This is a genomic window from Bradyrhizobium sp. SZCCHNRI20481 (assembly GCF_032485055.1).
Taxonomy (GTDB): domain Bacteria; phylum Pseudomonadota; class Alphaproteobacteria; order Rhizobiales; family Xanthobacteraceae; genus Bradyrhizobium.
On sequence record NZ_JAUEUE010000001.1, the window covers coordinates 53,680 to 106,861 of the forward strand.

The following is a 53,182-nucleotide window of genomic DNA, read 5'->3' on the forward strand; positions in this document are numbered from 1 at the left end:
CAGACCCGGGACGTCACGGTCCGCGCCGGCAAGATCCTCGGCCTCAACGTCTATCCGCCGTTCTCCAAGCCGGTCGACCTCGCTTTGCTCCGCCAGACGCTGCGCCAGATCGCTGCCGACACCGACCGGCAGCGCCGCGTCAAAGCGAGCATTCGCTAGCCCGAACGCTCGCTCGTTTTCCCGCTTGATCCAGATCAAGGCGCCATACCTCTGCCGCTTGTTGGCTGCAGAGGGACGAGCGGAAACGAGATGCGATGACGGCAGCGAATTCAGCCAACGAAGCAGAAGCAGTTGTGATCGAAGCGACGCCCTATGAGCTCGTGGGCGGCGAGGCTGGCGTGCGCCGTCTGGCGGAGCGCTTTTACACCATCATGGACCAAGAGCCCGGCGCCAGCCGCATCCGGGCGATGCACGACGCCGATCTTGGTCCGATCAAGCAGTTGCTGTTCGAATTTCTCAGCGGATGGCTCGGCGGGCCGGCGCTCTATTTCGAGCGGGCCGAGCATCGCTGCATCATGTCGGCCCACCGTCCGTATCCGATCGGCGATGCAGAGCGCGACGAGTGGATGACATGCATGCGCCGCGCGATGTTCGATTGCGACATCACCGGCGACATGTATGCACTGCTTGATCAAGCATTCCTGCGGATGGCGAACGCATTCCGGAGCCGCCAGGCGAGCTGACTGGAACTCCCATCAGTCCGACTTGGCGGCGGCCTCCCGCGCCAGACGCTCGGCCCTGAGCCGCTCGCGGTTGGCGTAAAAGGCCCGCTGGGCCGCCTCGTGATCGCGCATGGCTTGCTCGGCATCAGCCCTGCGGGTGGCGTCACGCGCCCGACGCTCTTCCGGCGTGAGGACGCGAGGCTGTCTGTCTGTGCTATCGTAAGGCATGGGCAGATAACGCCCAAGCGGCCGGGATGTTCCCAGCATACGATGGTTCAGTCCGACTTTCGTGGAAACAGCTGGTCGCGGATGTAGCGCGACGTCGGCGTCAGGCTGAGTCCGTAGGGCTTCTGCCACACCGCGCGGTCGATCTCCTTCTTGTCTCCGATCTCCAGGCGCCCTTTGGCATGCTTGGCGATGAAGATGGCGTCGCTCATCTTGCGGCCCGACCGCTTATTCTTGGCGGTGACTTCCTTCCACAGCCGCAGGCGGCCGAGCTTGAGCTTCGGAAGCTCCTCCTTGATCTCGCGCTTCAGGCAATCCTTCGCCGTTTCCTGCGCGCGTTTGCGGCCGCCCGGAAACATCCAGCGTCCGTCGGCCCGGCGTCGGACCAGGAGAACCCTTCCGCCCTTGGCGGCAACCAGCTTGGACGCCTTGGTCATGGCCCCGAAGCTCTCACCTCTCGAACAATGAAGTGGAGTCTATCAAGATTCGCTCCCACTCCTGCTCCGGAGCTTTGCGGAGATTCGGCCAGGACCCGCGCGTCCGCCGAGCAGGCTCAACCGCAGCGCTCCGCCCCGTCAGCAGTGGCTCAGTAGCAGGAGCGCGGATCGACCGCGACATACTCTCCCGACGGATAGCGATAGTAGCAATTGCCCTGCGACAGATAATAGCCCGGTCGCGCCGCAGCCGTTGCGCCGGCGATAGCGCCGGTGGCACCACCGAGCACGGCGCCCGCCGCGGCACCGCCCGCCTTGCCGGTGAGGATGCCGCCGAGCACCCCGCCGATGATCGCGCCCCCGAGCGCGCTGGCGCCCGGATCGACTTCGGCCGGAGGCGGCGGCGCCGGTTCGTAGGCGACCGGCGGGGGCTCCTCGTAGGCCGCCGACGGTGCATAGACCACATCGTCAGCATAGTCCTCCGACACGTAGGTCGGCGGTCCTTCCATGGGCTCCGGATAATAGTACCAGACGCCACCGACGTCCCACCACCAGCCGGGACGGCCGTTGTGAACCTCGTGCCGCCATCGGCCACCCTCCCAGCCGACCCGGCCGCGATAAGACTGCCCACCATAGTCGCGCACGGCGACCCGGCCGTGCGCATAGCGCGCATCCGGTCCCCGCCCGATCGCCGCCGGACCCGGGCCTGCGGCGTAGCCATGGCTGGCTCCCGGCGGACGTCCCTGGGGGGCAACGGCAGCCCGCGGCGGTGCGGCCGGCTGTGCTCCCTGCGGCTGGCCGGCCATGGGGCCGGCTTGCCGCGGAATCGGGACATGGGGCTGGCCGCCCGGTTGCCCACCCTGGGCTGGCGCTTGGCGGATGACACCCGGCGAGCGGGCCTGGGGCGAATGCCCGGCGCCAGGACCAGCCTGGTCCTGGGTTTGCGCCCCGGCTTGGGCGGGGATCGCGACCGCGGTCAGGATTGCGATCGCGGGCAGCCACCGTGTGCTCTGGTTGGACAACGTCATTCTCCCCTACCCCTTTGATCGCCCGCCGTCTGCGTTGGTTGCCGCACAGGGCGGGGTGCGATGCGGACTGATGACTCCGGCTCGCCGGCTTCCGCGTGTACGGTCCGGACACACCATAATTTGCGCGACAAACGGGTAAAATCCCGACTATTTTGCGGCCAAGTCAACCTGCTGCCGTCAACCTGCTGCCCTCAGGTTAGCCGAGACGCAGCCTGATTCGCCGCTCCGATCGTGCAACCTCGCTTGCGCGGTCTTGCCGATCCGGTTCGAGCTGATCGGCGGTCACCGGTCGGGCACGATCACGTTGCAGTTGGTTCGTCCCGACATCAGACAATCCTGCATCCGGCTTGCGGAGGTCAGGCTGCGGGCCAACCACAAGCCGAAGGCCACCACGACCGCCGCGAACATGAGTCCCACCACGGCGCCGCGTCGCCCGTTATCCGGCCCCCGCGTACTCATCGGTGCCCTAGGCGGCCCGCAGGCCAGCGGCTTCACCGTGCGGTTGCTGCTGCTGCTGGCGCGATGCCGGCGAGATCGACTCGATCCGCGTGCAGCTCGTCACCCAGAACAGCTGCCCGCATTCCCATTCGGAACCCAGCACACCGGCCGAAACGGGCCTCGGGCGGGCGAGGACCGCGGTCATCACGCATGCGCTGACCACGAGAGCGACGAGCGCGAGGCCGAGCGCCATGCGCCCACGGCGAACAGAGGTCATGCCGGTCAACTCCGTTGGATGGCGCACCCGGGCGGTGCGCTGGTGCCGCGAGGCGTGAAGCGACTCACAGCCCGCCGACCTGCGTCAGCGACGGGGCTGCTTACATAGCCTCCGGCGAACGCCATGCAAGCGCCGGGCAGGTCGGATGTGGAGGAGCGGCGATAAAGCATTTGTCATCGACGCATGCGATCCTATACACACGGGCTCGCGTCGGCCTCCGCTCGTGTTCACGACATCGTGGAAGAATTGCCTGGCGGCGCGTGCAGCCCCTGACCGACCACACCCTGACCGAACACCCAACTAGCGAAGTGACGACGTCTCCATGAGAGGATTCAAGGAACCTGGATTTGCCGATCGGCAGAAGGCCGCACAGCAGGCCCGCCAGAGCATCGTGCAGAAGTTCAAATCGCAGCCGGGACCGGACGATCCCGAAGTCGTGAAGCGACGGCAGGAGCGCGAAGCCGCCGCCGCGCGCCGCGAGCAGCAGCGATTGGAGCGCGAGGCCGCCAAGGCCGAGCAGAAGCGTCTCGAGGAAGAGGCCAAGGCCGCCGAGAGTGCCCGGCTTGCGCGCGAGGCGGAAGAACAAGCCGCCCGCCTGGCCGAGATGGAAGCCGAGCAGAAGGCGAAGCGCGATGCGCGCTACGCCGCGCGCAAGGCCCGTGGAAAGAAGAAGTAAGCAGCGACGCTGCCACCACGAGACCTGCGTGTCGTCGCAGCCGGCATCGCTGCGATTCCTCATTCATCGGCGATGGGACTGATACGGTCGTCCCATCGCACGATGACGTGCGAAACGCGTCAGTTCTTCTTCATCATGCCGTCGTCCTTCTTCATCCCGTCCTTGGACGTGGCATCGTCCTTCTTCATGGCGTCCTTCGCCATCGAGTCCTTCTTCATGCCGTCGTGAGACATCGCGCCCTTTTTCATCCCATCGTCCTTGCTCATCTTGTCCTCCGCGAATGCCGCCGGCGCGACGGCCACGTTGAACGCGAGTGCGGCAGCGGAGATTCCGAGGATGAGGCGGCTACGATTGGTCATGATGATCGCTCCTTCGTATGACGGGTTCGACGGCGACGGACGCGCCGTTCTTGGACATCGACGTTCCGATGAAGGTGATTGTTACGAGCGCGGACGAGAATCATTGTTCGATCAAATTTGACTCGAATGCGCCCTCTTCTGGGATCAACGACACAATTTTGCCCGGCAAAGCCATGTTAGTACAACCCGCGCAAGGGATTCACAGGCCGGCACGTGCGCCGCAGCAATATGTCGCTTCCCATGCATTTGGCCTCGAACGAACTGTCTAGTTCGGCTAGAGGTAAGTCCGGCAAATTGGCTGGTATAAGTCACGCCAACGAACCGGGGTCGGGAACCCAACCAGAAGTTGTCCAGGGGAAATCTCATGCTATCACGCCGTCATGTCATCGCATCCGCGCTCGCTGCGCCGGCCATTCTGCGTTTTGGAACCGGTACGGCCCACGCGGCAACGACGCTGAAGATCTCCCACCAGTTTCCCGGCGGCACCATCGACAAGGGCGATTTCCGCGACCGGCTCTGCCGGGTGTTCTCGGAGGAGGTTGCGAAGCGCTCCGGCGGCGAGATCGCGACCGAGATCTATCCGAACTCCTCGCTCATCAAGACCGTCGCGCAGTTCTCCGCCATGCGGAAGGGCGCGCTCGACATCAGTCTCTATCCGATGCCCTATGCCGGCGGCGAAGTTCCCGAGACCAACATCGCGCTGATGCCCGGGCTCGTTACGACCTACGACCAGGGCATGCGCTGGAAGAACGAGCCGGTCGGCAAGACGCTGAGCGATTTCCTGGCCGACAAGGGCATCATCCTGCTGACCTGGGTCTGGCAGGCGGGCGGAGTCGCCAGCCGATCGCGGCCGCTGGTGACACCCGACGATGCCAAGGGCATGAAGGTGCGCGGCGGCTCGCGCGAGATGGACATGGTGCTGCAGACCGCCGGCGCCTCGGTGCTGTCGGTTCCATCGAACGAAATCTACACCGCGATGCAGACCGGTGCCTGCGATGCCGGCATCACCTCGTCGACCAGCCTGATCTCGTTCCGCCTGGAAGAGGTGTCGAAGGCCCTCACCTCCGGAGCCAAGGCGTCGTACTGGTTCATGCTCGAGCCGCTAATGATGTCCAAGGCCTCGTTCGACAAGCTGCCGAAGAACCAGCAGGACATCCTCCTCGCGGTTGGCGCGGAGATGGAGGCGTTCGGGCGCAAGGGCGCGCAGGACGACGACATCGAAGTTGCAAAAGTCTACGAAAAGGCGGGCGCCAAGGTTGTGGAACTCGATGTCGGGACCGTCAACAAATGGCGCGACATTGCCCGTGACACGGCCTGGAAGGACTATGGCGGCAAGTCTGCGAACTGCGCCAAGCTCCTCAAGCTCGCCTCCGACGTCGCGGCCTGATTGATGCACGCGCCCGTTATCGATACCGAGGCCACGACAGCCATCGGCGCCAGCGGACCGCTGGCGCCGCTCCAGCGTGTTGTCTCGCTGCTCAATCGCATCATCGTCGTTCTGGCCGCGTTCGCACTGGTCGCGGCCTGCGTCATCCTGAGCTACAGCGTGGCGGGCCGTGCACTGTTCAAGGCCGCCAACTACTGGCAGGACGAAGCCGCCGTGTTCTTGCTCGTCGGCGCCACCTTCATGACTGCGGCCTATGTGCAGGAGCATCGCGGCCACGTCAGCATCGAAGCCTTCGTTGGGCTGATGTCGCCGCTCGCCAACAAGATCAGGCTCTGGCTGGTCGACGTCGCGAGCTTCTTGTTTTGTGCCTTCTTCACCTGGAAATCCTGGACCCTGACACATGAGGCCTGGGTCGATGGCCAGGTCTCGAATTCGATGTGGTCGCCGCCGCTGGCGATTCCTTACGGCCTGATGGCCGCCGGGATGACCCTGCTGTGCCTGCAGATGCTGCTGCAGATCGTGGCCCCGCTGACCGGAGCGCGTCGATGAGCGTGTTCGGAATTGGGGTTGCCTACGGACTCTCGACCCTGTTTGCGATGTTCGCGGGCATGCCGATCGCGTTCGCGCTCGGCGCCGTCGCCGTCGTATTCATGGCCATCTACATGCCGGCCGCGTCGCTCGATACCGTCACGCAGAACGTCTACGAGGAGATGGCGTCGATCACGCTGCTGTCGATCCCGCTGTTCATCCTCAAGGGTGCCGCGATCGGCCGTTCCCGCGCCGGACAGGATCTCTATTCTGCGCTGCATGCCTGGCTGCATCGCGTGCCCGGCGGATTGGGCGTCGCCAACGTGTTCGCTTGCGCGCTGTTCGCGGCGATGGCCGGATCGTCGCCCGCGACCTGCTCGGCGATCGGCTCGGCCGGCATTCCCGAGATGCGCAAGCGCGGCTATTCCGGCGGCTTCGCAGCCGGCATCATCGCCGCCGGCGGCACGCTCGGCATCCTGCTGCCGCCGTCGATCACGATGATCCTGTTCGCGATCGCCGCGGAGAAATCGCTGGGACGGCTGTTCCTGGCCGGCATCGGCCCCGGATTGCTGCTGGTCACACTGTTCGGCGTCTATGCCGTCGTGCGCTTCCGCCAGGAATACGCGCGCGCAAAAACGGTCTATGAGAAGTCGGGCACCTGGTCGGACATCCTGATCAAGGACGAATACACGATGGCGCAGCGCTTCTCCGTGCTGCCCCGCGTGATCCCGTTCGTGCTGCTGCTGACCGGCGTCATGGTTGCGCTCTATGGCGGGCTGGCCACGCCGTCGGAGACGGCAGGTCTCGGCGGCATCCTGGCGCTGGTGCTGATTGCGATCATCTACCGAGTCTGGAGCCCGACCGACCTCGCGCCGATCATGAAGGCGACGCTGCGCGAGTCGACCATGCTGATGCTGATCATCGGCATGTCGCTCTTGTACTCCTACGTGATGAGCTACCTGCACATCTCGCAGTCGGTGGCGGAATACATCGTCGCGATGCATCTGCCGCGCTGGGAGCTGCTCGCCGCGATCCTGCTGATGGTGGTCGTGCTCGGCTTCTTCCTGCCGCCGGTGTCGATCATCCTGATGACGGCGCCGATCATCCTGCCGCCGCTGCGCGCGGCGAACTTCGACATCATCTGGTTCGGCGTGGTGATGACGATCGTCATGGAGATGGGCCTGATCCATCCACCGGTGGGTCTCAACATCTTCGTCATCAGAAACGTCGCGCCGGACATCCCGCTGCGGGAGGTGATCTGGGGCACGCTGCCGTTCGTGCTGCTGATGATGGCCGCCGTGCTGCTGCTCTGCTTCGTGCCGCAGATCTCGACGGCGCTGCCGGATCTCGTGATGGGGCCGGATCTGAGCCGCTGACGCGGCGGCGAATGGCGAATAGGGAGTGGCGAATAGGGAATACGGCGATTCTGCCTTTCCCCGATTCGCTATTCCCTACTCGCTGTTCGTCCCTTCAGCCATTCGCTGCTCGCCTGTTCTTCGCATTCAGTGCCGCTGCAACACGGCTGACCGGTGGCCGGCCGAGCAGCCGGCTGATTTCGTTGGTGGCGGCCAGCAGTTTCGTCATGTCGACGCCGGTGCGGATGCCCATGCCTTCGAGCATGTAGACGACGTCCTCGGTCGCGACGTTGCCGGTCGCGCCCGGCGCGAATGGGCAGCCGCCGAGGCCGCCGGCCGCGGCATCGATGACGCGGACGCCCTCCTCCATGCCCGCATAGAGATTGGCCAGCGCCTGGCCGTAGGTGTCGTGGAAATGCATCGCCAGATGCGTCACCGGCACGTCGTCGCAGACAGCGCGCAGCATCTGCCTGGCCTTGAGCGGCGTGCCGACGCCGATCGTATCGCCCAGCGATATCTCGTAGCAGCCGAGGTCCCACAGCGCCTTCGCGACATCGGCGACGGCCTGCGGCCTGATCTCGCCTTCATAGGGGCAACCCAGCGCGCAGGAGACGTAGCCGCGCACCCGGATGCCGTCGGCCTTGGCGTGGGCGATCACCGGCTTGAAGCGCTCCAGCGACTCTTCGATCGAGCAATTGATGTTGGCGCGGGAGAAGCTCTGGGAGGCCGCGGTGAAGACCGAGATCACCTTGGCGCCCGCGGCGCGCGCCGCCTCATAGCCCTTCACGTTCGGCACCAGCACGTGGAATTCGCCGGGCAACGCGGCGACGCTGCGCATCACCTCGTCCGATCCCACCATCTGCGGGATTGCCTTGGGCGAGACGAAGGCGCCGACCTCGACCGTGGTCAGCCCTGCGTCCACCAGCGCACGGACAAAGGCGATGCGATCGGCCACGCTGATCGGCATCTTCTCGTTCTGCAGGCCGTCCCGCGGGCCCATTTCGATGATGCGCACGCTTTCGCTCATACCGACCTCTTCGGGTTCGAGGATCAGGCGGACGGTTCGAGGTCCGCCAGTTCGACGCCTTCCTGCACGATGTCGCCGACCTTGCACTTGATCGCCTTGAGCCGGCCTGCGAACGGCGCCCGCAGGGTCTGCTCCATCTTCATGACTTCGAGCGTCAGGATCGCCGCGCCCTTCTCCAGGACCGCACCTTCCTGCGCGAGCAGCGCCACCACGGTCCCCGGCAACGGCGCCACGATCTTGTCCTCGCCGGCCTGCTCCTCGTCGTCACCGCCGAACGGATCGATCCAATGCAGATCGAAACGGCCGTTGCGGGTTCGCAGGTACAGTTCGTGGCCCTCGATGACGGCCACCACATGGGATTTGACGCCGTCGCGCACAAGGTCGAAGCCGCCGTCGTCGGTCGGAAGTGCCGAGAACGAGGTCTCACGGCCCTCGATCGACAGGCGCTGCACGCCCGGACCATAGGCCAGCGTCACCGTCCGCGACTCCGCTGCGGCACCCTGGCGGAACGAGAACATGCGCTGCCGCAGTCCCACCGGCATCCAACCGGATGCGCGCCACGGCGATCCCTGCTCCTTCACGGCCACGGTCTGCTCGTCGATGAGAATGGCCGCGACGGCGGCACAGAGCTCGACATCGCCGGCCACCGCCCCTGATTGGGTTAGATGCGTTAGATGGCGCTCGATGAAACCGGTGTCGATCGCGTTCGCCACGACGTCGGGATGCGTCAGCAGCGCCGACAGGAACGGGATGTTGCTGACGATGCCGCGGACGTCGGTGTCCTCCAGGCCGCGGTTGAGCCGCTCGATCGCGACCTCGCGGGTCGGCGCCCAGGCAATCATCTTGGCGAGCATCGCGTCGTAATAGGGCGAGACCGCATCGCCCTCGCGATAGCCGGCATCGATGCGCAGGCCGCCGGTTTCAGCAGGAAGCCGCCAGGTCTTGATCGTGCCGACTGAGGGCATGAAGTTCTTGGCGGGATTTTCCGCGTAGACGCGGGCCTCAATGGCATGACCATGCAACCGGATCTGGTCCTGCGTCAGCGGCAGCTCTTCGCCGAAGGCGACGCGCAACTGCCATTCGACGAGATCGACGCCGGTGATCAACTCGGTGACGGGATGCTCGACCTGCAGGCGTGTATTCATCTCGATGAAGAACACGTCGCGGCCGTCGGAGACGAACTCGATGGTGCCGGCGCCGACATAGTTCACCGCGCCCGCCGCGCGCCTCGCCGCCGCGCAAACCGTCTCCCGCTGCTCCGGCGTCAGCGTCGGCGACGGCGCCTCCTCGATCACCTTCTGATGCCGACGCTGCAGGGTGCATTCGCGCTCGAACAGCGACACCAGATTGCCGTGGCTGTCGCCGATGATCTGCACCTCGATGTGGCGCGGGTTCTGGACGAATTTCTCGATCAGCACACGGTCGTCGCCAAACGCCGCCTTGGCCTCGCGCTTGGCGCTGGTGACGGCATCAGCGAGATCGCCGGCTGCATTGACCACGCGCATGCCGCGGCCGCCGCCACCGGCGGAGGCCTTGATCAGAACGGGAAAGCCGATCCGCGCGGCTTCATTGGCGAGCGTCGCCTCGTCCTGCGCCTCGCCGTGATAGCCGGGCACCAGCGGCACGCCGGCCTGCTCCATCAGGAATTTGGAGCCGGACTTGGAGCCCATCGCGGTGATCATCGCGGCCGTCGGCCCGACGAACACCAGGCCCGCGTCGAGACAGGTCTGCGCGAATTCGGCGCTCTCGGACAGGAAGCCATAGCCGGGATGAACCGCCTCGGCGCCTGTCTGCCTTGCAGCCTCGATCAAGCGCTCGATGTTGAGATAGGAATCGCGGGCACGCGCGGGGCCGAGCAGCACGGCTTCGTCGGCGAGCGCGACATGCAGCGCGTTGCGGTCGGCCTCCGAATAGACGGCGACGGTCTTCAACCCCATCGCGCGCGCCGTGCGGATGACGCGCACGGCGATCTCGCCGCGGTTGGCGATCAGGAGCTTGCGGAAACGGCGATACAATCCGGGACGAACCATGATCACATCCTGAACAGGCCGAACCTGGTCGGCTCGACCGGGCCATTGGCGGCGGCAGACAATCCGAGCCCGAGCACGAGGCGGGTATCGGCGGGATCGATCACGCCGTCGTCCCACAGCCGCGCCGTCGCGTAGTAGGGATTGCCCTGGGCCTCGTATTGCGCACGGATGGGGCTACGGAATTTCTCTTCCTCCTCCGTGGGCCAGCTCTCGCCCTTGGCCTCGATGCCATCGCGGCGGACCTGGCTCAGCACCATCGCGGCCTGCTCGCCGCCCATCACCGAGATGCGCGCGTTCGGCCACATCCAGAGGAAACGCGGCGCATAGGCGCGGCCGCACATGCCGTAATTGCCGGCGCCGTAGGAGCCGCCGATCACCACGGTGAACTTGGGAACCGACGCGGTCGCGACCGCCGTGACCAGCTTGGCGCCGTCGCGTGCGATGCCCCCGGCCTCGTATTTCTTGCCGACCATGAAGCCGGTGATGTTCTGCAGGAACACCAGCGGGATGTTGCGCTGGCAGCACAGCTCGATGAAGTGCGCCCCCTTCAGCGAGCTCTCGCTGAACAGGATGCCGTTGTTGGCGATGATGCCGACCGGATGGCCCCAGATATGCGCGAAGCCGCACACCAGCGTCTGGCCGTAGAGCTTCTTGAACTCGTCGAACTCCGAGCCGTCGACCACCCGCGCGATGATGTCGCGCACGTCGAACGGCTTGCGGCCGTCGACCGGCACGACGCCGTAGATCTCTTCCGCCGCATAGCGCGGCTCGCGCACCTCGCGCATGTTCAGCGCGCTGCGTGCGCCCGGCGGCTTCAGCGTGCCGACGATGCGCCGTGCGATGCCGATCGCGTGCGCGTCGTTCTGCGCATAGTGGTCGGTGACGCCCGACTGCCGCGAATGCACGTCGGCGCCGCCCAGCTCCTCGGCGCTGACCACCTCGCCGGTTGCCGCCTTCACCAGCGGCGGGCCGCCCAGAAAAATTGTGCCCTGGTTGCGCACGATGATGCTCTCGTCCGACATCGCCGGCACATAGGCGCCGCCCGCCGTGCACGAGCCCATCACGATCGCGATCTGCGGAATGCCGGCCGCCGACATCTGCGCCTGGTTGTAGAAGATGCGGCCGAAATGCCGCTCGTCGGGGAAGATCTCATCCTGCAGCGGCAGGAACGCGCCACCCGAGTCGACCATGTAGACGCAGGGCAGATTGTTCTGCCGGGCGATGTCCTGGGCACGCAGATGCTTCTTCACCGTCATCGGGTAGTAGGTGCCGCCCTTGATGGTGGCGTCGTTGGCGACGACGACGCATTCGCGGCCGGCAATGCGGCCGATGCCGGTGACGATGCTGGCCGAGTGGACGTCGCCGCCATAGAGCCCATGTGCGGCCAATGGCGACAGTTCGAGGAACGCCGTTCCGGGGTCGAGCAGCAGGTCGACGCGCTGGCGCGCCAGCATCTTGCCGCGCGACAGGTGCCGGTTGCGTGAGGCTTCGCCGCCGCCCTCGGCGACCTGCGCCAGCTTCATCCTGAGGTCGGCGACCAGCGCGCGCATGGCGTCGGCATTACGGGCGAAATCGGAGGACGATGGATCGATCGTGGAATGAAGCGTCATGACCGGCGTCTTCGTTGCGAGGCTGGAGGGGGAAGCCGTGGGAGCACGCGTCAGAGCGGTCGCGGCCGTCCAGGCCGCTGCGAGCCCGGGTGTACCATCTTTGCCCGCATGCTGTCCTCCCTGCCCGCCGGCGGCCCGGTTTGCGGCCATCCGTCCCTCTCGAATTAAACGATCATACGTTTTTAAATTCTATTCTCAAGCGGATTGTTGTAGGGTCCGGGGCGAGCAGCATTTGCTTGAGACCACGGAATTTTCAGACTTCACTACGGGACCCCCTACCGTGGCGGATCCGCCGCGATCGGCACCGGGACGGTCCAGCGAGGACGAGATGGCGCGCACGATCGGGTCACATGGTCCGACGACGATGGAGGCGATCCGCAAGGCCGGCCTGCGGCTGATCTTCCAGCACGGCTATGAGGCCATGAGCCTGCGCCAGCTCGCCGCCGAGGTCGGCATCCAGCCAGGCTCGCTCTACAATCACATCAGCACCAAGCAGGAGCTGCTGGCGGAGCTGATCCAGGACCACATCAACAACCTCCTGCGCGAGCTCGACCAGGCGCTGCGCGGCACCCAGGGTCCGGTCGAACGTCTCAGGGCGTTCGTCGCCTTCCACGTCGGCTATCACATGACCCGAAAGCGCGAGGTCTTCATCGCCAACTCGGAGCTGCGCAGTCTCGATCCCCGCAACTATGAGGCGGTGGTAGCGCTGCGCGGCGCCTATGAGCGTCGGCTGGCCGACATCCTCAGCGACGGTGTGGCGCAAGGCGTGTTCGACGTCGACGACATCCAGGTCGCGACCTTTGCCATCATCGCGCTCTTGACCGGGCTGTGCAGCTGGTACCGTCCGGGCGGCCGGCTCAGCAAGGAGACGATCATCGCGGCCCATGAGAAGCTCGTCCTCTCCGGCGTCATGCCGCGCACCGCCGGGCCTGCGCAGGCCGGCGGCGGCCGGCCTGATCACCCGACCGGCTGAACGGGCCGCGCCGATGGCTGGCAGCCCGGAGCTCGACGCGATCGATCGCAGGATCCTGGCGGAGCTCCAGGCCGACGGCCGGATCCGCATCAATGAGCTCGCCGGCCGGGTGGGGATCTCGCATCCGAACTGCCTGCGCCGCGTGCGGACGCTGCGCAATAGCGGCGTGATCAAGTCCATCCGCGCCAGCATCGACGAGCGGTCGCTGGGCTATGAGGTGGTAGCGTTCGTGTCGATTCAGCTCGACAGCCAGCACCAGACGGCGCTGGAGGCGTTCGAGGCCGCGATCGTACCGTTGCCCTGGGTCCAGCAATGCTGGCGGCTGTCGGGAGATGCGGATTTTCTGCTGAAATGCGTGTCGACCGGGGTCGAAGGCATGAGCCGCCAGCTCCGCCAGTTCGCCGCCCTGCCCGGCGTCCGGTCCATCAGGAGCTTCCCGGTGCTCGGCCTGTCCAAGGACGCGCCGCTGCCCATCCCCGGCGGGCTGCTGAACGGATGATGGCCGTGTCGGCCCCTCAATGCGTCCAAGGCTCGCCGCGGCGGAACGAGAAATTGTCGGCATAGGCGATCTGCCGCTTCACCGGCTCCTTCGGCTCGATCACCTCATAGGGAATGCCCTTGCGTTCGCAATAGGCGATCGCCTCGTCCTTGGTGTCGAAGCGCAAGGTGACCTGCTGCTTCATGTCCGAAGAGGATGTCCAGCCCATCAGCGGCTCGACCGAACGCGGCTGCTCCGGCTCATAATCCAACTGCCAGTCCCGGGTCTTGGCCTTGCCCGATTGCATCGCGTTCTTGGCGGGCTTGAAAATGCGTGCGGTCATTGCTGGGAGAGCCCCTGGAAGCTGCGGTCGTCATGCGTTTGGCGGAAACGGCCGGGATGGGTTACAGGCAAGCTTCAGCACGGAACGGTGATTCCCATCCTGGACATGACCGTTTATCGTGCTCCGTATAGTCATTCTGCCGTCCCGTGACAATCTCGGTCGACTGCCACGGCGCCTCTGCCCCCCGACGTTTTCCATTCAAAACAGTGCGTTGAAGCGGCCATGAAAATCAATGCCACGCTGCCCGAGCGAGGGCGCGACCTTCGGCTCGACCTGTTTCGCGGAATCGCCAACTGGGCGATCTTTCTCGATCATATCCCGGACAATGTGGTGAACTGGATCACCACGCGGAATTACGGCTTCAGCGACGCCGCCGACCTGTTCGTGTTCATCTCCGGCTATACCGCCTCGTTCGTCTATGCGCGCATGATGATCGACCGCGGCTTCATCGTCGGCGCCACCCGGCTGTTCAAGCGGGTGTGGCAGCTCTACGTCGCCCACATCGTGCTGTTCGTGATTTATATTGTGGCCATCAGCTATCTGGCGACGCGCTTCGGCGTCTCCGAGATCATCGACGAGTTCAACGTCGCGGGCCTCGTCGACCACGCCAGCGATACGCTGGCCCAGGGGCTGATCCTGAAGTTCAAGCCGGTCAATCTCGACGTGCTGCCGCTCTACATCGTGCTGATGGGCTTCTTCCCGCCGGTGCTGTGGATGATGCTGCGCCAGCCCGACCTGACCATGATCGCCTCGATCGTGCTCTGGCTCCTGGCGCGGCAGATGGGCTGGAATTTTGCGGCCTACCCGGCCGGCACCTGGTACTTCAATCCGTATTGCTGGCAGGTGCTGTTCGTGTTCGGCTCATGGTGCGCGCTCGGCGGCGCCCGCCGCTCGATGGGCATCATCATGGCGCCGGCCACGCTCTATTTCTGCATCGCCTATATGGTGCTCGCACTGGTCATGACGATGGCCGGCCGCTTCCCTGAGCTCGGATCGATGTTTCCGAACTGGCTCTATTCGGCCTTCAATCCCAACGACAAGACCAATCTCGCGCCGTACCGCTTCCTGCATTTCGTGGTGATCGTCATTTTGGTCATCCGTTTCGTGCCGAAGGAATGGCCGGGCCTGGAGTGGAAGGCGCTCGATCCCCTCGTCGTCTGCGGCCAACAGTCGCTGGCGGTGTTCTGCGTCGGCGTGTTCCTGTCCTTCATCGGCCACTTCACCCTGATGCTGAGCTCAGGTTCGCTGCTGGCGCAGATTCTCGTCAGCGCGGCGGGCATCGCGATCATGACCACCGTGGCCTACTACATCTCCTGGTCGAAGCGGCAGGACAAGCCGCTGCCGAAGCCGCCTGCGCCGAAGTAACCCCCGCACATCAGGGGCGCGGGGGTGGTTCCCGCGTCCGTTGACCTGCATCAAGCCGGCCACGATCGGGCTCGCTAAGGTTTGCATCACAAAGGGTGCCGCCTTCCGCGGCGCGCGTTCCCTGGCGAACGCACAAGGCCGCCACGCGGCGATTTGCTGACAAGGACCAGAACATGCCGACTCATTTCCATGCCGTCGTGTGGCTCGATCACAGCGAGGCCAAGGTGTTCCATATCGGACTGACCGGTGCCGACGAGCTGACGCTGCATCCACACCTGCAGACCAAGCATCTGCACCACAAGGCCAACGAGATCGGCAGCGGCCACGCGGCGCCCGACAAGAATTTCCTCGAGGAGGTCGCGCACGCGCTCGATGACGCCGGCGAGGTCCTGATCATCGGTCCGGCCAGCGCCAAGACCGAGCTTGCCAAGTACCTGCACGAGAAGCATCCTGCGGTCGGAAAGCGCATCGTCGGCGTCGAGGTTGCCGATCACCCGACCGATCGCCAGATCGTCGCCTATGCCAAACAGCACTTCAAGATGGCTCCGCCCCGCGTGGCGACTGGCACTGCGGGCTAAGTATAGCCTTTCTCCCGTCGCAGGGTCCGTTCGATCATGGACATGCTGACGCCGGACCAATCCAATGCCATTGCTGCCACGCCGGCCATCGATCGCGGCCGGCGTCGTTTTCCGTGGCGCGGCCTGCTCTCGATCATCCTGCTGTTCGGCGCACTGGCTGGGTTTGCCGTATGGTGGATGCGTGGACCGCTCATCGCGACCGCCCGCATCACTCGCGGCACGGCGGCCGAGATCGTCTATGCAACCGGCGCGGTGGAGCCGGAGACGTGGTCGCGGAGCACGCCGCTGGTCCGCGGCCGCATCGTCGAGCGCTGCCGCTGCGAGGGCAAGCTGGTCAAGGCCGGCGACGTGCTGGCGCGGCTCGACGACAAGGAGGCGCTGGCCACCTTGAACGATCTGCGCGCACAGGAGGAATTCCAGCGCCTCGAATTCGAGCGGCAGACGCAGCTACTGGCGCGCGGCGCGGCCACCTCGCAAGCGTACCAGCGCTCCGAAAGCGATCTCGCCCGCATCCGCGCCCAGATCGCGGCCCAGACCCAGCGCCTCGACTACTTCAAGCTGGTGGCGCCGATGGACGGCGTCGTCCTCAAGGAGGACGGCGAGGTCGGCGACATGGTCGATCCCGGCACCATCCTCTACCGCGTCGGCCTGGAGAAGCCGCTCTGGGTCGTCGCCGACGTCAACGAAGAGGACATCCCCCGTGTCCAGGTCGGCCAGAAGGCGCTGCTGCGCGCCGATGCGTTCGGCAACCAGGCGCTGCCCGGGACGGTGAAGCAGATCACGCCGGCGGGCGATCCCGTGGCGAAGACGTTCCGCGTGCGGATCGGCTTGCCCGACAACACGCCGCTGCGCGTCGGCATGAGCGTCGAGGCCAACATCGTCAGCCGCGAGACGGCCGACACGCTGCTCGCGCCGGCCAATGCCGTCGTCAACAACAGCCTCATGGTGATCGAAGGCGGCCGTGTGCATCGGCGCGCGGTGCGGATCGGCATCCGCGGCTCCGCGGCGGTCGAGATCCTCGACGGCGCCCGCGAAGGCGAGCTGGTCGCGGCGCCCGCGACCGCCGACATCAAGGACGGCGAGCGGATCCGCGTGATCGAGCCCGAGACGTCCGCGCCATGAGCCTCGTCCTGACCATCGCCTGGACCCATGTGCGCCATCGCGCCCGCCAGACGCTGGTCGCAATCGCCGGCGTGATGACTGGCGTGGCGTTTTCGGTGATGATGGCGGCGATGATGGAGGGCTCCCAGGACGACTTCATCCGCACGCTGGTCGACGCGCTGCCGCACATTTCGATCACCGACGAGCTGCGCCAGCCGACCCGCCAGCCGGCCGACCTGGTCTATGCGGCGGCCGAATTCCACCGGTTGACCCCGAACGTCCGCCGCCCCGGCATCAAGAACCCGATGGCCACCATTGCCTCGCTGCAGGGCTGGGTGCCGGGCGCGCTGACGGCGTCGGTGCAGTCAAAGGCCGTGCTGCGCTTCGCCGGCCGCAACCTGACGGTCGCGATCATCGGCATCGATCCGCGCACGGAGGGCCAAGTCTCGACGCTGCCGAGCCACATGCGGCAGGGCAATCTCAATTCGCTGTACCGGTCCTCGCACGCGATCCTGCTCGGCGACCGGCTCGCGGCCAAGATCGGCGCGCGGGTGAACTCCAACATCACGCTCGCCTCGGCCCAGGGCATCAGCATGAACGCGACCGTCGTCGGCACCTTCCATTCCGGCTTCCGCGGCACCGACGAGACCACCGGCTACGTGCTGCTGCGCACCGCGCAGATCCTGGAGCGCCAGACCGGGATCATCAACGAGATCCGCGTCCGCACCAACGATCCGATGCAGGCGCGCCTCATCAGCGAGCGCATCGGCGAGCAGACCGGCTACAAGGCGGTCTCCTGGCAGGAGGCGCAGGAGGATCTGCTGGCGGCGATCACGCTGCGCAACGTGCTGATGTACACCATCGTCGGCGCCATCCTGCTGGTCGCGAGCTTCGGCACCTACAACATCATCTCGACCATCACCCACGAGAAGACCCGCGACATCGCCATCCTCAAGTCGCTCGGCTTCCGCGACCGCACGGTCCGCGCCATCTTCATCGTCGAGGCGCTGTTCATCGGCCTCACCGGTGCCGCCCTCGGCTGGGCGCTCGGCTACCTGCTTACCCGCGGGCTCGCCTCGCTCGAGTTCAAGACGCCGTTTTCCGACTACAATCATCTGCCCGTGCTGTATTCGCTGAAGCACTATCTGCTGGCGGGCGCGGTCGCGCTGGTCTCCAGCGCCGTCGCCGGCTACTTTCCGGCCCGGGCCGCGGCGCGGTTGCATCCGGTCGACATCATCCGGGGCGCGACGTGAGCCCGCCCCTGATCGAGGCGCGGCAAGTGACCAAGGTGCTGCCCGGCGAGGTGCCGGTGACGCTGGTCGCCGACATCGATCTCGTGATCCATCCGCGCGAGCTCATCGCCATCACCGGACCGTCGGGCTCGGGAAAATCCTCCCTGCTCTATCTGCTTGGCCTGCTCGACCTGCCGAGCCAGGGCGACGTGCTGATCGACGGCCGCTCGACGACGGGCATGAACGAGGATGAGCGCGCCGAGGTGCGGCTGTCGCGGCTCGGCTTCGTCTTCCAGTTTCATTTCCTGCTGCCGGAGTTCTCGATCACCGAGAACGTCGCGCTGCCGATGCGCGCGCTGGCCCGGCTGTCGCCACGCGCGGTCACCCAGCGCGCCGAGGAGCTGCTGGCGTCGCTCGGCCTCGCCGATCATCTGCGCAAGACGCCGGACAAATTGTCCGGCGGCCAGCGTCAGCGCGTGGCGGTGGCGCGCGCGCTCGCCAACGATCCGCCGGTGATCCTCGCCGATGAGCCGACCGGCAGCCTCGACACCGCCGCGACCGCGCAGGTGTTCGGCATCCTGCGCGATCTCGTCACGCTGCGCGGCAAGACCGTCGTCGCGGTCACGCACGATCTCAACCTCGCCGCTCAGATGCACCGGCGCGTGCACATCATCGACGGCCGGCTGGCGCAGGACGAGCTGGCGCGCTGATCCGCCCGCCGCGACCTCGGCACGGCCGACGCGCGAACCGCCTCCTGCGCCTGATTTGATTTAGCGCAAAGACGCGAGATTTCGATTCAGAGGATGCTGACGACCAGCGGATGTTCCTTCCCCGGATTCACCCGCACACTTCGGATGCTCCCGGGTTTTGCCGCTGCGGGAGCATCCGAATTTTTTTATCGGCCCAGCCGCGCTCGCGGTCGCTCGGCCGATTGAGCGCTGGCGGCCTGGCCGAAATCTTTCTCGCTATCGTGAGTATCGCGCCAGCTATCAGGCCCCGCCTGAGAAAGCCGCGCCGCTGCGGAGATGGTCGGGGCAGCTGGATTCGAACCAACGACCTGCAGTACCCAAAACTGCCGCGCTACCAGGCTGCGCTATACCCCGATGTTCTCAAGGACCATTGTCCTGGAGGACCCGTCACTACACGGTCGCGGCCTCCGCAGCAAGACCGCGGCCCGGTCCGTGAAGCGGAGCCGACATGAAAACGGCCCCAGGAAGCGCCGTTCCAGGGGGCCGTCAAATACCGTGGTCGCAGGAAGCATCCGCTCAGTGCGAGGACAATGCCGGCGAGCCCGTCTCGGGGTGGATCTCGGCCGCCATCATGCCCTTGGAGCCGGGCCCGTAGCGGACCAGCACCCATTGGCCGGGGCGCAACTCGGTCATGCCGTAGCGGCGCAGGGTCTCCATGTGGACGAAAATGTCCGGGCTGCCTTCCCCGCAGGTCACGAAGCCGAAGCCGCGCAGCCGGTTGAACCACTTGACCTGGGCTCGCTCCAGCCCGCTGGTCGGCGTCACCGTCACATGGGTGCGCGGCGGCAGCATCTGCGCCGGATGGATCGCCGTCGACTCGTCCATCGAGACGATGCGGAACGCCTGGTAGCCCTTGGAGCGCTGCACGCACTCCACCACCAGGCGAGCACCTTCATAGGCGGTCTGGTATCCGTCGCGCCTGAGCACCGTGACGTGCAGCAGCACGTCCGGCCAGCCATTGTCGGGAACGATGAAACCGTATCCCTTCGAGGCGTCGAACCATTTGATGACACCGCTGATTTCGACGAGGTTCTCGCCAAGACCGGTCATCGCATCGATTGCCGAGTCGCGCGCGACGCCGGTTTGATATTCCGCCCCGAGCCGGGTTGGTGTCGATACACCAACGACCGGCATCCCAAGCTTCTTGGACTCAAATCCGTCCGACCCCATAACCCCGGACCTCACATATGAATTGTGAGCCGCCACCCCTGCAACGGCGCCCTCATACACGTGCTCACCACCTATACCCACGATGAGTCACGCGAATCTCTCGAATCAAAGATAACATTCCCTCGTGCCGCGCATAGATAAAAATCGGTTTCAGTGAGGCATATGAACAGAGATGCCGACAAAAATGCATCAATTTCCGTTCAATTACGGACGAACGATCCGAGTACTTCGCCGATGTCGTGGTGGATAACAAGGTCTGCAACGTCGTCCTGATCGGTCGGTTCCCGGTTGATGATCACGAGTTGCGCGCCAGCCCGCTTTGCCATCAATGGAAAGCCCGCGGCCGGCCACACAACCAGCGATGAGCCGATCGCGACGAACAGATCGCAGTGCTGCGCGAGTTCGGTGGCACGCTGTATTTCATGCTCGGGCATCGACTGACCAAAGGATACCGTCGCCGTCTTCACCGGCTCCGCGCATTCGGGACAATCCGGCGCGGCACCGTCGGCCTCGAAGCGCTCGCGCACCCAGTTGAGCTCATAGCGCTGCCCGCATCCGATGCATCGCGCGTAGGTGGTGTTGCCGTGCAGTTCGATGACGTGATCCGGGGCGAAACCGGAGTCCTGGTGCAGGTTGTCGATGTTCTGAGTGATGACGGCCGGAATTTTCCCCGCACGGTAGAGCGACGAAAGCGCCAGATGGCCGCGGCCGGGCCGCGCCGCGGCAAACGTCTCCTGCATCGCGAAGCGCCGCCGCCAAGCCTCGTCCCGCGCCTCCTGGCTGGCGAGGAATTCGTCGAAATGGATCGGCCGGTTGCGCGTCCATAGACCGCCGGGAGAACGGAAATCCGGAATGCCCGTCTCGGTCGATAGTCCAGCGCCGGTGAAGGGCACGATCACACGCGCCGCAGCGATCATGTCTCCCAGGCGATTCACACCGTCGTGCAGATCGGATGCAATCATCAGCGGCTGCCCTGAACCATGAGACCTCGCATCATCATTGTCCTCCCTTCATAGCACGGCAAGCTGGCTCCCGCCTCCAAGCGTGTCCGGCCCGGCTGCGTCGTCGTGCCACTCCGTATCCACCGGAACCGGCCGTGAACGACGCGGCCACAAGCAAAACGAGTCGGATTGTTCCGTGTCTACCTGAAGACGTTGGCGCTGCTCGCCTCCCGCGGTCTGTCCCCGGCAAAACGCGCGGGCCGCCTGCAGCCGGGCCGTGCGTCCGCAATCACGCCTCAATCGGACATCCACATCGCGCCAGCGTTTCGCCAGGAAGTTTGTCACGCGTCTCACGGCGAGGCTCGCCGGATAGCAACCGGAGCAGAGAGGATCCGTGAGGCAGAACGAGACGCAGGACGACCGCCGCGCGAAGGAGCGCGCCGACATCACCGCAAGGATTGCACGGTTCAAGTCGACCCAGGAGAAGTTCGCGCGCGAACGCGAGGAATATGCCCGCTCGGCGTGGAAGAAGGCGCAGCGCGGCGAGGCCGCGGAATAGCAGGGATGAAACGAGAGCCCGGAGGCTTTCGCCATCCGGGCTCTCCTTCTCACGACTGACGTCTACCAGTGATGACGCCAGTGGTGGTAGCGATGATAGTACGGTCCGCCGTAATAGGCATACGGGCCGGGCGCGTAGACGTAACGCGGGCCGTAGTCATAGTAGTCGTAGCCCGGACCATAGTAATAGGGATGCGACGCCGCGATCGCGCCGGCGGTCAGCGCGCCCGCCGCGAGGCCGAATGCGAGACCCGGACCAAGACCGCGCGCCTGTGCCGGCGCGGGTGCCGCCAATGCGGTGACGGCGACGGCACCCGCGGTCGCCAGAACTGCCAATGCCTTTCTCATGATCGTTGTCCTCCAATTCCGATGCGTCCAAACAACGCAGATGCGGGGGAATTGGTTGCAGGCTGGTCGCCCCCGCGCGCGGCGGGAACGGTAACGCTAGTCATGCGTTCACCCCTCTAGGGGGAGTCCGCGATGGCATCCTGGCTGGAACTTCTATTCAACATCATCGGCTATGGCGGCTTCGTCGTGCTTGCGTTCCTTCATCCCGGGACCGAGGCGGCCGGTACGGACGACGGAGCGGATCTGGACCGCGACTGACGCCGAGCCGCGTGGCGATCACGCCGGAGGCTCATCCACAATCGATCCAACGCCTGTCCACAGCTCCCAGCCTGTGTCTTTTGGCTCCCGGATCAACGGCTTGCTGCGCAACATCCACCAGCTTGTCCCCAGCGCGCGCGACGACGCTGCCCGCTCGGGCGGAGGCCGCACGGGCCGGTCAAACTTCCCGGAAAAGCCCTTGAACCTTCCTGCGGCACGCCGAGACAGATCAGTACTGGGGATTTCAGGGCCCAGTGCTCGAGGGTGGCGCCACGCGACGAAGATATTCCGTCGCGCTGGCGCTGCTGTCGTTTTCCGCTCTCCCCGCGCGAGACTTCGCGATCCGCGAACGCGACACTCAGGCCCGCTGCAGCCTACACATTCCGCAACGAAAGAGGCCCCCTTCTCAGGGGGCCTCTGACGTGATCACGACCGTGACTGACGGTCAGATCAGGCAACCGCGTCCTTGGCGGCCTTGACCGGGCGCGCGCGCACGATCTTGCGGGCCGGCTTGGCCTTGAACATCATCTCTTCGCCGGTGAAGGGGTTGGTGCCCTTGCGCGCCTTCACGGCGGGTTTCTTGACGACGACGAACTTGGCGAAGCCCGGCACCAGGAACACGCCGTTCTTCTTCAGCTCCTTGTGGCCGACGTCGGTGAGCGTCTCCATGACGTTCTTGACGTCGCGCTTGGACAGCTCGGTCGAGGTCGCAATCTTCTCGATCAGCTGCGACTTGGAAAGTTGGGTAGCCATCGTATCTCCTTGTGATTGGTACCGGTGAATGACGTGACGACTGCGCGGCTATCAGCGCATTGCTGCGCAGACTGGTCGGGGCATTCTGGCTGCATTGCACAGCCGGGACTTCAGTCGTCTGGTGGCGTATCACCCCGCGATTTTTCGGGATTCTCCTGCATTTCAAGGGGCCCCGAAGCACCCACAGCGGCGCCAAAATTCCAACGGAGCGCGCAGAAGTCAAGCTGCGATGGCGATCGAACGGAGCATGCGATTCATTTTCCCCTATATTTCCAGGCATTTTCGATGGTCCTGCGTGATTTTGGCCTCACATTGCAGGCGAAACACGCTGAAATCCCTGCATGCGGTCGCATCGCGCCCGTTCATCCCTGCCGCGAATCACTGCCAAAACAGCGATTCGCTGGCATACGGAGAGGCTCTCGCAACACCGCGCGGCCCCGTCGAATGCGTCGCCGCGCGCACTGCACATCCGCGCGAGCCGGCATCGCCGCAGCATCAGGCTCGATACACGGGCGAACGAATTGCTGCTATGGATCGGCGTCCGCAGGCGGCCGTTGAGCATCCGCTTCGAGTTCAGGGAGAGAAGAAACGATGCGTTATCTCCACACCATGCTGCGCGTGCGCAATCTCGACGCCGCGCTCAAATTCTATTCCGATGCGCTCGGCCTCAAGGAGGTGCGCCGGATCGACAACGACAAGGGTCGCTTCACACTGGCGTTTCTCTGCGCACCCGAAGATGAACACCTGCTGAAGACCCTGCCGCCGACGCGCGGCGCCCCGCTGGTCGAGCTCACCTACAATTGGGACGAGGAGAGCTATGGCGAGGACCGCTTCTTCGGCCATCTCGCCTATGAGGTCGACGACATCTACGCCACCTGCGACCGGCTGATGAAGCTCGGCATTACCATCAACCGGCCGCCGCGCGACGGCAACATGGCCTTCATCCGCTCGCCCGATCTGCACTCGATCGAGCTGTTGCAGAAGGGCGAGCCGAAGGCGCCGGCCGAGCCCTGGCTGTCGATGCCGAACACCGGACATTGGTGAGCCGTTCGCACTCGTCCACCTGCCGGAACATCGAGGCCATCCTCGCGTTGTCGCTCCGATTGATGGAGAGGATTCGAGGAGGCCGAGATGGGTCGAGGAATTCTACTGTGGTTGTTGGGCGTGCCGATTCCGGTGATCATTCTGCTGTGGCTGTTCTTCGGCCACTGATCGCCGCGAACGACGCGTTCGACGGAAAAGCCCCGCTTCGAGCGGGGCTTTTTGCGTAACATGCGCTAGCAATGCCGCTCGCCCAGACAGGAGCCGGACGTGTCCGCCGACGACAGACTGACGATCTGGGGCCGCCCCAATTCGGTGAACGTGCAGAAGGTGCTGTGGTGTCTCGCCGAGCTCGATGTCGCTTATGACCGTATCGACGCGGGCATGCAGTTCGGCCGCAACAACGAAGCGGACTATCTCGCGATGAATCCGAACGGCCGCATCCCGACGCTGGTCGAGGGCGATTTCGTGCTGTGGGAGAGCAACGCGATCATGCGCTATCTCTGCCTCGCTTATGGCGATGGCACGCCGCTTTATCCAACGACGCCGCGGCACCGCGCCGCGGTGGAGCGCTGGCTGGACTGGACGCTGTCGACGGTGCAGCCGATCGAGCGTCCGCTGTTCTGGGGATTGGTGCGAACGCCGGCGGAGCAGCGCGACATGGCCGCCTTGCAGAAGGCGGCCGACGACGCCGCGGCGATGTGGCGCATCCTCGACACGCATCTGGCCACGCGCAGCCATGTCGAGGCCGAGCGCTTCACGCTCGCCGACATCGCGCTCGGCGCCTATGCGCGGCGCTGGTTCGGAGTTGAAGGTGTCGTCAAGCCGGAGCTGCCGAGTCTCGCGCGCTGGTACGGGCAGATCGCGCGGCGCCCGGCCTTCATCCGCCACATCGCGCCGCCGCTGTCGTGAGCACCTCAGCGACCGGCCGAGGTGCCCATCTCGACGCGCAAGGCCCCGCCGACTTTCACGCAGGTATCGGTTCCCTCGACGCGTACGAAGTTGGCACCGTAGGACGCGCAGGGATTGTTGGTGGCGGCGCCTGAACGGGGTGCAGCCTTGTTGGGTCCAGCCGCCTTCGGCGCGGGAAGCGGTGGCGCAAGAAGCGATGATCCCGGCGAGCCGGCGGCTGCCACGGTCACGGCGGCCAGCGCCGCGATGGCGCCCAGGATGAGAGATCGACACATGCCGCTTGTTAGCGCGTCTGCCGCAGGGAAGCGATAGCGACGCCTACTTGCCGATGAACTTGACGCCGACCGAGGCGCCGCGGCGCCACACCACCTGGCACTGGCGGCCCGTTCTTGCGTCGCGCGCGAAGGCGAGCCGGATGGTCGCCGGCAGCGCCGCCGCGTCCTGCAGGGTCAGCTTGGCGCCGGCGCTGGAAATGTCCTGAACCAGGCAATGGCGCACGGCGAACCCGCCATCCAGCGTGATCCACGCCGGCTGCTTCATCGATTTGCGGGCTTCCCGCTTCTTGGGCGCGGCCATCATCCTGCTCCTGCTTCGCCCGCTGCAGTACGGCAAGGACCCTAATGGACGGTTGACCGGACCACGTACTCGCCTGCGGTGCATGAGCGCAGACCTCACGCCGACCGCATCTCGACGCGGACCGTGGATTTCGAGATCGGGGGATGGGTAAGGAAAGCCGGCGCGGAGTGGCGCTCCCTAGCGGAATCGAACCGCTCTCTCCACCGTGAAAGGGTGGCGTCCTAACCGATAGACGAAGGGAGCAATACGCACGATGCCAGAGGGCACGAGGTCCCGGTGCCATCGCCGCTTGCACGTTTCGGTAAAACCTTCAGCAAATCAGCCGCTTGAGGCGATGATCTGCGAGGTCGGCTGAACCACCGACAGTGATTCCGTGCCGCGCGCCGAACGTATAGAGGCGTTTCGCCGCCCGGGCAAGCCACCCCTTGGCGGTCTTTCCGCGCCTCCTCCGGCCATGCTCAACGCGCCGCAAACAGCGGGGAGATGCCGTCCGTGTCGATGTAGACCACGCCCTCCTCGACCTTGACCGGATATTGCGCCAGCGCGCTCTCCGGCGGGTGGAGCGGCGTACCGGTGAAAGCATCCCACGTCCAATTGTGCACGGGGCAACTGAGGACGCGGCCGTCGAAGCCGGCCTCCTCCATCGGCGCCGCCGTGTGCGGGCAGACGCCCTGGAACGCCTTGAGCTCGCCATCGTCGGGCCAGGCAAGGATGATGAGCTGGGCGTCGGCGATGACGAGGCGCATGCCGCCTTCGTCGATGGTGTCGGCCTTGCAGACGCGGGTGAACATTCGCTGGCCTCATGCTCCATTGCGACCATCGCAATCGAAGGACCACGAGCAAAACTCGTTCCGCGGACCGCGCTGTACCCCGCGAGCCCGACAAGACCGTGGCACCCTTCTTGCTGCCTGCCCTGCAGATCTGGTCGAACGAGCCGACGTGTCGCAAAGGCGACAGACCGCTCGGCGGCGAGTTGCGGCGGAGTGCGACATGACCGACATGACCGAGCTGAGAACACGCAAGGAGCCGCTCAATCTCGCCATCGTGCATGTCGATCCCGACGCCTTCATCGCCAACCTCATGGGCTGGCTCGAGATCACCGCCTTCATCAAGGCGCAGCGCGCCGGCGAGGCCACGGTGCCTGCAGACGGCAAGACACCCGCATTATCGGCGGCGCAATTGCAGAACGGCGGCGTCCACGAGGTCGGCAACGACGCGCTGTTCGCCTTCGCGATGACGGCGTCGCTGAAGGGCGACAAGGCCGCGGTCGACAAGGTCGAGACCGCCTTGCTCGATGGCATGGGCAAGGATTTTCCCGGCTCGTTCGCGCTGTGGCACTTTCGCGCCACGATCGATGCACCGACCACGCTCGACGATTTCGTCGGCCAGGCCGGCAAGAAGATGCTGACGGGCGATCTGCCGCCGCCGCCACTGCGCGCCAAGGAATATTGGAGCGCCGGACTGCGCTTCTTCGAGAAGGCGCGCAAGTCGAACTTCGTCCACGAGATCATGTATCCGCTGGCGAAATGGACGCGGGCGCGCTGGACCGAGACGGCGGAGAAAGGCGTCGCCTTTCTGCATCACATCGAGGACAACGTCCCGGTGCTGCGCGAGGTGCTGGAGGAGCCGCGAAACGACCAGGCGTTCATCGCCAATGTCCTGCTGAGGCTCGCGCCCGCGGTCGATATGGAATTGAATGAGGAATATCAGGGGTTCCTGCGCTCGCTGGCGCGGCGCAACTGACGCAAGGGTGCGGTGTCAATTCCAGCTGACCCGCCCACGCAAAAAGGCCGGCGGGCGTTACGCCGCCGGCCTCTTGTCGCGACTGCCGGCTCCGGCCGTCCGGTTCCGTCGCATTCCTGGGGAATATGCGAACAGGGTCGCGCGATCTGGTTAATGACAGGTTAACGCACGTATACCGGAATAACCACGATCCTGAGCTCTACAACCATGATCCTGGGTTTGCGTTCCGGCCATGAAGCAGCGCGAGGACCATCGAGCGGCGAGATCGGACAAGACCGTCAGCTCAGTTGCAAGGTGCGCTTCGTCTCACGGCGCAGCGCCTGCTCCTGGCAGCCCGACAGCCGGACGAGCTCCTGGGGATACATGTCGTAGCCGTGGCTGCCAAAGGCACTCTGCTGCGCCATCGGGACCTGCGCAGGCGTCCGGGCCGCATTTGCCCCTCCCCCTGCATTCGACGAACCTCGGACCGGATCGAGCCCAGTGTTCAAAGCGGCCATAGCCAGCTCCGCGAAAGAGTGCCTGCCCCGACTGGAACTATAGTCCACCAGCCACGGGGCGCAATTGGGCAAAACGCCATCAGCCGGCGGTGGCGCGCGCCTGCTCCGCCTCCTGTTCCCAGCGCAGGATGGTCCGCTCGAGATTGTGGAACTTCTCGGCGACGTCGCCGTCGAACAGCGGGTCCTTGCGGTCGGACATGCGGGCATCGATGTCGGCCCAGTCCTCCGCGCTCAGGGTGCGCAGCGCCGCGGGGAACAGCAGGGTCTCCTCCTTGCGCAGATGCTCGCGCTGGCTGTCGATGAACTGATGCACGGCGGCATGAAAGCTTTCGCGCAGTATCTCCTGGTCCGACAGCACCGCGTTCACGGCTTCGGCAAAGCCGCGCAGCCGCTGCGCCTCGGTCTCGTGCTCGTCGTCGACGTCGCCATAGGCTGCGGCCGCGGCAGGGTCGCGCTCGCGCAGCTTGTCGAAGATCATCTCCTCCTTGGGATGATGACAGCGCTGCGGATAGTCCTCGAAATAGGCGATGATGCTTTGCAGGATGTCGTAGTCCGGCCGCCGATTGTGATCGAACAGCTCCAATTCGTGCTCGAGCACCGACAGAAGCTTCTCGAGATTCTCGTGCTCCTGCAGCAGCGCTTCGATGATCCTAGCCATGGCCGCCCTCGCCTGTGCGCCGGCCGGGCCCTGCCGAACCGGCATTTTCCCTGAACGCAAAAGACTACGCCCGCGCGAGCGCGGGCGGCATTGCGGCAGATCAAACTGACTGGCCGATGTGACAGGTCAGCGGGACGGGCTCACTCCGCGGCCAGCGCCTGCGGCGCCCGCGCAAGGCCGAGCCGGTCCCAGACGTCGACCAGCGCCTCGGCCAGGGCGTCGATCAGGCCGTCATCATGGTAGGGCGATGGCGTGATCCGCAGCCGCTCCAGGCCGCGCGGCACGGTCGGATAGTTGATCGGCTGGATGTAGATGCCGTGCTCGGACAAGAGCAGGTCGGACGCCGTCTTGCACTTCTCGGGATCGCCGACATGCACCGGCACGATGTGCGTGTCGGACGGCATGACCGGCAGCCCGGAGGCGTTCAGCACGGCCTTGAGTCGGGCCGCCCGATCCTGGTGCCGGTCACGCTCCCACTGCGAGGTCTTGAGGTGGCGGATCGCGGCGGTCGCGGCGGCGCAGACCGGCGGCGGCAAGGCGGTGGTGAAGATGAAGCCCGGCGCATAGGAGCGGACGGCGTCGATCAGATTGGCATTGGCGGCGATGTAGCCACCGAGGCAGCCATAGGCCTTGGCGAGCGTGCCTTCGAGGATGTCGATGCGGGCCATCGCGCCGTCGCGCTCGGCGATGCCGCCGCCGCGCGGGCCGTACATGCCGACCGCATGGACCTCGTCGACGTAAGTGAGCGCGCCATAACGCTCGGCGAGATCGCAGATCCGGTGCAGGGGCGCGACATCCCCATCCATCGAATACAGGCTCTCGCAGACGATCAGCTTGGGACGGTCGGGATCGGCCGCCCGCAGCAGCTCCTCGAGATGGGCGAGGTCGTTATGCCGCCAGACCTGCTTCTCGCTGCCGGCCTTGCGGACGCCCTCGATCATCGAATTGTGGTTGAGCGCGTCCGACAGCAGCAGGCAGTTCGGCAGCAGTTTTGCGATGGTCGAGATGCCGGTCTCGTTGGAGACGTAGCCCGAGGTGAACACCAGCGCCGCTTCCTTGCCGTGGAGATCGGCAAGCTCGCGCTCGAGCTCGATCAGCGGATGGTTGGTGCCGGCGATGTTGCGGGTGCCGCCGGCGCCGGTGCCCATGCGCGCGGCGACATCGACCATGGCGCCGATCACCTTCGGATGCTGGCCCATGCCGAGATAGTCATTGGAGCACCAGATCACGACGTCCTTCGGCCCCTCCGGCGAATGCCAGATTGCGCGGGGGAAACGGCCGGCGAGGCGCTCCAGATCGGCGAAGACGCGATAGCGCCGTTCCTGGTGCAACTGGTCGAGGGCACGCTCGAAATAGCTGTCGTAGTTCATCGCCTGATCCGTCCTTCCCCTGCCCGCGTCCCGAACCTGCGTTCCGGCGCGCCCTTGGAGGCCTGTTCGGGGTCGGACCAAAGCGCAATCCGGCGCGTCCTTCGTTGATCCAGATCAGGGATCGCGCACGATGCCGGGCCTCCGGATGCCGCGCGCCGCGGTCCGCGACGCCCCCCGGGAGGCGTTCAGGCGCGCAGCGGGTTCTCCGCATCGGCAACCTCGAGCCGCAGCGGCGCACCGGTGTCGAGGAAGGCAGACAGAGCTGCCTCGTACGGCGCGGGGTCGAGACCGCGCGCGGAGAGCCATTGCGGCTCGTAATAGGTTTGGCGATAGCGCTCCCCGGAATCGCAGATCAGCGTGACCAGTGAGCCGCTCTGTCCATCCTGCCGCATCTCGGCCGCCAGCCGGCACAGTGCCAGGAAATTGGTCCCGGTCGAGCCGCCGACCGGCCGGCGCAGCCGCCGCGTCAGCACGTTCATCGCCGCGACCGAGGCGGCATCCGGCACCTTCATCATGCGATCCACGACCCCCGGCACGAAGGATGGCTCGCAGCGCGGACGGCCGACGCCCTCGATCAGCGACGGCCGTTCGCACGTCCGGGCGCTGTCGCCGTTGCAGAAGGCGTCAAAGAACGCGGAATGCTCGACATCGGCGACGCACAGCCGCGTCGGGTGGCGGCGGTAGCGCAGATAGCGGCCGATCGTCGCCGACGTGCCGCCGGTGCCCGCGCCCATCACGATCCATTCCGGCAGCGGGCAGCGCTCGCCCTGCAGCTGGTTGAAGATCGACTCGGCGATGTTGTTGTTGCCGCGCCAATCGGTGGCACGTTCGGCGAACGTGAACTGGTCCATGTAATGGCCGCCGAGCCGGCTCGCGAGCGCAGCCGCCTCGGCATAGAGAAACCGGCCGTCATCGATGAGATGGCAGTTGCCGCCGTAATGCGTGATCGCGGCGATCTTCTCCGCCGAGGTCGTGCGCGGCATTACCGCGTAGAACGGCACGCCGATCATCTGCGCGAAATAGGCTTCCGATACCGCTGTCGACCCGGAGGAGGCCTCGACCACGGGCGTGCCTTCGCGGATGTGGCCGTTGCACAACGCATAGAGAAACAGCGATCGGGCCAGCCGATGCTTGAGGCTCCCGGTCGGATGGGTCGACTCGTCCTTCAGGTAGATGTCGATGCCCGCGAGCGCGGGCACGATCAGCCGGATCAAGTGCGTGTCGGCGGTCCGGCACTGGTCGGCCTCGATGGCCGCCACGGCGTCGTCGACCCAGCCACGGCGATAGCGTGGACCACGGGCTCTGTCGGAAGCTGACCAAGGCGGCGAATTCATCGCGGCAACCGACCATGATCCCTTCGCCACATCAAGCCCGCCCGGCCGCCCATGCCGAGCAAGCTGGGGGCAAATAGCGGTTCGGCGCCAGTCGCCGAGCCTTGGCGCCGCAACGGAGCGAACGGCTTCGCATTTGCATCAGCGGGAAACGCTCGCATCGCTTGCAACTCATGGAATGCACGCGTGAATTTCGGAAGAATCTTTTGAATGACGGCGGGAATGGTCAAATATTTGCACGCTTTTGCGACCAAGCTGGGCATCATTGAACGGCACGACCGAGTCGAGCCTGCATCACGGGCGAGCCACGCCTGCTCCGAGGGGCACCATGAGAGTTCTTTCGATTGTTCTGGTTGCGTGCGCGATCAGTCAGGCCGCTTTCGCTGAAGGTCTGGAATGCCGGCGTGTGGCCGACCCGACGCCACGCTTGAGCTGCGTGGAAACGCCGACGACCGCCCAGGCGCCAACCACCTCCCGCAGCGACGCCTGGACCCCGGTCGAGCCGCGCCAGGAGGCCCCGGTGCGCGGCGGCGATGCGACGGCGCCGAGAACCTCCCGGCCCCGTTGAGGCCAGCCGGGCGGCAGCCGACCGCGGCTGCACTCGGCCCTGCGGCGGTCTCTCCCCAATCGAGCGCCAGGGCGCGGTTCTTTCCCTTGAAGGGCGGCTCATTCTGCCGACATGTAGATCTTGCCGTGCGGCCACGGACCGATGTCAAATCCACCCCCGCGCGGGCGGTGGAGGGCCGGTTCGGCCCCGCCGCATTGGATGATCGGAGACCATGGCTTACTTGCCATCGCAAATGAACCTGCTCGAAGCCCTCGCGACCGTGATCGGCACCGCGGCGATCGCTCCCGCGCTGCTGATCCTCTGGCTGGTGGTCGCCGCCGGTGACAATTCAGGCCCCCCGCTCAAGATCTGGACCGCCTTCCTGCTCGGGGCAGCCAGCGTGCTGCTGCTCGGCATTGTCAGGATGCCGTTCCAGCATGTCGGGCTGACATTGGAGAATCCCTGGATCGCCCAGGCGGTCCGGGCCCTGTTCGGCGTCGCCTTGCCGGAAGAGCTCGCCAAGGTCGCGGTGATCGCCGCGCTATGGTCGCGGCGCCGGCAGGTCGGCAACGCCATGGACACGGTGTTCTATGGCGCGGCCGTAGGCCTCGGCTTTGCTGCCTATGAAAATCTCGCTTACCTCGTCCAGCATGCCGAGATGTGGCGCTCGCTCGCGGTGCTGCGCAGCGTGCTCACCGTGCCGTTTCACGGCGCGCTCGGCATCATTGCCGGTGCCTATCTCGCGATCGCCCGCACCAGTACGGCGCTCGGCGCCAACCGCCACAATCGCGAAGGGGCACGGCTGTCGAGCTGGGCGCTGGTGCTGGCCGCTCCCGTGATGCTGCATGCGGCCTTCGACTATCCATTGCTGTTGCTGCAGCGGGCGTCGACGCTCGACACCGCCGCGCGCCTCTGGCTCGGCGGCGTCAGCGTGCTGATCGGGTTCTCCTCGATCGGCCTCGCCGTACGGCTGGTGCGCCGGGTCGCCCATCACCACACGCCCCGCACCGAGGTGGCGCGGGCAAGACTGAGCCAGCTGCGCAGGATGTGGGCGCTGCTGCTGCTCGGCGGCGCCGCCGGCTTCGTCGGGCTTGGATTCGTGCTGACCTCGATTCGGCATTGGCTGCTCAACCCCGACCGCAACGTCGCCGGCGTTCTGGTTCCGCTGGGCCTCACCGCGATCATCGTCGGGATGGCCCTTCTGATTGTCACGACGACGATCTATGTTTTCGGCCGCAACCGGATGCGGACGACGGCATAATCCCGGCCCCGCCGCGCCATCAGAGCAACGAAACGCGCATCACGCGCTTGTCCCGGCCGTCGTTCCTCACCATCTGCGTGGGAAGGCGGACGCGGCATCCAGCCCGTGACCTTGCCCGGAGTGACGATCATGACCCTTCCGCAGGATACGATTCCGCCCGAGCTCGAGCGCATGAGGTCGCAAATGGGCGCAGCCGTGCGCACGCATTGGAAGGCCTTCCTGATCGAGGGCATCCTGCTCGCCGTGCTCGGCCTGCTTGCGATGATCCTCACGCCGCTGGCAAGCCTTGCGGTCACGATCTTCCTCGGCTGGATGTTCCTGATCTCGGGCATCGCGGGACTCGCGCTCACCTTCTGGGCCCGCGGCATGCCGGGCTTCTGGTGGTCGCTGTTGTCGGCGGTGCTCGCCATCATCGCCGGAATCATTCTGGTGGCGCAGCCGGTTCAAGGGACGGTAACGCTGACCATCGTGATCGGCGTCTATTTCCTCGCCGAGGGCGTCGCCACCATCATGTATGCGCTGGAGCACCGCCGCGAGCTGTCCGGGCGCTGGTCGTGGCTGGCAATCTCGGGCGTGGTCGACATCGCGATCGCCGGCATCATCATTTCGGGGCTACCGGGCACGGCGATGTGGGCGATCGGTCTGCTGGTCGGCATCAACCTGCTGTTCGGCGGGCTGTCGATGATCGGCATGGCGCTCGCCGCGCGCAACGGCTGACGCCGGGGGGCTCGATTTTCGGGATGACAAGCGGCCGCGCGGCCGCTATAGGATGGCCATGATCAACGCCGCCACCAGCTTCTATTGGTACTTTAGCTACGACAGCTCGCTGGCGGCGGGAGGATCGCGCTCAATCTGACACATTGCAGCAAGATATCCGAACGAGCCGCCAGAACCTGGCGGCTTTTTTGTTGCCGGCAGGTGCCCATCAAGACACCCAGGAGCCCGCCATGCTGAGCACCACAGACGATCTTCGTATCAAGGAAATCAAGGAATTGAGCCTGCCGGCGGAGGTGATGGGTGAAATCCCCCGCACCCTCACCGCGACCCGTGTGGTGATGGCGGCGCGCAACGCGATCCACGCCATCCTGACCGGCAACGACGACCGCCTGCTGGTCATCGTCGGCCCCTGCTCCATCCACGATCCCGACGCGGCGATCGACTACGCCGGCCGCCTCGCCACCTTGCGCGAGCGCCTCGCCGACCGCCTCGAAATCGTGATGCGGGTCTATTTCGAGAAGCCGCGCACCACCGTTGGCTGGAAAGGCCTGATCAACGATCCCGGCCTGGACAATTCCTTCGACATCAACAAGGGCCTGCGGCTCGCCCGCAGCGTGCTGTCCGCCGTCAACAATCTCGGCCTGCCGGCGGGATGCGAATTCCTCGACATGACGACGCCGCAATACATCGCGGACCTCGTGGCCTGGGCCGCGATCGGCGCGCGCACCACCGAGAGCCAGATCCACCGCGAGCTGGCCTCAGGCCTGTCGTGCCCGGTCGGCTTCAAGAACGGCACCGACGGCAACATCCGCATCGCCGCCGACGCGGTGAAATCGGCCGCTCATCCGCATCATTTCATGGCGGTGACCAAGGGCGGCCGCTCGGGCATCGCGGCGACCACCGGTAACGAGGACTGCCACATCATCCTGCGCGGCGGCAGCGGCCCCAATTACGACGCCGCCCATGTCGAGCAGGCCTCGGCCGAGCTGATCAAGTCCGGACTGCCGGCGCGGCTGATGATCGACACCAGCCACGCCAATTCGAGCAAGAAGCCGGAGAACCAGCCGCTGGTCGCCGCCGACGTCGGACGCCAGCTCGCCGCAGGCGAGCAGCGCATCATGGGCGTGATGATCGAGAGCCATCTCGTGGCGGGTCGGCAGGACGTGAAGCCGGGCGTGGCGCTGACCTACGGCCAGAGCATCACCGACGGCTGTATCGGCTGGGACACGACGGTGGAGGTGCTGGAGCAGCTCGCCGAAGCCGTCGCCGCCCGGCGTGCGGCGCATCGCAACTCCCCGCGTGAGCGCTCGGCGTAGCACTCACGACCGATGAGCGGCGCGCGTCGGGCGCGCCGCTGGTCGCGCTCAGCAGCCGCGGCAGATGCCCTTGATCTTGCGATCGAGCTCGCGGTCTTCCTTGGTCATGCCGCTGAATGAATTTTCTTCGGCCTGCTCGGCCTTGGGCAAATCGCTCGGGCGGACCTGGCGGTGACCGACCGGCGCCTGCGGCAGCGTGCCGCTCTTCGATCCGGTGCCGGCGGATGAGCCGCTGCCGCTCTGCGCCAGCGCGATGCCATCAGTCACGACCATCAGGAGCCCCATCGCGATCGCAAGTCTCTTCATGTTGCTCCTCCGTGTCAGCGGAATCGGCAGGACACTTCATCCCGCGGCGGGCGGATAGAGGTGCGCCTCGCCGCAATAGTCAATCACACGATAGCGCGTTTGCGCATCTGCCGCATGATCCTGCTCAACAGTTTCATCGGCAGTGAGGTATTGCGGCCCCACCGGCGCCTTGCCGTAGCCGCCGGGAATGTCGAGCACGTAGTCGGGCTGGCACAGGCCGGACACCCGGCCGCGCAGCGTTCGAATCAGGGCCTGACCTTGCGCCAGCGTGGTCCGCAGATGCGCCGTGCCCGGCGCGAGGTCGCCATGGTGCAGGTAATACGGCTTGATGCGAATCTCGACGAAGGCGCGCATCAGCGCCTCCAGGGTCGCCGCATCGTCATTGACGCCGCGCAGCAGCACCGACTGGCTGACCATGGGAATGCCGGCATCGATCAGCCGCGCGCAGGCTGCCTGAACCGCAGGGCTGAGCTCGCGCGGATGATTGGCGTGCAGCGCGACCCAGGTCGCGGCGCCCGGCACCTTCAGCGCCTCGACCAGCGCCGGCGTGATGCGCTGGGGATCGGCGACCGGCAAACGGGTGTGGATACGGATGATCCTGACGTGATCGATGCCGGCGAGATCGGCCATGATCTCCTTCAGCCGCCGCGGCGACAGCATCAGCGGATCGCCGCCGGTGAGGATCACCTCCCAGATCTCGTCATGTGCGCGGATGTAGTCCAGCGCCGCGCGATAGGCCTCCTCCGACAGCGCATTGTCCTTGCCGGGTCCGACCATCTCGCGGCGGAAACAGAAGCGGCAATACACTGCGCAGACATGCACCAGCTTGAGCAGCACGCGATCGGGATAGCGATGCACGATGCCGGGCACCGGCGCATGCGCATCGTCGCCGATCGGATCGCCGCGCTCGCCGGGCGCGGCCTTCAGCTCGTCCATGCTGGGCACGAACTGGCGCGCGATCGGATCATTCGGATCGTCAGCGTCGATCAGGTCGGCGAGATGCGTCGTCACCGCCACCGCATAGCGCTGCGCCACGCGCGCCAGCGCCGGCTGGTCCGCCGCGTCAGCCAATCCCTGCGCGACGAGATCCTCGGCGCTGCGCAATGTCGTCGGACGTTCGACCCTGTTCATCGCTCACCTGCCGGCGGCGTCCATACCACCTGGTCGATCCTCGTGGCGCCGGCCGCCAGCATCACCAGGCGGTCGAAGCCAAGCGCCACACCGCTCGCCTGCGGCATCGCGGCCACGGCGGCGAGGAAGTCCTCGTCGAGCGGATAGCGCTCGCCATAGCGCCGCTCCTTCTCGGCCATCTCCTGCTCGAAGCGGCGGCGCTGCTCGGCGGCGTCGGTGAGCTCGCCAAAGCCATTGGCGAGCTCGACGCCGCAGGCATAGACCTCGAACCGTTCGGCAACGCGCGGGTCCGCCGCCACCCGCGCCAGCGCGGCCTCCGGCGCCGGATATTCATATAGCACGGTGAGGCGTCCCTGCCCGAGATGCGGCTCGACATGCTCGACCAGCACCTTGCTGAACAGGTCCGACCAGGTGTCGTCGTCGCTGATTCGGATCTTGCCAGCGGCGGCCTGCGCCAGCGCCGCACGGTCGCCCGCGCCGTCGCGGATGGTCGCCAGCAGGTCGATGCCGGCATGGCGCTCGAACGCGCCGGCAACCGTCAGCATCTCGGGCTCGGCGAAGGGATCGGCGGTGCGGCCGCAGAAGGCGAACTGCCGGATTCCGGTCGCCTGGGCCGCGTGCGCGATCACCACGACCGTGTCGGCCATGATCGCATCGTAGGGTGCCTCCGCCCGATACCATTCCAGCATTGTGAATTCCGGCAGATGCAGGTCGCCGCGCTCGCGGTCGCGGAACACGCGGGCAAACTCGAAGATCCGCCGCTCGCCGGCCGCCAGCAGCTTCTTGCAGGCGAATTCCGGCGACGTTCGGAAATACCGCCGATGGCGGGTTCCGTCCGGCCTCGTCAGGTCGGTGCCCGGCGCGTGCAGATGGGTCTCGTTGCCCGGCGACACCTGCAGGATGCCGGTCTCGACCTCAATAAAGCCCTGCTCGTCGAACCAGGCCCGCAGCGCGCGGATGATGGCGGCCCGGGCGAGCAGGAACGGCCTGATGTCGGCGTGCCGCTGCGGCGACCACCAGGGCGAAGGCTCGGGCTCCCGGGACATCAGGGGATCGCCCGTTCGGGCCGCAAAAGACTGGCAACCCCGGACAAAATCAGTATGTTGCCGCCCGAAACCGCATTCCGCGTCGCGCGGCGCCCCGGCCCAGTCCGGCGCCCCTTTTTCAGTGTCAGGAAAACAGCTTTGAAAGTCATCGCCAGCTCTATTCGCAAGGGTAACGTCATTGAGCAAGATGGAAAGCTCTATGTCGTCGTCACCGCCGAGAACATCCATCCCGGCAAGGGCACTCCGGTCAGCCAGATCGAAATGCGCCGAATCAGCGACGGCGTGAAGATCTCCGAGCGCTTCAAGACCACCGACCAGGTCGAGAAGGCGACGATCGAGGAGCGCAACTTCACGTATCTCTACGAGGATGCCGACGGCTTCCACTTCATGAACCCGGAGACCTACGACCAGGTCCAGGTGCCGAAGGACGTGGTCGGCAACCAGGCCGCCTATCTCCAGGAGAACATGACGGTCAAGCTGTCGATGCACGACGTGGTCCCGGTGGCGATCACGCTGCCGCAGCGGGTCACGCTGGAGGTGGTCGAGACCGAGCCGGTCACCAAGGGCCAGACCGCGTCGTCGTCCTACAAGCCGGCGGTGCTCTCCAACGGCGTTCGTACCGGCGTGCCGGCGCACATCACGGTCGGCACCCGCATCGTGGTCATGACCGAGGACGGCTCCTACTGCGAGCGCGCCAAGGACTGAGGCATCTCGAGGATCTGACGCCGGGGGGCGCGGGGGGATTTGGGGGCACGGGTCATCACACTGATCGCCGCCCTGGCGGCGATCATCACGCTGGCCGCGCCGTCCACGACGCGCGCGGCCGATGACTTTGCTCCGCCCGCCCTCACCATCAACCGCGCCGACTGGCGCGCGGCGCTGGACCAGCTCCGCTCCGAACTCAACGCGGCGCCCGAGGTCGCCGCCGACTTCGCGCCAGCGCGCCGGAGCAGCGTTTCGGCCGGTGATGCGCGGCGCAGGCCCGCGCTGGTCCAGCTCAACGGCGTGACCTCGACCATCTTCACGGGGATCGGACGCAGTCCGGTCCCCGTTTTGCTGCCGTTCGACACCACCGCCTATCTCGCCGCGCGCCGCAGCGCCGCCATCGCGGCGCGCGGCCTGCCGCGCTATCAGGCCGACTTCCAGACCGACCTGTTCGATGCCGGCCCGTCCGGCTACGACGCGGTGTTCTCGCTGCCGCCGGAGGTGACCTCCGGCCTGCCGTCGCGCGTCTTCGCAAAACCGGTCGAGATCCAGATCACCGGATCACTCCTCACCTACGATGTCGCCGATCCCGCGGGCGGCAAGGGCGAAGCCGTCAAGGCGCTGTCAGCGCAATATCCCGATCTGCGCCGCTTCATTCGCGAGGGCTATGTCCGCTACGCCTTCACGCGCTTCGGCGTGCCCTATGTGGTCTCGATCCAGTGCCTCGACAGCGCGCCGCGACCGCGGCGGCTCGCCTGCCGCGAGGCCAATCCCATCGCCGAGCGCTTCCTCAAGGCACTGCGCATCGCCGGCGGGCAGCCGTCGCGCATCCCGCCGGAGATCGCGCCGCTCGCCGCCGAGCGCCCGGTCACGCTGGATGCCGATTTCACCTATCGGCCCGTTGGCGACATCGTCGCCAACAGCGGCGGACGCGGCCAGGGCGGGCGGGCCGACCGCACCGTCTATTCGCAGATCCGCTACCCCCTTGATGCGCCGGCCTATGTGCATTCGCAGTCGTTCGGCCGCCGGCGCGCGAGCGACAAATTCGACCAGCCGTGGAGCCAGTATCCCTGGCGCGACAATTTCTGCGAGGCGCGCAGCTTCAACGTCGGCCAATGCGCCAGCGGCTTCGGCCATCAGGGCCAGGATCTCAGGCCGGGCGCCTGCCCGGTGCGCCGCGACGGCGCCGACGGCTGCAACCCGTGGCGGCAGCGCGTGCTCGCCGTGCGCGACGGCGTCGTGATCCGCTCAACCCGGCAGCAGGCCGTGACGGTGCAGGTCAACAGCGGCACCGAGCACGTCCGCTTTCGCTACATGCACATGAATCCCGCGGCGATGGATGCCGACGGCCTGCTCAATGGCCGCAGCCTCCGCGAGGGCGAGCCGATCGGCGTGGTCTCGAACTATCTCGACCATCCCAACGGAACCACGCGCCATCTGCATTTCGACGTCCAGCTGTTCACGCGCGATGGCTGGATCTGGGTCAATCCCTACGTGACGCTGATTACAGCCTATGAGCGCCTGATCGGCGGCCGCGGCCGCGAGGTCGGGCTGGAGGAGATCGCCGCGTCGCCGCCGGCGACCACCGGGGCACTCGGATCGTCGCCGCTCGGACCTGCGGCCGACGCCGCCGCCGCCGCGCGCGACCGGAACTGATCGCCGGCGGACCCGGAACCGGGGCCCACCGCTCCGGGTTGTCTGGCCACGGAGGATCGCAGATGATGACAGCCAACCCGCATCGCAGAGCCGGACCGGCGCTCGTTTCAGCCGCGATTGCGCTGCTCTGCGTGGGCGCGCTGACAATGCTGGTGCGCGACCGCTGGCATCCGCCGGAGATCAAGTCCCCCGAGGCGGCACGGCATTCGACGACCGGCCAGGTTGCCCGCGCCGCCGGCGCGCGGGTGATGCCGACCGACCCCAGCCTCGCGGTCGAGCCGAAGCCGGAAGGCCCCAAGCCGGCGCAGCCGGCGAATCCGTTTTGAGCGTGGCACGCGTGCTTATTAGTTCGAGCTGATTGCAAGCGGCATCTGTCTCCCGCAACTCTCAGCGAGATACGAGACGGGGAGACAGTCAACAGTCACGCCGACCACTTGTCCTCTTCGCGACGATGCTCCTCGGCATTGAGGCGGTCCGCAATCTCTTGCGCCATCGCCTCGTTCTTGGTCGTGGCGATCGGCTTGCCGTCCTGGCGCTGCACGCGCTCCTTGTCGGCTTCCAGCGGAAAATCCTCCGGCTTGAGCGGTTCGTCCGTCCCGGTCATGCGCGCCTCCTCTACCTCCCGCGCATAACCCGCCGGGCCGTGCCGCGGTTCCAGGCAACTCAGGACGCCGCCCGCGCCGGCCGCTCCGCCGGCGTCCAGCGGAACGCGACGCCGTAGCGATTCCAGAGATTGATCACGCCGATCGCCGACGTCAGGAACACCAGCTCCGTTTCCGAGAATTCCGCCCGGGCCTGGGCATAGACCTCGTCGCTGACGCCGCCCTGCAGCGTGGTCAACGCCTCGGTGAAGGCCAGCGCCGCGCGCTCGCGTGCCGAGAATTGCGGCGCCTCGCGCCACACCACGACGAGATTGATCTTGTCGGCGGAGACGCCGAGCTTCTCGGCCAGCAGCACGTGATGCTGCACGCAGAACGCGCAACCGTTGATCTGCGACGCCCTGATCTTGACGAGCTCGAGCAGTTGCTTGTCGAGGCCGGCCTTGGCCGCCTGCTGACTCACCGCAAGGATGGCATCGTACAGCTCCGGCGCCTGGCTCCGGAACGTGGTGTACTCGCTGCGCGCATGTGACATGGTCTGTCTCTCGTGTTATCAGATATCTGATAACTTATCAGGGCTCTGATGATATGCGCAAGGCACCGGAATTGACGACCTCGCGAGCGTCGCGAAAGGCAGCCCCCGCAAAGGCCGGCCCCGCGCATCGGCCGAAGACAGCGGCCCGCCCGCCATCGCCCGGCGAGGGCAAGCGCGGCGAGGACGGCTACCTCGCCTATTTGCTGCGCCAGGCACAGGCCGCGGCGCGGCTGTCGCTCGACCGCGCGCTCATCGCGACCGGACTGACCCATCCGCAATTCGTGGTGCTGACGATGCTCAAGGCCTATCCCGGGCTGTCCGGCGCCGACCTCGCCCGCGTCGCGCTGCTGACGCCGCAGACCGTCAACGTCATCATCAGCAATCTCGAACGCGACGGCGCCATCCAGAGAGCACCGCATCCCGTGCACGGCCGGGCGCTGCAATGGACCCTGACCCGGCACGGCCTCGCTCTGCTCGCCAAGGCCCGGCGCCGCGCCAGCGCGCTGGAGCGGCGACTCGCCGGCGACCTGAGCAAGCGGGACCTCGCGACCATCCGCCGTTGGCTGGCCCGCATCGCCGCCGAGCTCCACCAAGCGTGAAAGTTCCGCCCGTTCCGGGCTTTGCCGCCGGCCCGCATCAGCGGGTAGACTGCCCTCCATGACTCAGTCCGATTCACAGCCCGATACGATGACCCGCCGCGCCCTGCTCCGCTCCGGCATCGGTGCCGCCGCGCTGCTCGGCCCCGCCCTGCCGGCAGCGGCTGCCCCGGCCGAGTTCGAGGCCTGGCGCGACGGCTTTCGCGCCCGCGCGCTCGCCAAGGGCATCTCGCCGGCCACCTGGACCCGGGTCATGGCGCGGCTCGAGCCCGACATGACCGTGTTCAAGGAGTTGCGCAACCAGCCGGAGTTCAAGGAGCAGCTCTGGCAGTACATCAACCGTCGCGTCTCCGACTGGCGCGTCATCAACGGCAAGATCGCGCTGCAGAAGAACGAGGCGCTGTTCGCCCGCATCGAGAAGGACTTTGGCGTCGAGCGCGGCACGCTGCTGGCGCTGTGGGGCGTCGAGTCCGCCTATGGCGATCCGCTGGTGCAGCAGAACCACATGCGCCCGGTGTTTCCGGCGCTCGCCGCGCTCGCCTGGAACGAGCCGCGCCGCAAGGCCTATTGGGAGACCGAGCTCACCAACGCGCTGAAAATCGTCGATCGCGGCTGGAGCACGCCGGAGGAGATGCGCGGCTCCTGGGCCGGCGCGATGGGCCACACGCAATGGATGCCCGAAGTCTGGCTCAACGTCGGCTTCGACTATGACGGCGACGGCAAGATCAACCCGTTCGGCCGCCCCGACGACGCGCTCGGCTCGACCGCGCGCTATCTCGTCAACCGCGGCAAATATCACCGCGGCGAGCACTGGGGCTACGAGGTGCGCGCGCCCGGCAACATGTCAGGAAGCCGCAGCTACGCGGCCTGGCAGGCAGCCGGCATCACCCGCGCCGACGGCCAGCCGTTCCCACAGCCCAATGCCACCGCGCAGCTCTGGATTCCGGTCGCGGGCGGCCCCGCCTTTCTGCTCGGCCCGAACTTCTACTCGGTGAAGTCCTACAATCCGGCGATGAGCTACGCGCTCGCGATCTGCCATCTCGGCGACCGCATCCTGGGAGCACCGCCGTTCCTGCAGCCCTTCCCCGGCTCCGAGCGCGCGCTGACGCTTGCCGAGGTGCAGGAGATGCAGAAGCGCCTGACGGCCGCCGGCTTCGACACCGGCGGCACCGACGGCCGCGTCGGCAACGACACCATGAAGGCGATCCGCGACTTCCAGGCCAAGGCCGGCATCACTCCCGCCGACGGCTATGGGGGCTTGAAGGTGCTGGCGAAGCTCAGGCAGGGCGGCTAGCCGCGAAGAAATGTAGGGTGGGCAAAAGGCGCGGCCGTGCTCTCGCCACCTGAGAGCTGGTAGTGGCGCCGTGCCCACCACCTCACGCTGAGCACGCCGCCCGACGATGGGCACGCTGCCGCCTTCGGCGGCTGCTTTGCCCATCCTACGTGTCCGTCATGTTGCGAGCAACGGCGACGCTCAGCTTGCGTCACGCCTTGGCCGCCGCCTCGCGGTGTCCCCTCGGCGCCTTCGCCTTGGGCTGCGACGCGCTCGACGCCCTGACGCGGATGCGCACCGAGCCGCCTTTCGGCTGCTCCTCGATCTCGAACGCGCCGGTCTTGCGGACGAGATCGCTCAGCTTGCGGCAGCCATAGGTGCGCGGATCGAAGTCGGAGACCAGGTTGGAGAGCTGCTTGCCGACCTCGCCGAGCGCGACCCAGCCGTCCTCGCTTTCCATCTGCGTGATGACGTTCTTGATCATCGGCGTCGCCGCGGTGATGGGCAAAAGAGACTTGGGTGCCGCAGCCGTATCGGCGTCCTTGCTGGTCGCGGCGTCGCTGCGCAAATTCTCCGTGTAGATGAACCGGCGGCAGGCCTGCCGAAAGCTCTCCGGCGTCTTCTGCTCGCCGAAGCCGAACACGTCGATGCCCTGCTCGCGGATGCGCGCCGCGAGCCGGGTGAAGTCGCTGTCCGAGGACACCAGGCAGAAGCCGTCGAACCGTCCGCTGTGCAGCAGGTCCATCGCGTCGATCACCAGCGTGATGTCGGAGGCGTTCTTTCCCGTGGTGTAGGCGAACTGCTGCTGTGGCACGATGGCGTGTCTGGCGAGCGTGTCGGCCCAGGGCCTGGAGCGCGGGCTGGAGAAGTCGCCATAGATCCGGCGCACGCTCGCCTCGCCGATCTTGGCGATCTCCTCGAACAGCCCGTCCACGATCTTGGCCGAGGCATTGTCGGCATCGATCAGAACGGCAAGACGCGGCGAGCGAGGTTCGGACGGCATCGGATAGTCCTCAAAGTTGGCCCAGTTCTCATTCCCTTATACGCGCCCTTATACGCGGGCCGACATCCAGCCGAATGATTTTCTTGAGACGAATGGCAAGACCACGGGATGCGCAACCAGGCACTCCGCGAGTCGCGGCACGGCTGGCAGGGTGCGCGAAGACCGGCCGCTGACGCTCCCTCCGTTCGTACACGAACAAATTTGGGTTCCAGGCCTGTTCTGACGGTTGTTTTCACCTTCTCTTAATTTGCCTCGCACAACGATGCGGACGACCCAACGATGGGATCTGCGGCAGATGATGAAGGAAGGCACCTATTCGGCCTGGTTCAGGACCCCCAAAGGCCAGGGAACCGGCATCGTCGAACTGGTGGGCGGCAAGGTCTGCGGCGGCGATACCGTGCTGAGCTATGCCGGCAGCTACGAGACGCATGGCGATCGGTTTACCGCCATCATCAAGACGAAGCGTCACGCGCCGGGACAGCCGTCGCTGTTCGGCCCCGACGAGCTGACGCTCAGCCTCGAAGGGTGCTGCAGAGGCACGCCCGTCACGTGCTCCGGCTATGCCGCGGAAGCTCCCGACGTGCCGTTCGAGGCGCTGCTGCTGTTCTCGGCGTCCGACGACGCCGCACCTCCGCAAACGCCCCGGCCGACGCCGAAATTCAGTCCCGATCATCTGCCGAAGCCGTCCTGGCGTTGAGCTGTCGCGGTTGTCGAGGAGCCCTGTGTCGCGCGCTGCGACCCGATCCCACGGACGCTCGATCTCACCTGCTGAGACGTGATCCGATCTCAGATCGAGCGCGATCGCCATCGCATGCTCCTCACGGCACCGACGCGCTGATCCTGCTCACGAGATCGAGGACGCGCTGGGTTCGGACGCCATGCGGGTTGACGGCGAGATCGACCAGCTCGACCAGCACCAGGCGCTTCGACGGAACGACGACGACCAATTGCCCACCATAGCCATTGGCCAAGAAGGCGCTGACGCCCGGACTGCCCTTCGTGTACGTCCACCAGAGGTAGCCATAGCCGCGTTCAGGCTGCTCGGTGTCCGACAGCCGCGTCGTCGATTCCGTCACCCAATGAGCCGGGATCAGCTGGGTCCCGTTCCAGCGTCCGCCGTTGAGATAAAGCACGCCGAACCGCGCGAGGTCGCGTGCGCTCATGTGAAACACGTAGGCGGGATGAGAGGACGAGTCCTCCTTCTGGTAGTGACCATCCTTCGTCGAAAAATCCTCCATGCCGAGCGGCCGCGCGATCCGCGTCTCGAAGCTTTTGAACACGTCGCCCAGGGATTGCCGATAGATCGTGCCGAGCGCATTGAAATCCCAATTGTTGTAGTACCAGAAGCTGCCAGGCGGATGGCTTCCGCGGGCAGGCCGGAGGTCCCTCATCCGCGGCGTCTCGTAGGCCGCGAGATGATAGACGCCGGAACGAGCCATCAACAATTGGCGAACCGTCGCGGTCTTCTCGGTCGGCGACAGGGCGTCGGGACGATCGTCGATCGCAAGTTCGGCAAGGGTGCTGTCGAGGTTGATCCGGCCCTCCTCGACCGCCAAGCCGTACAGGGCGCTGATGAGGCTTTTGCGCTCGGACCGGATATTGACCTTGGCGCCGATGTCACCCGACGACGCAATGATCTCGTCGTCTCTGACCACCATGATCGCCGTCGGCTTCTGCGCGTCGGCGAACTGCTGAACCTCCTGCGAAATCGCCGCGGTCCAAGGCTTTTCGCTGGGGTTTGCTGTCTGCCAGTGCAGGCCCGGTTCGGCATGCGCCCACGGCAAGCACAGCAACAGCACCACGAAGACACCAGACAGATATTGCATCGAACACCCACATTGTCGGACAGCCGCCCTCGTCGCGAAGATGACTCAGTGCGCCAAGATGGCAAATTGGCAAGAACGAGCGGCAGGTTGCAACACCGACGTCCCGTCGCCGCGTGCTCCTCAACGCCACAGCAAGCGAACGTCATGTCTCGCACCGATGTCAGTCGGATGACCGAAACCGCTTTGGGAGGCGCAAGATTTCGCTTGCTATTCTTATGAAAATCGGAAATTATATGACGGTCCCGTCCTCATGAGAGGGGCGCTTCGCGATCGTCACGAACGTGGAGGATGGGATGCGGTGGCCGCGATCGTGTCGCAGCGTGCTCGATGTACGCGGACGAACGGCAGGTTGCGGACGTGAAATCGCGTGGTCCTGGCGCCCCGATGCTGGCGCCAAGTCTTTGGGTGATGATGATCCCGGAGACGACGGTGGCTATCAAGCCGAACACCGGGGAGATCGCGTATAAGCGTTAAGACCTCCGCGCAGGGAATGCCGGTTGAAACGGCTTTGCCTGTGGTGACTGCCGCCTGCTTTTTGTTTGCAGGCGGGCCATGGGTGAGGCCTTCACCCGGCATTCCCTGCGCCCTCTCTTCTCTGATGAGGGTCTTGATCCAGCATCACTCGGGCGCAGATGCGCGGCGAGGTTACAAAGACTTGCCCTGCAATGAGACACGCGACGGCCACCCCGCACTCCGCTGTCGTCCCGGCCTCCGCGCCGGGACCCATACCCACAGGGAGCCGTTTGAGGCACGATCGGAGTGGCCATCTCGTCCTCACAACATCTGCTGCTGCGTATGGGCCCCGGATCGACGCTTCGCCGACGCGAGCGTCGTCGAAGCTTGTCCGGGACGACAGCGGTGTTGGGGCCGCTACCTGATCATCGCCGGTCCATGATCCGGCACGGCGACATCGAGCACGCGCAGTTGCACGCGCTCGACTCCCTGGTAGCGGTCGACGGTGAGCGTGCCGGCGACGTGCAGGATCTGGCCGCGATGCTGAACCAGCGCGTTGCCGAGCTTCTGGCCAACCGAGCGGAATGCGATGGCGTTCACCATGGCGCCGTCACCGGACTTGAAGCGCAACTTCAGATGCGCCTGCCCGACCTCGTCGGCATAGACCAGTTGATGCGATGGCAGCGCCACGATCGGCTCGGGATTGCCGCTGCCGAACGGACCGGCGCGATTGAGGGTCGCGACCAGCTCCGGCGTCGCGGCGCGCGCGCTGATGGCGCCGTCGATCAGGATCTCGTTGACGTGCCGTGCGTCGGCGACGTCGGCGGCGAGCGCGCTTTCGAGAAAGGCGCGAAACTCGGCCAACCGCTCCTTGCGCAAGGTGACGCCGGCGGCCATCGCGTGCCCGCCGCCCTTCATCAGGATGCCCTGCTCCACGGCATGGCGGACGGCCTTGCCGAGATCGACTCCGGGAATCGAACGGCCCGACCCGGTGCCGATGCCGCCGGGCTCGAGCGCGATCGCAAACGCCGGACGGGCAAACTTTTCCTTCAGCCGCGAGGCGACGAGACCCACGACGCCCGGATGCCAGCCTTCGGACGCCGTCACGATGACGGCGCCCTTGTCCTCCAGGCCGAGCGAGGCCAGCGCCTCGGCCTCGGCCTGCGCTTCGGCCTGCTGCTCGATGACGCGGCGCTCGCTGTTGAGGCGGTCGAGCTCGGCCGCGATGCGCGCGGCTTCGGAGATATCGCTTTCCAACAGCAGCCGCACGCCGAGATCGGCGCGGCCGATGCGCCCGCCGGCATTGATGCGCGGTCCCAGCATGAAGCCGAGATGCCAGGCTTCGGGCGGACCGTTGAGCCGGGCGACATCCATCAGCGCGGTGTGCCCAACATGGTCGCGCCGGCGCATCGCGATCAGGCCCTTGGCGACGAACGCGCGGTTGAGCGCGATCAGCGGCGCGACGTCGGCGACGGTGCCGAGCGCGACGTGATGCAGCATGCTGAGCAGATCCGGCTCCGGGCGCGTGCTGCTCCAGAAGCCGCGGCCGCGCAGCTCGCGATTGACCGCAACCAGCGTGACCAGCGTCAGCCCGACCGCGGCGAGATAGCCGAGGCCGGAGAGATCGTCGGGCCGGTTCGGATTCACCAGCGCGTCGACCTCGGGCAGTTCCTCGCCGCATTGATGGTGATCGATCACCACCACGGACATGCCGAGCCGCCGCGCCTCCGCCAGCGGCTCGAGGCTGGTGGTGCCGCAGTCGACCGTGACGAGCAGCGTCGCGCCCTTGGCCGCGAGCGCGCGGATGGCATCGACGTTCGGGCCGTAGCCTTCGAAGATGCGGTCGGGAATGTGGATCAGCGGATCGAGCCCGCAATGGCGCAGATGCCAGGCGAGCAGCGCCGCCGAGGTTGCGCCGTCGACATCGTAGTCGCCGAAGATCGCGACCTTCTCGCCCTTGACCGCTGCGTCGGCAATGCGCTCGGCCGCCGCCTCCATCTGCGTCACCGTGAACGGATCCGGCATCAGCTTGCGGATGGTGGGATCGAGGAAGTCGTTGACTTGATCGAGCTCGACCTCACGCCCCGCCAGAACCCGGGCCAGCATCTCCGGCAGTTGATAGCGCTGCACCATCGCAAGCGCGCGCGCCGCGCCGCGCGCATCCAGCCGGTCGCGCCACAATTTGTTGGTCAGCGACAGCCGCACGCCCAGGAACGCCTGCGGGGCGCTCAGGGGCAGTGCAAGGGCGGATGGTGCCATGACGCGCGGGGCCTCGCTTGCAGCGCAGCGATTCGAAACGGACGCCGTCGAATCTACAGCAACTGGCCTGCCTCAGCAGGTTCCATCCATGAAACCCACCAGAATCGTCCCAGAACTTGGCGGAACTCACAGGAAATCAGGGAAATGCCGCCCATATACGGCTGGTTGCCTAAAATTCGAGCTGCGTTCAATGGAGTGCATTAAACAGCCGTTAGGCGAACTCCGTAACATTTCAATCAATTATTACATCCGATTTGTCCGCCCTCTTCGTGCCGACCAGGAGGCGCGGCAACATGGAGTTCATTGCCGATGCTGACCGCGCCCGAGTTGAAGACGCAGCCCTCCGCCGCTCCGGCACAAACGACTCCCAAGGATGACGAGACCGACGTCTCGGCGCTGATCGCCCGGCTCACCGGCGAGGTCAATCAGATCGCCTGCGAGAAGACCAAGTCGATCCAGCAGATCACCAACCAGATGAAGATGCTGGCGCTGAACGCGCTGATCGAGAGCTCGCGGGTCGGCGCCCAGGGCGCGGGCTTCGCCGTGGTGGCCCAGGAGGTCCGCGCCGTCGGACAGCTCGTCGAGACCATCGCGCGCGAGCTGGAAGGCCAGCTCACGACCCGCACCGGCAATCTGAAGAGCTCGATCGAACGCATGACCGAGCGGGCGCGCGGCGAGCGCATGGTCGATCTGGCGCTGAATGCGATCGAGCTGATCGACCGCAATCTCTACGAGCGGACCTGCGACGTGCGCTGGTGGGCGACCGATTCGGCCGTGGTCGATTGCGCGGCGGACCCAGACGCCGCACGCGTCGCCCATGTCTCCGATCGGCTCGCGGTGATTCTGTCGGCCTACACCGTCTATCTCGATCTGTGGCTGTGCGATCCGAGCGGCAAGGTGATCGCCAACGGCCGCGCCGACCGCTTCAACGTCGTCGGCCAGAGCGTCGCCGACACCAAATGGTTTCGCGAGGCGCGCGGACTGCGCTCGGGCGACGACTACGTCGCCGGCGACGTCGAGTGCCAGCCGCTGCTCGGCAACGCCCAGGTCGCGACCTATTGCGCCTCGGTCCGCGAGGACGGCAAGGCCCATGGCAAGCCGCTCGGCGTGCTCGCCATTCATTTCGACTGGGAGGCTCAGGCGCGCGCGATCGTGCAGGGCGTCCGCGTCAGCGAAAGCGACAAGGCGCGCGTGCTGCTGGTGGATTCGAATCTGCGCGTCATCGCGTCCTCGGACGGCCAGGGCATTCTCAGCGAGCGGGTGTCGCTGAAGCTCGATGGCAAACGCAGCGGCTTCTATCAGGACATCTCCGGGCGCATGGTCGCGTTCCACGCGACGCCCGGCTACGAGACCTACAAGGGTCTCGGCTGGTACGGCGTGATCGTGTCGGGTGCGTGAGGCAGGAGGATCAGCAGCCCAGCCGGTCGGCGATGCCGCCGAAATCATCGGCGACGATATCCCAGGCGCCGGTGGCCTCGAAATCGCGGCTCTGCAGCGGGCCGTATTCGGTGGGGCGGGCGACAAAGGCGGTCTTGAGGCCGTAGCGTTGCGCCGCCTCGAGATCATTGTTGTGCGCGGCGACCATCATCACCTCGCCGGGCGAAAGGCCAAGGAGACGTGCGGCACCGAGATAGGTCTCGGGATCGGGCTTGTAGTGCGCGAACAGCTCTGCGGAGAGCACGAGGTCCCAGGGCAGACCCGCAAACTTCGCCATGTTGATGAGCAGCGCGACATTGCCGTTGGAGAGCGGCGCGATGATGTATTTGGACTTCAACCGGGTCAGCCCGGCGACACTGTCGGGCCACGGATGCAGCCGGTGCCAGCCGCGGGTGAGATGATCGAGATCGGCTTCGGTGAGGCCGGTGATGCCGAGCTGCGCGACCAGCGTCTCCAGCGAGCGCCGGTGCAGCACGTCGAGGATGACGTAGCCGCGCTCCGGATGCCTCCGGACCTCGTCCATCGACCCGACATAGAGCCCGCGCCAGCCATCGACCAGTGCGGTCCAGTCACCCTGGATGCCGCGGGTCTTCGACCACGCGGTAAAGTCGTTGATCAGGCTGGTGCGCCAGTCGACGACAGTGCCGAACACGTCGAACACCAGCGCCTTGACCATGGACAGATCGGACATGCTGAGCCGCTCTCCAATTTCGTCATTCCGGGATGCGCGCACAGCGCGCAGACCCGGAATCTCGCGCCACGGTCTCGAGATTCCGAGTTCACGCTCCGCGTGCCCCGGTACGACTGTGCTGGATCAGTCGAGGTGGAATTTCGCCAGCTGGCGGTGCTCGGCGCGGATGTAGCGCACCGTGCCGGTGACCGAGCGCATCACGACGGTCTCGGTCTCGATGACGCCGTCCTTGCGGAACTTGACGCCGGAGAGCAGCGAGCCGGTGGTGACGCCGGTGGCCGCGAACAGACAGTCGCCGCGGGCCATGTCCTCGATGCCGTAGATCATCTTGGGATCACCGACGCCCATCTTGTGGGCGCGCTCGCGCTTCTCCTCGGTGTCGAGGATCAGGCGGCACTGCATCTGGCCGCCGATGCAGCGCAGCGCTACCGCGGCCAGCACGCCCTCCGGCGCGCCGCCGGTGCCGAGATACATGTCGACGCCGGTGTTGTCGGGATCGGCGCAGTGGATCACGCCGGCGACGTCGCCGTCAGTGATCAGGCGCACGGCGGCGCCGGTCGAGCGCACGCCCTGGATGATATCGGCATGGCGCGGGCGGTCCAGCACCAGCACCGTGATCGCGCCCGGCTCGACGCCCTTGGCCTTGGCGAGCCGGCGGACGTTGTCGGCAGGCGTCGCGTCGATGTCGACCACGCCCTTGGCGTAGCCCGGGCCGACCGCGATCTTCTGCATGTAGACGTCGGGAGCATGGAGGAGCGTGCCGCCATCGGCCATCGCCATGGTCGCGATCGCGCCGGGCATGTTCTTGGCGCACAGGGTGGTGCCCTCGAGCGGGTCGACCGCGATGTCGACCCTGGGGCCGGCATTGAGGCCGACCTTCTCGCCGATATAGAGCATCGGCGCCTCGTCGCGCTCACCCTCGCCGATCACGACCGTGCCTTCGATCGGCAGCTTGTTGAGCTCGCGGCGCATCGCATCCACGGCGGCCTGGTCGGCCGGCTTCTCCTGGCCGTGGCCGCGCAGCCGCGCCGCCGACACCGCCGCCCGTTCGGTCACGCGCACCAGCTCCAGCGTCAGGATGCGCTCGAGCAGCAATTGTTGCGGGACAGAAATCTGCGTCGACATCGGTCAACTCCTCAAGACGTCACGGCGGACATCCGCCATCAAAATCTACCGCTCGCACGCCGCCCCCCCTGGGCGGCAGCCGGGTCAGGCGGTCGGCACGAATGGCCGTTCCCCGCCTGTCTACTCTCCCGGTTTGAGCATGAACCTATACCAAACGCCACGCGTTTGTTTGAGCAGGGACAAGCGGTTCCCTGTGCATCATGCGCTAGTTCTTCTCGATCCGGATCACCTGGGGCTTGCCGCTGATGACCTTGTCGCGCTGCACCGCCTGGAGCGCGCGATGCACGGCGTCCTCGTGGGTCGCGTAGGTGATCAGGATCACCGGGACCGGCGCGGACTTGCCGGCGGTCTTCGCCGGCTCGCTGCCGTTGGGATGCCGCTGCACGATCGATTCGATCGAGATCTTCTGCTCGGCGAGCCGGGTCGCGATGGTCGCTGCCGTGCCGGCATGGTCGCGCGCCATCAGGCGGATGTAGTAGCCGCCCTCGTGCCGCTCCATCGGGGCCTTCTCGGTCGCCTGCAGCTTATCGACCGGCCGTCCGAACGGCGCCGCGCGGATACCGCGCGCGACATCGGCGATGTCGGCGACGACCGCGGAGGCCGTGGCGGCGCCCCCTGCTCCCGGACCGACCAGCGTGATCGGCGGGATACCGTCGCCGTCGATCGTGACCGCGTTGGTCACGCCCATGACCTGGGCGATCGAGGAGGATTTCGGCACCATCGTCGGATGCACCCGCTGCTCGATGCCCTTGGCGGTGCGCACGGCAACGCCAAGCAGCTTGACGCGGTAGCCGAGCTCGGCGGCCGCGCGCAGGTCCTCCGGCGCGATCGAGGAGATGCCTTCGACATAGACGGAGTTCTGCGCCACCTGGGTGCCGAAGGCGAGGCTCGCGAGAATCGCAAGCTTCTGTGCGGTGTCATGGCCGTGGATGTCGAAAGACGGGTCAGCCTCGGCATAGCCCAGGCGCTGGGCATCCTTGAGGCACTCGTCGAACGACAGCCCCTCCTGCTCCATCCGCGTCAGGATGTAGTTGCAGGTGCCATTCAGGATTCCATAGACGCGGTTGATGCCGGTGCCGGCAAGCCCCTCGCGCAGGGTCTTGATCACCGGAATGGCGGCACCGACGGCCGCTTCGAAGTTCAGCGCGCCACCATGCTTCTCGGCCGCCTTGGCGAGCTTCAGGCCATGCTTCGCAATCAGTGCCTTGTTGGCGGTCACCACCGACTTGCCGGCCTTGAGCGCGGTGTCGATCGCCGACAGCGCGGGATCACCCGCGCCCCCCATCAGCTCGACCAGGCAGTCGATTTCGGGATCACCAGCCAGTGCGATCGGATCCTTGGCCCATTTGATCCCGGACAGATCGATGCCGCGCTTCTTGGCCTTCGACCGCGCCGTCACGGCAACGACCTTCACCGGGCGTCCCGTCCGCTCGGTGAGCACGCGCCCCTGACGCTCGATGAGACGAACGACCTCGACACCCACGGTGCCGAGGCCCGCGATGCCCACTCTCAGGGGTGCGACCATGGAATCAAAGAACCTGTCGAAAGGAAAATACGGGAGGGTTCAACGCCGGTTGGCGATGGGAACGACGTTGTGCAACGTTTCGATCCCGCTTTCAAGGAAGCGGCGGACGCCGCGCGCGGCCTGCCGGATGCGCTGCTCGTTCTCGACCATCGCGATGCGGACAT

Annotated in this window: 61 protein-coding genes and 2 tRNA genes (2 of these 63 running past the window's edge); 28 read left to right on the plus strand and 35 right to left on the minus strand. The window is 66.1% G+C overall.

The window, feature by feature from the left end; translation table 11 throughout:
* A protein-coding gene (locus tag QX132_RS00300) for a response regulator (RefSeq protein ID WP_315737882.1) crosses the window boundary here: on the plus strand, positions 1-159 show its end. 255 nt of this gene lie to the left of the window's left edge; the window shows 159 of its 414 coding nt (coding positions 256-414); its start codon lies beyond the left edge, outside the window; its stop codon occupies positions 157-159.
* Between the two features lie 95 nt (positions 160-254).
* Positions 255-683: a group II truncated hemoglobin gene (locus tag QX132_RS00305; RefSeq protein WP_315737881.1), complete on the plus strand. Its 429-nt coding sequence runs from the start codon at positions 255-257 to the stop codon at positions 681-683.
* Between the two features lie 12 nt (positions 684-695).
* On the opposite strand, the gene QX132_RS00310 is transcribed toward QX132_RS00305, so the two are convergent.
* From QX132_RS00310 to QX132_RS00330, 5 genes are all read right to left on the minus strand, one after another.
* Entirely contained in the window at positions 696-890 is a 195-nt protein-coding gene (locus QX132_RS00310) for a hypothetical protein (RefSeq protein WP_315797532.1), read from the minus strand.
* A gap of 47 nt (positions 891-937) precedes the next feature.
* Positions 938-1,324: an NUDIX hydrolase gene (locus QX132_RS00315; protein ID WP_315712048.1), complete on the minus strand. Its 387-nt coding sequence runs from the start codon at positions 1,322-1,324 to the stop codon at positions 938-940.
* A 149-nt stretch (positions 1,325-1,473) separates the two neighbouring features.
* The gene (locus tag QX132_RS00320) at positions 1,474-2,349 is read right to left on the minus strand and encodes a hypothetical protein (protein ID WP_315785316.1); all 876 of its coding nucleotides are present in this window, start codon (positions 2,347-2,349) and stop codon (positions 1,474-1,476) included.
* Between the two features lie 282 nt (positions 2,350-2,631).
* Positions 2,632-2,757: a hypothetical protein gene (locus tag QX132_RS00325; protein WP_316159821.1), complete on the minus strand. Its 126-nt coding sequence runs from the start codon at positions 2,755-2,757 to the stop codon at positions 2,632-2,634.
* A gap of 58 nt (positions 2,758-2,815) precedes the next feature.
* The gene (locus QX132_RS00330; protein WP_315755520.1) at positions 2,816-3,064 is read right to left on the minus strand and encodes a hypothetical protein; all 249 of its coding nucleotides are present in this window, start codon (positions 3,062-3,064) and stop codon (positions 2,816-2,818) included.
* A gap of 322 nt (positions 3,065-3,386) precedes the next feature.
* On the opposite strand from QX132_RS00330, the gene QX132_RS00335 reads away from it, so the two are divergent.
* Complete coding sequence (locus QX132_RS00335; protein ID WP_315737878.1) at positions 3,387-3,740, plus strand: DUF6481 family protein; 354 nt, start codon at positions 3,387-3,389, stop codon at positions 3,738-3,740.
* Positions 3,741-3,859: 119 nt separating this feature from the next.
* Here the strand turns inward: QX132_RS00335 and QX132_RS00340 are convergent, their stop codons facing one another.
* Positions 3,860-4,099, minus strand: a complete 240-nt coding sequence (locus tag QX132_RS00340) for a pentapeptide MXKDX repeat protein (protein ID WP_316159822.1) — start codon at positions 4,097-4,099, stop codon at positions 3,860-3,862.
* Between the two features lie 364 nt (positions 4,100-4,463).
* Here QX132_RS00340 and dctP point away from each other — a divergent pair, with 364 nt between their 5' ends.
* From dctP to QX132_RS00355, 3 genes are read left to right on the plus strand one after another with little or no spacing between them, the layout of a single operon-like run.
* Positions 4,464-5,486, plus strand: a complete 1,023-nt coding sequence (gene dctP / locus QX132_RS00345; RefSeq protein ID WP_315785311.1) for a TRAP transporter substrate-binding protein DctP — start codon at positions 4,464-4,466, stop codon at positions 5,484-5,486.
* Positions 5,487-5,489: 3 nt separating this feature from the next.
* Positions 5,490-6,035 carry a TRAP transporter small permease gene (locus QX132_RS00350; protein WP_315737875.1) on the plus strand — a complete coding sequence of 182 codons (546 nt, stop codon included), beginning with the start codon at positions 5,490-5,492 and terminating at the stop codon, positions 6,033-6,035.
* The gene (locus QX132_RS00355) at positions 6,032-7,390 is read left to right on the plus strand and encodes a TRAP transporter large permease (RefSeq protein WP_315755523.1); all 1,359 of its coding nucleotides are present in this window, start codon (positions 6,032-6,034) and stop codon (positions 7,388-7,390) included. Before QX132_RS00350 ends, QX132_RS00355 begins: the two co-directional genes overlap by 4 nt.
* Before the next feature lie 94 nt (positions 7,391-7,484).
* Here the strand turns inward: QX132_RS00355 and QX132_RS00360 are convergent, their stop codons facing one another.
* Genes QX132_RS00360 through QX132_RS00370 form a run of 3 tightly spaced genes read right to left on the minus strand, consistent with a single transcriptional unit; the run spans position 7,485 to position 12,036 of the window.
* A complete protein-coding gene (locus tag QX132_RS00360) occupies positions 7,485-8,396 on the minus strand; it encodes a hydroxymethylglutaryl-CoA lyase (RefSeq protein WP_316159823.1) in 912 nt (303 codons plus the stop codon).
* Between the two features lie 23 nt (positions 8,397-8,419).
* Entirely contained in the window at positions 8,420-10,426 is a 2,007-nt protein-coding gene (locus tag QX132_RS00365; protein WP_316159824.1) for an acetyl/propionyl/methylcrotonyl-CoA carboxylase subunit alpha, read from the minus strand.
* Positions 10,427-10,428: 2 nt separating this feature from the next.
* Complete coding sequence (locus QX132_RS00370) at positions 10,429-12,036, minus strand: carboxyl transferase domain-containing protein (RefSeq protein WP_316159825.1); 1,608 nt, start codon at positions 12,034-12,036, stop codon at positions 10,429-10,431.
* Positions 12,037-12,364: 328 nt separating this feature from the next.
* Here QX132_RS00370 and QX132_RS00375 point away from each other — a divergent pair, with 328 nt between their 5' ends.
* Both QX132_RS00375 and QX132_RS00380 read left to right on the plus strand, forming a co-directional pair.
* Positions 12,365-13,009, plus strand: coding sequence for a TetR/AcrR family transcriptional regulator (locus QX132_RS00375; protein ID WP_315737870.1), 645 nt, complete (start codon positions 12,365-12,367; stop codon positions 13,007-13,009).
* 13 nt (positions 13,010-13,022) lie between these two features.
* Positions 13,023-13,508, plus strand: coding sequence for an Lrp/AsnC family transcriptional regulator (locus QX132_RS00380; protein ID WP_315772148.1), 486 nt, complete (start codon positions 13,023-13,025; stop codon positions 13,506-13,508).
* 16 nt (positions 13,509-13,524) lie between these two features.
* Here QX132_RS00380 and QX132_RS00385 read toward each other — a convergent pair whose 3' ends face one another.
* Positions 13,525-13,830, minus strand: coding sequence for an ETC complex I subunit (locus QX132_RS00385; protein WP_315737868.1), 306 nt, complete (start codon positions 13,828-13,830; stop codon positions 13,525-13,527).
* 222 nt (positions 13,831-14,052) lie between these two features.
* On the opposite strand from QX132_RS00385, the gene QX132_RS00390 reads away from it, so the two are divergent.
* The 5 genes from QX132_RS00390 (at position 14,053) to QX132_RS00410 (ending at position 18,816) form a co-directional block, all read left to right on the plus strand.
* Positions 14,053-15,195: an OpgC domain-containing protein gene (locus QX132_RS00390; protein WP_315755528.1), complete on the plus strand. Its 1,143-nt coding sequence runs from the start codon at positions 14,053-14,055 to the stop codon at positions 15,193-15,195.
* A 173-nt stretch (positions 15,196-15,368) separates the two neighbouring features.
* Positions 15,369-15,773, plus strand: coding sequence for a translational machinery protein (locus QX132_RS00395; protein WP_316159826.1), 405 nt, complete (start codon positions 15,369-15,371; stop codon positions 15,771-15,773).
* A 42-nt stretch (positions 15,774-15,815) separates the two neighbouring features.
* A complete protein-coding gene (locus QX132_RS00400) occupies positions 15,816-16,895 on the plus strand; it encodes an efflux RND transporter periplasmic adaptor subunit (protein WP_315772151.1) in 1,080 nt (359 codons plus the stop codon).
* Positions 16,892-18,127 carry an ABC transporter permease gene (locus tag QX132_RS00405; protein ID WP_315785292.1) on the plus strand — a complete coding sequence of 412 codons (1,236 nt, stop codon included), beginning with the start codon at positions 16,892-16,894 and terminating at the stop codon, positions 18,125-18,127. Before QX132_RS00400 ends, QX132_RS00405 begins: the two co-directional genes overlap by 4 nt.
* Positions 18,124-18,816, plus strand: a complete 693-nt coding sequence (locus tag QX132_RS00410) for an ABC transporter ATP-binding protein (protein WP_315785289.1) — start codon at positions 18,124-18,126, stop codon at positions 18,814-18,816. Before QX132_RS00405 ends, QX132_RS00410 begins: the two co-directional genes overlap by 4 nt.
* A gap of 316 nt (positions 18,817-19,132) precedes the next feature.
* Here QX132_RS00410 and QX132_RS00415 read toward each other — a convergent pair.
* The 3 genes from QX132_RS00415 to QX132_RS00425 all read right to left on the minus strand — a co-directional run bounded on the left by QX132_RS00415 (position 19,133) and on the right by QX132_RS00425 (position 20,987).
* Positions 19,133-19,209: transfer RNA gene (locus QX132_RS00415), tRNA-Pro, on the minus strand.
* 162 nt (positions 19,210-19,371) lie between these two features.
* A complete protein-coding gene (locus QX132_RS00420; RefSeq protein ID WP_315737862.1) occupies positions 19,372-20,025 on the minus strand; it encodes a cold-shock protein in 654 nt (217 codons plus the stop codon).
* A 200-nt stretch (positions 20,026-20,225) separates the two neighbouring features.
* A complete protein-coding gene (locus QX132_RS00425) occupies positions 20,226-20,987 on the minus strand; it encodes an SIR2 family NAD-dependent protein deacylase (RefSeq protein WP_316159827.1) in 762 nt (253 codons plus the stop codon).
* Positions 20,988-21,360: 373 nt separating this feature from the next.
* Here QX132_RS00425 and QX132_RS00430 point away from each other — a divergent pair, with 373 nt between their 5' ends.
* Positions 21,361-21,525, plus strand: a complete 165-nt coding sequence (locus QX132_RS00430) for a hypothetical protein (RefSeq protein WP_315737860.1) — start codon at positions 21,361-21,363, stop codon at positions 21,523-21,525.
* Positions 21,526-21,587: 62 nt separating this feature from the next.
* On the opposite strand, the gene QX132_RS00435 is transcribed toward QX132_RS00430, so the two are convergent.
* On the minus strand, positions 21,588-21,872 hold the full coding sequence (locus QX132_RS00435; RefSeq protein WP_315737859.1) for a hypothetical protein: 285 nt from the start codon (positions 21,870-21,872) through the stop codon (positions 21,588-21,590).
* 132 nt (positions 21,873-22,004) lie between these two features.
* On the opposite strand from QX132_RS00435, the gene QX132_RS00440 reads away from it, so the two are divergent.
* Positions 22,005-22,130: a hypothetical protein gene (locus QX132_RS00440; protein ID WP_315811080.1), complete on the plus strand. Its 126-nt coding sequence runs from the start codon at positions 22,005-22,007 to the stop codon at positions 22,128-22,130.
* A 450-nt stretch (positions 22,131-22,580) separates the two neighbouring features.
* On the opposite strand, the gene QX132_RS00445 is transcribed toward QX132_RS00440, so the two are convergent.
* The gene (locus QX132_RS00445) at positions 22,581-22,883 is read right to left on the minus strand and encodes an HU family DNA-binding protein (protein ID WP_172109121.1); all 303 of its coding nucleotides are present in this window, start codon (positions 22,881-22,883) and stop codon (positions 22,581-22,583) included.
* Positions 22,884-23,474: 591 nt separating this feature from the next.
* Between QX132_RS00445 and QX132_RS00450 the strand changes: the two genes are divergently transcribed.
* A complete protein-coding gene (locus QX132_RS00450; protein ID WP_316159828.1) occupies positions 23,475-23,927 on the plus strand; it encodes a VOC family protein in 453 nt (150 codons plus the stop codon).
* A 267-nt stretch (positions 23,928-24,194) separates the two neighbouring features.
* Entirely contained in the window at positions 24,195-24,836 is a 642-nt protein-coding gene (locus QX132_RS00455; RefSeq protein WP_316159829.1) for a glutathione S-transferase family protein, read from the plus strand.
* Between the two features lie 5 nt (positions 24,837-24,841).
* On the opposite strand, the gene QX132_RS00460 is transcribed toward QX132_RS00455, so the two are convergent.
* The 4 genes from QX132_RS00460 to QX132_RS00475 all read right to left on the minus strand — a co-directional run bounded on the left by QX132_RS00460 (position 24,842) and on the right by QX132_RS00475 (position 26,203).
* On the minus strand, positions 24,842-25,111 hold the full coding sequence (locus QX132_RS00460) for a porin (RefSeq protein ID WP_316159830.1): 270 nt from the start codon (positions 25,109-25,111) through the stop codon (positions 24,842-24,844).
* A gap of 43 nt (positions 25,112-25,154) precedes the next feature.
* Positions 25,155-25,412, minus strand: a complete 258-nt coding sequence (locus tag QX132_RS00465) for a PilZ domain-containing protein (RefSeq protein ID WP_315712079.1) — start codon at positions 25,410-25,412, stop codon at positions 25,155-25,157.
* Positions 25,413-25,580: 168 nt separating this feature from the next.
* Positions 25,581-25,655: transfer RNA gene (locus QX132_RS00470), tRNA-Glu, on the minus strand.
* Between the two features lie 215 nt (positions 25,656-25,870).
* A complete protein-coding gene (locus QX132_RS00475; RefSeq protein ID WP_315772165.1) occupies positions 25,871-26,203 on the minus strand; it encodes a Rieske 2Fe-2S domain-containing protein in 333 nt (110 codons plus the stop codon).
* A gap of 199 nt (positions 26,204-26,402) precedes the next feature.
* On the opposite strand from QX132_RS00475, the gene QX132_RS00480 reads away from it, so the two are divergent.
* Positions 26,403-27,155 (plus strand): hypothetical protein, encoded by a 753-nt coding sequence (locus tag QX132_RS00480; RefSeq protein ID WP_315737853.1) that lies wholly within the window; start codon positions 26,403-26,405, stop codon positions 27,153-27,155.
* A 278-nt stretch (positions 27,156-27,433) separates the two neighbouring features.
* Here QX132_RS00480 and QX132_RS00485 read toward each other — a convergent pair whose 3' ends face one another.
* The 4 genes from QX132_RS00485 to QX132_RS00500 all read right to left on the minus strand — a co-directional run bounded on the left by QX132_RS00485 (position 27,434) and on the right by QX132_RS00500 (position 31,014).
* Positions 27,434-27,559, minus strand: coding sequence for a hypothetical protein (locus QX132_RS00485; protein ID WP_315737852.1), 126 nt, complete (start codon positions 27,557-27,559; stop codon positions 27,434-27,436).
* A 172-nt stretch (positions 27,560-27,731) separates the two neighbouring features.
* Positions 27,732-28,310, minus strand: coding sequence for a hemerythrin domain-containing protein (locus QX132_RS00490; protein WP_316159831.1), 579 nt, complete (start codon positions 28,308-28,310; stop codon positions 27,732-27,734).
* 140 nt (positions 28,311-28,450) lie between these two features.
* The gene (hemA, locus tag QX132_RS00495) at positions 28,451-29,680 is read right to left on the minus strand and encodes a 5-aminolevulinate synthase (RefSeq protein WP_315772169.1); all 1,230 of its coding nucleotides are present in this window, start codon (positions 29,678-29,680) and stop codon (positions 28,451-28,453) included.
* 185 nt (positions 29,681-29,865) lie between these two features.
* A complete protein-coding gene (locus tag QX132_RS00500; protein ID WP_315755545.1) occupies positions 29,866-31,014 on the minus strand; it encodes a PLP-dependent cysteine synthase family protein in 1,149 nt (382 codons plus the stop codon).
* A gap of 776 nt (positions 31,015-31,790) precedes the next feature.
* Here QX132_RS00500 and QX132_RS00505 point away from each other — a divergent pair.
* From QX132_RS00505 to QX132_RS00515, 3 genes are all read left to right on the plus strand, one after another.
* Positions 31,791-32,819 carry a PrsW family intramembrane metalloprotease gene (locus QX132_RS00505; RefSeq protein WP_315737848.1) on the plus strand — a complete coding sequence of 343 codons (1,029 nt, stop codon included), beginning with the start codon at positions 31,791-31,793 and terminating at the stop codon, positions 32,817-32,819.
* A gap of 129 nt (positions 32,820-32,948) precedes the next feature.
* Positions 32,949-33,536: an HdeD family acid-resistance protein gene (locus QX132_RS00510; RefSeq protein ID WP_316159832.1), complete on the plus strand. Its 588-nt coding sequence runs from the start codon at positions 32,949-32,951 to the stop codon at positions 33,534-33,536.
* 230 nt (positions 33,537-33,766) lie between these two features.
* Positions 33,767-34,852 carry a 3-deoxy-7-phosphoheptulonate synthase gene (locus tag QX132_RS00515; RefSeq protein WP_316159833.1) on the plus strand — a complete coding sequence of 362 codons (1,086 nt, stop codon included), beginning with the start codon at positions 33,767-33,769 and terminating at the stop codon, positions 34,850-34,852.
* 48 nt (positions 34,853-34,900) lie between these two features.
* Here QX132_RS00515 and QX132_RS00520 read toward each other — a convergent pair whose 3' ends face one another.
* Genes QX132_RS00520 through epmA form a run of 3 tightly spaced genes read right to left on the minus strand, consistent with a single transcriptional unit; the run spans position 34,901 to position 37,335 of the window.
* Positions 34,901-35,158, minus strand: a complete 258-nt coding sequence (locus tag QX132_RS00520) for a hypothetical protein (protein ID WP_316159834.1) — start codon at positions 35,156-35,158, stop codon at positions 34,901-34,903.
* Positions 35,159-35,194: 36 nt separating this feature from the next.
* A complete protein-coding gene (locus QX132_RS00525) occupies positions 35,195-36,289 on the minus strand; it encodes a lysine-2,3-aminomutase-like protein (RefSeq protein ID WP_316159835.1) in 1,095 nt (364 codons plus the stop codon).
* Positions 36,286-37,335, minus strand: coding sequence for an EF-P lysine aminoacylase EpmA (gene epmA, locus QX132_RS00530; protein ID WP_316159836.1), 1,050 nt, complete (start codon positions 37,333-37,335; stop codon positions 36,286-36,288). The genes QX132_RS00525 and epmA overlap by 4 nt, the downstream gene beginning before the upstream one ends.
* A gap of 138 nt (positions 37,336-37,473) precedes the next feature.
* Here epmA and efp point away from each other — a divergent pair, with 138 nt between their 5' ends.
* From efp to QX132_RS00545, 3 genes are all read left to right on the plus strand, one after another.
* Positions 37,474-38,040 carry an elongation factor P gene (gene efp / locus QX132_RS00535; RefSeq protein WP_315712097.1) on the plus strand — a complete coding sequence of 189 codons (567 nt, stop codon included), beginning with the start codon at positions 37,474-37,476 and terminating at the stop codon, positions 38,038-38,040.
* 39 nt (positions 38,041-38,079) lie between these two features.
* Positions 38,080-39,696: a M23 family peptidase gene (locus tag QX132_RS00540; protein WP_316159837.1), complete on the plus strand. Its 1,617-nt coding sequence runs from the start codon at positions 38,080-38,082 to the stop codon at positions 39,694-39,696.
* Positions 39,697-39,758: 62 nt separating this feature from the next.
* Complete coding sequence (locus tag QX132_RS00545; protein ID WP_316159838.1) at positions 39,759-40,022, plus strand: hypothetical protein; 264 nt, start codon at positions 39,759-39,761, stop codon at positions 40,020-40,022.
* Between the two features lie 95 nt (positions 40,023-40,117).
* Here the strand turns inward: QX132_RS00545 and QX132_RS00550 are convergent, their stop codons facing one another.
* Entirely contained in the window at positions 40,118-40,300 is a 183-nt protein-coding gene (locus QX132_RS00550) for a hypothetical protein (protein ID WP_315712101.1), read from the minus strand.
* A 59-nt stretch (positions 40,301-40,359) separates the two neighbouring features.
* A complete protein-coding gene (locus tag QX132_RS00555; protein ID WP_315737839.1) occupies positions 40,360-40,830 on the minus strand; it encodes a carboxymuconolactone decarboxylase family protein in 471 nt (156 codons plus the stop codon).
* Positions 40,831-40,883: 53 nt separating this feature from the next.
* Here QX132_RS00555 and QX132_RS00560 point away from each other — a divergent pair, with 53 nt between their 5' ends.
* Positions 40,884-41,429 carry a MarR family winged helix-turn-helix transcriptional regulator gene (locus QX132_RS00560; protein ID WP_315797356.1) on the plus strand — a complete coding sequence of 182 codons (546 nt, stop codon included), beginning with the start codon at positions 40,884-40,886 and terminating at the stop codon, positions 41,427-41,429.
* Between the two features lie 58 nt (positions 41,430-41,487).
* Positions 41,488-42,720: a lytic murein transglycosylase gene (locus QX132_RS00565; RefSeq protein WP_315811092.1), complete on the plus strand. Its 1,233-nt coding sequence runs from the start codon at positions 41,488-41,490 to the stop codon at positions 42,718-42,720.
* A gap of 190 nt (positions 42,721-42,910) precedes the next feature.
* Here the strand turns inward: QX132_RS00565 and QX132_RS00570 are convergent, their stop codons facing one another.
* On the minus strand, positions 42,911-43,702 hold the full coding sequence (locus QX132_RS00570; protein WP_315737836.1) for an NYN domain-containing protein: 792 nt from the start codon (positions 43,700-43,702) through the stop codon (positions 42,911-42,913).
* Positions 43,703-43,997: 295 nt separating this feature from the next.
* On the opposite strand from QX132_RS00570, the gene QX132_RS00575 reads away from it, so the two are divergent.
* On the plus strand, positions 43,998-44,399 hold the full coding sequence (locus QX132_RS00575; RefSeq protein ID WP_315737835.1) for a hypothetical protein: 402 nt from the start codon (positions 43,998-44,000) through the stop codon (positions 44,397-44,399).
* A gap of 121 nt (positions 44,400-44,520) precedes the next feature.
* On the opposite strand, the gene QX132_RS00580 is transcribed toward QX132_RS00575, so the two are convergent.
* Positions 44,521-45,528 (minus strand): serine hydrolase, encoded by a 1,008-nt coding sequence (locus tag QX132_RS00580; protein WP_316159839.1) that lies wholly within the window; start codon positions 45,526-45,528, stop codon positions 44,521-44,523.
* Between the two features lie 870 nt (positions 45,529-46,398).
* Positions 46,399-48,240: a single-stranded-DNA-specific exonuclease RecJ gene (recJ, locus tag QX132_RS00585; protein WP_315774669.1), complete on the minus strand. Its 1,842-nt coding sequence runs from the start codon at positions 48,238-48,240 to the stop codon at positions 46,399-46,401.
* Positions 48,241-48,549: 309 nt separating this feature from the next.
* On the opposite strand from recJ, the gene QX132_RS00590 reads away from it, so the two are divergent.
* On the plus strand, positions 48,550-49,638 hold the full coding sequence (locus tag QX132_RS00590) for a methyl-accepting chemotaxis protein (protein WP_315737832.1): 1,089 nt from the start codon (positions 48,550-48,552) through the stop codon (positions 49,636-49,638).
* A 10-nt stretch (positions 49,639-49,648) separates the two neighbouring features.
* Here QX132_RS00590 and QX132_RS00595 read toward each other — a convergent pair whose 3' ends face one another.
* The 4 genes from QX132_RS00595 to QX132_RS00610 form a co-directional block, all read right to left on the minus strand.
* Positions 49,649-50,368, minus strand: a complete 720-nt coding sequence (locus QX132_RS00595) for a haloacid dehalogenase type II (protein ID WP_316159840.1) — start codon at positions 50,366-50,368, stop codon at positions 49,649-49,651.
* Between the two features lie 123 nt (positions 50,369-50,491).
* On the minus strand, positions 50,492-51,493 hold the full coding sequence (glpX, locus tag QX132_RS00600; protein ID WP_315737830.1) for a class II fructose-bisphosphatase: 1,002 nt from the start codon (positions 51,491-51,493) through the stop codon (positions 50,492-50,494).
* 205 nt (positions 51,494-51,698) lie between these two features.
* Complete coding sequence (locus QX132_RS00605; protein ID WP_315737829.1) at positions 51,699-53,018, minus strand: homoserine dehydrogenase; 1,320 nt, start codon at positions 53,016-53,018, stop codon at positions 51,699-51,701.
* 39 nt (positions 53,019-53,057) lie between these two features.
* Positions 53,058-53,182: the final stretch of an LL-diaminopimelate aminotransferase gene (locus tag QX132_RS00610; RefSeq protein ID WP_315737828.1), read on the minus strand. The gene runs 1,096 nt beyond the window's last position; the window shows 125 of its 1,221 coding nt (coding positions 1,097-1,221); the start codon falls outside the window, past its right edge; the stop codon is at positions 53,058-53,060.

What these genes read in the sequence shown, in the direction of transcription:
- QX132_RS00305 (WP_315737881.1), top strand. Translation starts at nt 255, where the DNA reads ATGACGGCAGCGAATTCAGCCAACGAAGCAGAAGCAGTTGTGATCGAA.
- QX132_RS00310 (WP_315797532.1), bottom strand. Translation starts at nt 890, where the DNA reads ATGCCTTACGATAGCACAGACAGACAGCCTCGCGTCCTCACGCCGGAA.
- QX132_RS00315 (WP_315712048.1), bottom strand. Translation starts at nt 1,324, where the DNA reads ATGACCAAGGCGTCCAAGCTGGTTGCCGCCAAGGGCGGAAGGGTTCTC.
- QX132_RS00320 (WP_315785316.1), bottom strand. Translation starts at nt 2,349, where the DNA reads ATGACGTTGTCCAACCAGAGCACACGGTGGCTGCCCGCGATCGCAATC.
- QX132_RS00325 (WP_316159821.1), bottom strand. Translation starts at nt 2,757, where the DNA reads ATGTTCGCGGCGGTCGTGGTGGCCTTCGGCTTGTGGTTGGCCCGCAGC.
- QX132_RS00330 (WP_315755520.1), bottom strand. Translation starts at nt 3,064, where the DNA reads ATGACCTCTGTTCGCCGTGGGCGCATGGCGCTCGGCCTCGCGCTCGTC.
- QX132_RS00335 (WP_315737878.1), top strand. Translation starts at nt 3,387, where the DNA reads ATGAGAGGATTCAAGGAACCTGGATTTGCCGATCGGCAGAAGGCCGCA.
- QX132_RS00340 (WP_316159822.1), bottom strand. Translation starts at nt 4,099, where the DNA reads ATGACCAATCGTAGCCGCCTCATCCTCGGAATCTCCGCTGCCGCACTC.
- dctP (WP_315785311.1), top strand. Translation starts at nt 4,464, where the DNA reads ATGCTATCACGCCGTCATGTCATCGCATCCGCGCTCGCTGCGCCGGCC.
- QX132_RS00350 (WP_315737875.1), top strand. Translation starts at nt 5,490, where the DNA reads ATGCACGCGCCCGTTATCGATACCGAGGCCACGACAGCCATCGGCGCC.
- QX132_RS00355 (WP_315755523.1), top strand. Translation starts at nt 6,032, where the DNA reads ATGAGCGTGTTCGGAATTGGGGTTGCCTACGGACTCTCGACCCTGTTT.
- QX132_RS00360 (WP_316159823.1), bottom strand. Translation starts at nt 8,396, where the DNA reads ATGAGCGAAAGCGTGCGCATCATCGAAATGGGCCCGCGGGACGGCCTG.
- QX132_RS00365 (WP_316159824.1), bottom strand. Translation starts at nt 10,426, where the DNA reads ATGGTTCGTCCCGGATTGTATCGCCGTTTCCGCAAGCTCCTGATCGCC.
- QX132_RS00370 (WP_316159825.1), bottom strand. Translation starts at nt 12,036, where the DNA reads ATGACGCTTCATTCCACGATCGATCCATCGTCCTCCGATTTCGCCCGT.
- QX132_RS00375 (WP_315737870.1), top strand. Translation starts at nt 12,365, where the DNA reads ATGGCGCGCACGATCGGGTCACATGGTCCGACGACGATGGAGGCGATC.
- QX132_RS00380 (WP_315772148.1), top strand. Translation starts at nt 13,023, where the DNA reads ATGGCTGGCAGCCCGGAGCTCGACGCGATCGATCGCAGGATCCTGGCG.
- QX132_RS00385 (WP_315737868.1), bottom strand. Translation starts at nt 13,830, where the DNA reads ATGACCGCACGCATTTTCAAGCCCGCCAAGAACGCGATGCAATCGGGC.
- QX132_RS00390 (WP_315755528.1), top strand. Translation starts at nt 14,053, where the DNA reads ATGAAAATCAATGCCACGCTGCCCGAGCGAGGGCGCGACCTTCGGCTC.
- QX132_RS00395 (WP_316159826.1), top strand. Translation starts at nt 15,369, where the DNA reads ATGCCGACTCATTTCCATGCCGTCGTGTGGCTCGATCACAGCGAGGCC.
- QX132_RS00400 (WP_315772151.1), top strand. Translation starts at nt 15,816, where the DNA reads ATGCTGACGCCGGACCAATCCAATGCCATTGCTGCCACGCCGGCCATC.
- QX132_RS00405 (WP_315785292.1), top strand. Translation starts at nt 16,892, where the DNA reads ATGAGCCTCGTCCTGACCATCGCCTGGACCCATGTGCGCCATCGCGCC.
- QX132_RS00420 (WP_315737862.1), bottom strand. Translation starts at nt 20,025, where the DNA reads ATGGGGTCGGACGGATTTGAGTCCAAGAAGCTTGGGATGCCGGTCGTT.
- QX132_RS00425 (WP_316159827.1), bottom strand. Translation starts at nt 20,987, where the DNA reads ATGATTGCATCCGATCTGCACGACGGTGTGAATCGCCTGGGAGACATG.
- QX132_RS00435 (WP_315737859.1), bottom strand. Translation starts at nt 21,872, where the DNA reads ATGAGAAAGGCATTGGCAGTTCTGGCGACCGCGGGTGCCGTCGCCGTC.
- QX132_RS00440 (WP_315811080.1), top strand. Translation starts at nt 22,005, where the DNA reads ATGGCATCCTGGCTGGAACTTCTATTCAACATCATCGGCTATGGCGGC.
- QX132_RS00445 (WP_172109121.1), bottom strand. Translation starts at nt 22,883, where the DNA reads ATGGCTACCCAACTTTCCAAGTCGCAGCTGATCGAGAAGATTGCGACC.
- QX132_RS00450 (WP_316159828.1), top strand. Translation starts at nt 23,475, where the DNA reads ATGCGTTATCTCCACACCATGCTGCGCGTGCGCAATCTCGACGCCGCG.
- QX132_RS00460 (WP_316159830.1), bottom strand. Translation starts at nt 25,111, where the DNA reads ATGTGTCGATCTCTCATCCTGGGCGCCATCGCGGCGCTGGCCGCCGTG.
- QX132_RS00465 (WP_315712079.1), bottom strand. Translation starts at nt 25,412, where the DNA reads ATGGCCGCGCCCAAGAAGCGGGAAGCCCGCAAATCGATGAAGCAGCCG.
- QX132_RS00475 (WP_315772165.1), bottom strand. Translation starts at nt 26,203, where the DNA reads ATGTTCACCCGCGTCTGCAAGGCCGACACCATCGACGAAGGCGGCATG.
- QX132_RS00480 (WP_315737853.1), top strand. Translation starts at nt 26,403, where the DNA reads ATGACCGACATGACCGAGCTGAGAACACGCAAGGAGCCGCTCAATCTC.
- QX132_RS00485 (WP_315737852.1), bottom strand. Translation starts at nt 27,559, where the DNA reads ATGGCGCAGCAGAGTGCCTTTGGCAGCCACGGCTACGACATGTATCCC.
- QX132_RS00490 (WP_316159831.1), bottom strand. Translation starts at nt 28,310, where the DNA reads ATGGCTAGGATCATCGAAGCGCTGCTGCAGGAGCACGAGAATCTCGAG.
- hemA (WP_315772169.1), bottom strand. Translation starts at nt 29,680, where the DNA reads ATGAACTACGACAGCTATTTCGAGCGTGCCCTCGACCAGTTGCACCAG.
- QX132_RS00500 (WP_315755545.1), bottom strand. Translation starts at nt 31,014, where the DNA reads ATGAATTCGCCGCCTTGGTCAGCTTCCGACAGAGCCCGTGGTCCACGC.
- QX132_RS00505 (WP_315737848.1), top strand. Translation starts at nt 31,791, where the DNA reads ATGGCTTACTTGCCATCGCAAATGAACCTGCTCGAAGCCCTCGCGACC.
- QX132_RS00510 (WP_316159832.1), top strand. Translation starts at nt 32,949, where the DNA reads ATGACCCTTCCGCAGGATACGATTCCGCCCGAGCTCGAGCGCATGAGG.
- QX132_RS00515 (WP_316159833.1), top strand. Translation starts at nt 33,767, where the DNA reads ATGCTGAGCACCACAGACGATCTTCGTATCAAGGAAATCAAGGAATTG.
- QX132_RS00520 (WP_316159834.1), bottom strand. Translation starts at nt 35,158, where the DNA reads ATGAAGAGACTTGCGATCGCGATGGGGCTCCTGATGGTCGTGACTGAT.
- QX132_RS00525 (WP_316159835.1), bottom strand. Translation starts at nt 36,289, where the DNA reads ATGAACAGGGTCGAACGTCCGACGACATTGCGCAGCGCCGAGGATCTC.
- epmA (WP_316159836.1), bottom strand. Translation starts at nt 37,335, where the DNA reads ATGTCCCGGGAGCCCGAGCCTTCGCCCTGGTGGTCGCCGCAGCGGCAC.
- QX132_RS00545 (WP_316159838.1), top strand. Translation starts at nt 39,759, where the DNA reads ATGATGACAGCCAACCCGCATCGCAGAGCCGGACCGGCGCTCGTTTCA.
- QX132_RS00550 (WP_315712101.1), bottom strand. Translation starts at nt 40,300, where the DNA reads ATGACCGGGACGGACGAACCGCTCAAGCCGGAGGATTTTCCGCTGGAA.
- QX132_RS00555 (WP_315737839.1), bottom strand. Translation starts at nt 40,830, where the DNA reads ATGTCACATGCGCGCAGCGAGTACACCACGTTCCGGAGCCAGGCGCCG.
- QX132_RS00560 (WP_315797356.1), top strand. Translation starts at nt 40,884, where the DNA reads ATGCGCAAGGCACCGGAATTGACGACCTCGCGAGCGTCGCGAAAGGCA.
- QX132_RS00565 (WP_315811092.1), top strand. Translation starts at nt 41,488, where the DNA reads ATGACTCAGTCCGATTCACAGCCCGATACGATGACCCGCCGCGCCCTG.
- QX132_RS00570 (WP_315737836.1), bottom strand. Translation starts at nt 43,702, where the DNA reads ATGCCGTCCGAACCTCGCTCGCCGCGTCTTGCCGTTCTGATCGATGCC.
- QX132_RS00575 (WP_315737835.1), top strand. Translation starts at nt 43,998, where the DNA reads ATGATGAAGGAAGGCACCTATTCGGCCTGGTTCAGGACCCCCAAAGGC.
- QX132_RS00580 (WP_316159839.1), bottom strand. Translation starts at nt 45,528, where the DNA reads ATGCAATATCTGTCTGGTGTCTTCGTGGTGCTGTTGCTGTGCTTGCCG.
- recJ (WP_315774669.1), bottom strand. Translation starts at nt 48,240, where the DNA reads ATGGCACCATCCGCCCTTGCACTGCCCCTGAGCGCCCCGCAGGCGTTC.
- QX132_RS00590 (WP_315737832.1), top strand. Translation starts at nt 48,550, where the DNA reads ATGCTGACCGCGCCCGAGTTGAAGACGCAGCCCTCCGCCGCTCCGGCA.
- QX132_RS00595 (WP_316159840.1), bottom strand. Translation starts at nt 50,368, where the DNA reads ATGTCCGATCTGTCCATGGTCAAGGCGCTGGTGTTCGACGTGTTCGGC.
- glpX (WP_315737830.1), bottom strand. Translation starts at nt 51,493, where the DNA reads ATGTCGACGCAGATTTCTGTCCCGCAACAATTGCTGCTCGAGCGCATC.
- QX132_RS00605 (WP_315737829.1), bottom strand. Translation starts at nt 53,018, where the DNA reads ATGGTCGCACCCCTGAGAGTGGGCATCGCGGGCCTCGGCACCGTGGGT.